The sequence below is a fragment of the Nocardia canadensis genome, from assembly GCF_032656385.1.
GTDB lineage: Bacteria > Actinomycetota > Actinomycetes > Mycobacteriales > Mycobacteriaceae > Nocardia > Nocardia canadensis.
Map to the genome: position 1 here is coordinate 1 of NZ_JAVCWB010000006.1, position 56,460 is coordinate 56,460.

Genomic DNA, 56,460 nt, shown 5'->3' on the forward strand with positions numbered 1-56,460 from the left:
ACAGTGGACGCGAGCATCTTTGTTAGTAAGTGTTTAAGAGCGTACGGTGGATGCCTTGGCACCAGGAGCCGATGAAGGACGTAGGAGGCTGCGATAAGCCTCGGGGAGCTGTCAACCGAGCTGAGATCCGAGGATTTCCGAATGGGGAAACCCAGCACGAGTGATGTCGTGTTACCCGCATCTGAATATATAGGGTGTGTGGAGGGAACGTGGGGAAGTGAAACATCTCAGTACCCACAGGAAGAGAAAACAACAGTGATTCCGTGAGTAGTGGCGAGCGAAAGCGGATGAGGCTAAACCTCAAGCGTGTGATACCCGGCAGGGGTTGCGTTTGGGGTGTTGTGGGGTCATTCTTCTTGATTCTGCCGGATCAAGCGAGAGTAAGAAACCAATGTGTTAGTCGAAGTGGTCTGGAACGGCCTGCCATAGACGGTGATAGTCCGGTAGACGAAAACATGTTGGCTCTCGTGAGTGATACCCGAGTAGCAGCGGGCCCGTGAAATCTGCTGTGAATCTGCCGGGACCACCCGGTAAGCCTGAATACTCCCTGGTGACCGATAGCGGACTAGTACCGTGAGGGAAAGGTGAAAAGTACCCCGGGAGGGGAGTGAAATAGTACCTGAAACCGTGCGCTTACAATCCGTCAGAGCCTTCGTACTTGTGCGTGGGGTGATGGCGTGCCTTTTGAAGAATGAGCCTGCGAGTCATCGGTGTGTGGCGAGGTTAACCCGTGTGGGGTAGCCGTAGCGAAAGCGAGTCCGAATAGGGCGCCCTTTAGTCGCACATTATGGACCCGAAGCGGAGTGATCTACCCATGGCCAGGGTGAAGCGACGGTAAGACGTCGTGGAGGCCCGAACCCACTTAGGTTGAAAACTGAGGGGATGAGCTGTGGGTAGGGGTGAAAGGCCAATCAAACTCCGTGATAGCTGGTTCTCCCCGAAATGCATTTAGGTGCAGCGTCACGTGTTTCACGCCGGAGGTAGAGCTACTGGATGGCCTAGGGGGCCCACAAGCTTACCGAAGTCAGCCAAACTCCGAATGCCGGTGTGTGAGAGCGTGGCAGTGAGACTGCGGGGGATAAGCTTCGTAGTCGAGAGGGAAACAGCCCAGATCGCCGGCTAAGGCCCCTAAGCGTGTACTAAGTGGAAAAGGATGTGGGGTCGCTTAGACAACCAGGAGGTTGGCTTAGAAGCAGCCACCCTTGAAAGAGTGCGTAATAGCTCACTGGTCAAGTGATCCTGCGCCGACAATGTAGCGGGGCTCAAGTACACCGCCGAAGCCGCGGCATTTCAGCATTATCCTGCTTTCGAGCCAGGAGCTGGGATGGGTAGGGGAGCGTCCTGTGGCCGTGGAAGCAGCGGAGTGATCCAGCTGTGGAGGCCACGGGAGTGAGAATGCAGGCATGAGTAGCGAAAGACGAGTGAGAAACTCGTCCGCCGAATGACCAAGGGTTCCTGGGCCAGGTTAATCCGCCCAGGGTGAGTCGGGACCTAAGGCGAGGCCGACAGGCGTAGTCGATGGACAACGGGTTGATATTCCCGTACCCGTGTATCCGCGCCAAATATCGAATCAGTTGTGCTAAGTATCCAAAAGCGGATGGACCTCCTTCGGGAGGCCGGATGTGGCTGCATACGACCCTGGCTGTAGTAGGTAAGCGATGGGGTGACGCAGGAAGGTAGCTGGGCCAGGTGATGGAATACCTGGTGTAAGCCTGTAGGGCGTTGTGTAGGCAAATCCGCACAACATATAGCCTGAGAGGTGATGCGTAGCCGTTGTGGTGAATTCAGTGATCCTATGCTGCCGAGAAAAGCCTCTAGTGAGTTGGTACACGGCCCGTACCCCAAACCGACACAGGTGGTCAGGTAGAGAATACTAAGGCGATCGAGAGAACTGTGGTTAAGGAACTCGGCAAAATGCCCCCGTAACTTCGGGAGAAGGGGGACCTGCCCTGGTGACGAGTCTTGCACTCAGAGCTGGGGAAGGTCGCAGAGACCAGAGAGAAGCGACTGTTTACTAAAAACACAGGTCCGTGCGAAGTCGTAAGACGATGTATACGGACTGACGCCTGCCCGGTGCCGGAAGGTTAAGAGGACCGGTTAGCGCTTCGGCGCGAAGCTGAGAATTTAAGCCCCGGTAAACGGCGGTGGTAACTATAACCATCCTAAGGTAGCGAAATTCCTTGTCGGGTAAGTTCCGACCTGCACGAATGGCGTAACGACTTCTCTGCTGTCTCAACCACAGACTCGGCGAAATTGCATTACGAGTAAAGATGCTCGTTACGCGCGGCAGGACGAAAAGACCCCGGGACCTTCACTATAGCTTGGTATTGGTGTTCGGTACGGTTTGTGTAGGATAGGTGGGAGACTGTGAAGCTTGGACGCCAGTTCAGGTGGAGTCGTCGTTGAAATACCACTCTGATCGTATTGGACTTCTAACCTCGGACCATGATCTGGTTCAGGGACAGTGCCTGGTGGGTAGTTTAACTGGGGCGGTTGCCTCCCAAAATGTAACGGAGGCGCCCAAAGGTTCCCTCAGCCTGGTTGGCAATCAGGTGTCGAGTGCAAGTGCACAAGGGAGCTTGACTGTGAGAGTGACAGCTCGAGCAGGGACGAAAGTCGGGACTAGTGATCCGGCACCGGCAAGTGGAAGCGGTGTCGCTCAACGGATAAAAGGTACCCCGGGGATAACAGGCTGATCTTCCCCAAGAGTCCATATCGACGGGATGGTTTGGCACCTCGATGTCGGCTCGTCGCATCCTGGGGCTGGAGTAGGTCCCAAGGGTTGGGCTGTTCGCCCATTAAAGCGGCACGCGAGCTGGGTTTAGAACGTCGTGAGACAGTTCGGTCTCTATCCGCCGCGCGCGTTAGAAACTTGAGGAAGGCTGTCCCTAGTACGAGAGGACCGGGACGGACGAACCTCTGGTGTGCCAGTTGTTCCGCCAGGAGCACTGCTGGTTGGCTACGTTCGGAAGGGATAACCGCTGAAAGCATCTAAGCGGGAAGCCTGTTCCAAGATGAGGTTTCTCTCCCACTTGATGGGTTAAGGCCCCCTACAGACCATGGGGTTGATAGGCCGGAACTGGAAGCCAGGTAACTGGTGTAGGTGACTGGTACTAATAGGCCGAGGGCTTACTATCGAAGGTGTTACGCGTCCACTGTGCGGTATCTGAAACAACAGACACTGCAGCACACCCGCCAGGGGTGGTCCTTTAGGGGATTACTTTCTGGGTGGGGAGCGCTGTCTAGTTTCATAGAGTTACGGCGGTTATAGCGGTGGGGAAACGCCCGGTCCCATTCCGAACCCGGAAGCTAAGGCCACCTGCGCCGATGGTACTGCACTCGACAGGGTGTGGGAGAGTAGGACACCGCCGGAACATCCTTCGCAATAGGGGACCCAGAATTGGGTCCCCTATCGGCGTTTGTGGGGCTGCCATGCCCCGGCACGCCAGGCGGACGATGCCCCGTCCTCCGCCCGTGGTTGAATTCTTGTAGGCGGGGCCACGACAACACTCCCCGAGGCCGGGGAATCTAGAAAGGGATCGCCGTGTCGGAACACAACGACGGACGGAAGCCTTTCCGCCGGGACGGAGACGCCCGCGGTTTCGGCCGGCGCGGCGAACCGACCGATCGCCCCCGTGGCGGACACGGTGACAACCGTGGCGAAGGCGGCGGATTCCGCCGCAACGACGACAATCGTGGTGGCCGTGGCGGTTCCGACCGTTCCGAGGGCCAGCGTGGCGGGTTCAACCGCGACGATCGCGGCGGTGACCGCGGCGGTTTCCGGCGCTCCGACAGTGGTGACCGTGGTGGTTACCAGCGTCGTGACGACGCCGGCCGCGGTGGCTCCGGCGACCGTGGCGGGTACCGCCGTAATGATGACGATCGCCCCCGTGGCGGCTCCGACCGTGGTGGCGACCGCGGCGGCTATCAGCGTCGTGACGACGCCGGCCGTGGCGGTTACCAGCGGCGTGACGACAACGACCGCGGCGGTTTCCGGCGCTCCGACAGTGGTGACCGTGGTGGTTACCAGCGTCGTGACGACGCCGGCCGCGGTGGCTCCGGCGACCGTGGCGGCTTCCGCCGTGGCGAATCCGACCGTCCCACAGGTGGTTTCGATCGCGGTGGCGACCGTGGCGGGTATCGTCGCAACGATGACGACCGTCCCCGTGGCGGCTCGGATCGGGGTGGCGCCGGCGGTGGTTTCCGTCGCAACGAGGGCGACGATCGCTCGCGCGGTGGGAGCGATCGTGGCGGGTTCCGTCGTGACAACGACGACCGTCCGCGCGGTGGCTCCGGCTTCCGCAGGAACGAAGGCGATGACCGTTCGCGTGGTGGGTCCGATCGCGGTGGCGATCGCGGCGGGTACCAGCGGCGTGACAGTGGCGACCGTGGTGGTTACCAGCGTCGTGACGACGCGGGTCGTGGTGGCTCGGGCGATCGTGGCGGGTTCCGTCGCGACGACAACGATGACCGTTCGCGCGGGTCCTCGGATCGTGGCGGCTTCCGCCGGAACGAGGGTGACGACCGTTCGCGTGGCAGTTCGGATCGCGGCGGGTTCCGGCGCAGCGAGGGCGATGACCGTTCGCGTGGTGGCTCCGACCGTGGTGGCGATCGCGGCGGGTACCAGCGGCGTGACAGTGGCGACCGTGGTGGTTACCAGCGTCGTGACGACGCGGGCCGTGGTGGCTCCGGCGACCGTGGCGGGTTCCGTCGCAACGACAACGACGACCGTTCGCGCGGGTCCTCCGATCGCGGTGGCTTCCGCCGGAGCGAGAGCTCCGATCGCGGCGGCTACCAGCGGCGTGACGACAACGATCGCGGCCCCCGTCGTGACGACGATCGCGGGCGCGGTGGCTTCAAGCGTGGTGGCGGCTCCGGCGGTGGCAACCGTTACGTCGGTGAGGACGGCGCGCCGCTGGACGGCACCTACCGCGAGAAGCGGCGCGAGCGCGAGGGCGATGTCCTCGGCGTCGTGTCCTCGGCCGCCGCGAATGCCGATGTCGCCGAGAGCGAGTCGACCGATCTCGCATCGGCCGACCTCGATTCGCCGGTGAGCGAGGAGACCGCGTCCACTGAGCAGTCCGACGACACCTCGTCGAGCACCGGGCGTGCCGAGGACGTCGACGACAACGGTCGAGCGGAGTCGGCGGACGACGCCGATCGCGCCGAGTCCGGCGACGATGCGGGCCGGACCCGGTCCGCCGATCGCGCCGAGGCCGACGACACCGAACGCGGCGACGACGGCGATCGCACCGTGTCGCCGACCGCCGAGCCCGATCCTCGCGACGAGGCGGCAGACCGCGCGGATCGTCGGGCCGACGCCGGCTACGGCACCCGTGGCGGCGACGACCGTGACGACCGCCGTCGCGGCGGCGAAGGCGCCAGGTCAGCGGGCGGGCGGTCCACCGATCGGCGCGCCGCGCGTCCGGACGAGCCGGACCTGCCCGAAGACGTGCAAGCCTCCGATCTCGATCCGGCGGTGCGCCGCGATCTGCTGAGCCTGGACAAGAACAACGCCGAAACCGTCGCCCGGCACATGGTGATGGCCGTCGAACTGCTCGAGGACGATCCCCGGCTCGCGCTGGCCCACGCACGGGCCGCACGGCAGCGGGCGGGCCGGATCGCCGTCGTGCGCGAGACCGCCGGTGTGGTGGCCTACCACGCCGAGGAATGGGCGGAGGCGCTCTCCGAGCTGCGCACCGCGCGCCGCATGTCCGGCGGCTCCGGGCTGCTGGCCGTGATGGCGGACTGCGAGCGCGGTCTGGGCAGGCCGGAACGGGCCATCGAGCTCGGCCGCAGCGAAGAGGCACAGGCGCTCAGCGGTGACGAGGCCACCGAGCTGCGGATCGTGGTCGCCGGCGCGCGGATGGATCTGGGTCAGTTCGACCAGGCCGTGGTGACGCTGCAGACTCCCGATCTGGATCCGGCGCGCACCGGTTCGGCCGCCGCGCGCCTGTTCTACGCCTACGCCGACGCGCTGGTCGCGGCCGGCCGCACCGACGACGGCCTGCAGTGGTTCCTCAATGCCGCTGCCGCCGATCTCGACGGCGAGACCGACGCCGAGGACCGCGCCGCGGAACTCACCGGCGACGCGTAGTTCAGCAAGCAACGGCCGCAGGCCGGGAACCGATAGCGGGTTCCCGGCCTGCGGCCGTTGTGCGTCGAGGGATCAGAAGGCGCCGAACAGCGGGCCGGTGAGGCCGAGCGGCACCTGCTGGGTGGTGTTGACCAGGTAGAACAGGATCAGCGCACCACCGACGATGGCGAGGTTCTTGTTGAACCCGATCATCTCGGTCTGCTTGGCCTGCGGGTCGGTTTCCTTCCAGAACGGGTGCATGAACAGGCTCACCGGAACCAGGAACGCCACGAGCAGCAGTGCGCCGAGATCGAGCCAGACACCGAGGATCAGCGACAGCGCGGCCACCAGCGCGACGACGCCACTGACGATGACGCCCGCCTTGGCCGCGGGCACCCCCTTGGCGGCCGCGTACTGGGCCATCCCGTCGGCCTGAGTGAAGTGGCCGATGGCCGAGAAGGCGAAGATCACCGCGAGCAGGATGCGGCCGACCAAGAAAACGATGTCCATTGTGTGGACCTCTCCGTGCGAAGGATGACGACTGCGCCGGTGCGGCAGTTCGATCGGTAATAACCGGACCGCAGTCCGTTTACTTCCTGGCAGGGTGGTGACCTGTGTCACCGAGCGCCGCGACGCGCGCGAAAGCGGGCTGCGAAAAGCGGGTACACCGTGCACGGACGGTTTCCGCATGCTCGATCATGAAGAGTGCGAGTGCGATTCGGTGGTTCCGTGGACGCGGAACTGTCGGTGCCCTCGCCTAGGGTCGGCGCAGGTGCTCGACCCGGCAGTGACGACGGAGTGAGGGTGTGTGAACCGGCTACGCGATCAATACGACGCTTTGCTGCTCGATCTGGACGGGACGCTGTACCGCGGTCCCGAGGTGATCGACGGCGGTCCGAAAGCGCTCGCCCCAGACGGTGATTCGGCGCAGCGGCTGGTCTATGTCACCAACAACGCGGCCCGTGGCCCCGGTCCGGTGGCCGAGCATCTGGCCGAGCTGGGTTATCCGGCCACGGCCGAGGACGTGGTGACCAGCGCGCAGGCCGCGGCGGGCATGCTGGCGCACCGGCTGGCCCCCGGTTCCCGGGTGCTCGTCGTCGGTACCGACGACCTGGCCGCCGAGATCACCGCGGTCGGCCTCGTGCCGATCCGCCGATTCGGCGACACGCCGCCCGACGCGGTCGTGCAGGGGCACTCGCCCGCCACGGCCTGGCCGGACCTCGCCGAAGCCGCCTACGCGCTGCGCGCGGGCGCGTTGTGGGTCGCCGCCAACACCGATCGCACGCTGCCCAACGAGCGCGGTCTGGCGCCGGGCAACGGATCGATGGTCGCCGCGCTGCGGACCGCCTCCGATCGCGAGCCGCTGGTCGCGGGCAAGCCGTTCGCGCCGCTGATGGAAGACGCGCTCGCGCGAGCGGGCGCCCGCGCCGCACTGGTGGTCGGCGATCGGATCGACACCGATATCGAGGGCGCCAACGGGCTCGGGCTCGACTCGCTGCTGGTGCTCACCGGCGTCAGCACCCTCGAAGATGTCCTGCTCGCGCCACCGGCCCAGGTGCCCACCTTCGTCGCCGGCTCGCTCGACGCGCTCAACGACGAGATCGTGCCGGATGCCGTCGCCCCCGCGGAGGTCGCGGAACTGTTGCGACAGCACCCCGGCCGGGCGGTACGCGTGCGCGCAGCCGATTCGGAAATCCGATAGCGTTGACGGCACGATGAGTACTCCGAGTTCACCGCCGCCCGGCGCGCCGCAGCCACCCCGCCCAGGGATTCCCCTGCCCGGCACTCACCTGCCGGGTGGTCAGGCGCGGCAGGAACCGGCCGACCCGCATCGGATCAAGGCCGAGGTCGACGCGTTGCTGGCCGAACTCGGCGCGGCGCCTGCGGTGACCGGACCGGCCGAGAACACCGAGACGGGAGCCGACATCACCCGGCGTGCGCGCATTCTCGAGCAGGCGCACGATGTGCTGGTGGACGCCCTGGCGACAGTGGACAAGATCTGAGGTGGCCAGGCGAGCGCGTGTGGACGCCGAACTGGTTCGCCGCGGATTGGCGCGATCGCGAGAACACGCGGTCGAGCTGATCAGCGCGGGCCGCGTCCTGATTGCCGGCACCGTGGCCGTGAAACCGGCGACGGCGGTGGAGACCGGCACCCCGCTGATCGTGCGGGAGGAACCCGACGAGGTGTCCTGGGCCTCGCGCGGGGCGCACAAACTGCTCGGCGCGCTCGAGGCGTTCGAACCGCAGGGTCTCAGCGTCGCGGGCAAGCGCTGCCTGGACGCGGGCGCGTCGACCGGTGGGTTCACCGATGTGCTGCTCGCGCGCGGCGCGAAGGAGGTGGCCGCGGTCGACGTCGGGTACGGCCAGCTGATCTGGCGGTTGCAGAACGACGATCGGGTCCAGGTGTACGACCGCACCAACGTGCGCAACATCACCCCCGAAACCATCGGCGGCACAGTCGAATCCGTCGTCGGTGACCTGTCGTTCATCTCACTGGGACTGGTGCTGCCCGCGCTGGCCGGGTGTGCCGCCGACGGCGCCGATCTGCTGCCGATGGTGAAGCCGCAGTTCGAGGTCGGCAAGGAGCGGGTCGGATCCGGTGGCGTCGTGCGCGACCCGGCGCTGCGCGCCGAAGTGGTGCGCGAGGTGGCCGCCGCGGCGGGCGCGCTCGGGTTGCGAACCCAGGGTGTCGTCGCCAGTCCGCTGCCCGGTCCGTCGGGCAATGTCGAGTACTTCCTGTGGCTGCGCAAGGTCGGCCCGCTCGACTACGACGCCGCGGAAGTGGAAGCGCTGGTCGCCCGCGCCGTCGAGGAGGGTCCGCAGTGAACACGCACGAGGGCGGCAGGGAGATCCTGCTCGTCGCCCACCCCGGCCGCGCGGAGATCATCGAGACCGCGCACCGGGTGGCGAAGATCTTCGCCGAGGCGGGCATCTGCCTGCGGGTGCTGGCCGACGAGGCCGACAGCACGCGGTTCGAGGACGAACCCGCCGGCTATCCGGTCCGGGTGGTGCCGCACAGCCCGTCCGCGGCGCTGGGCTGCGAGATGGTGCTCGCCCTCGGCGGCGACGGCACCTTCCTGCGCGCGGCCGAACTCGGCCGGCCGTCCGGGGTGCCGGTGCTCGGAATCAACCTGGGCCGCATCGGTTTTCTCACCGAGGCCGAGGCCGAGCATCTCGACGAGGCGCTGGCCCAGGTGGTCGACCGGGACTACCGCGTGGAAGACCGGATGACCATCGACGTCACCGTCCGGGTCGACGACACCGTCGTCGAACGTGGGTGGGCGCTCAACGAGGCCAGCCTGGAGAACGCCCAGCGCATGGGTGTGCTCGAAGTGGTGCTCGAGGTCGACGGCAGGCCCGTGTCGTCGTTCGGCTGCGACGGCATCCTCATCTCCACCCCGACCGGGTCGACCGCCTACGCCTTCTCGGCGGGCGGTCCGGTGGTGTGGCCGGAACTCGAAGCGATGCTGGTCATCCCGAGCAACGCGCACGCCCTGTTCGCGCGGCCGCTGGTGACCAGCCCGGAATCGCGGATCGCGGTCGAGACGGTGGCGACCGGGCACGACGCGATCGTGTTCCTGGATGGTCGGCGGACCCTGGCGTTGCCGCGCGGCGGCCGCGCCGAAGTGGTGCGCGGCGAACGACCGGTGCGGTGGGTGCGGCTGGATTCCGCGCCGTTCGCCGACCGGATGGTGCGGAAGTTCCAGCTGCCGGTCACCGGCTGGCGGGGTAGACAGCGAACGGAGAACAGCCGCGATGCTGACAGAGATCAGGATTGACGGACTCGGCGTCATCTCGACGGCCACCGCGCAGTTCCATGCGGGCCTGACCGTCCTCACCGGTGAGACCGGTGCGGGCAAGACGATGGTGGTCACCAGCCTGCATCTGCTCAGCGGCGCCCGCGCCGACGCCGGGCGGGTTCGGCTCGGCGCGGCGAAGGCCGTGGTCGAGGGGCGGTTCGTCATCGACGACGTCAACGACGCGGCCCGCGCGGCCGTCGGCGAAGTGCTGGAGTCGGCCGCCGCCGAGGCAGACGAGGACGGCAGCGTGATCGCGGTCCGCACCGTCAACGGCGACGGACGCTCCCGCGCGCACCTGGGCGGCCGGGGTGTGCCCGCCGCGGTGCTCGGCGAGTTCACCTCCCGGCTGCTGACCGTGCACGGCCAGAACGACCAGCTGCGGCTGCAGCGGCCCGAACAGCAGCTCGCCGCGCTCGACCAGTTCGCCGGTGACGGGGTCGCCGGGCTGCTGCGCAAATACCAGGTGCATCGCCGGACGTGGCTCGACGCGCGCTCGGAGCTGCTGGAGCGGACGGCGCGCAGCCGGGAGCTGGCGCTCGAGGCGGACCGGCTCAAGCACTCGTTGGCCGAGATCGACGGCATCGCGCCCGAACCCGGTGAGGACACCCGGCTCGTCGCCGAGATCCGCAGGCTCAGCGATCTGGATTCGCTGCGCGAGGCCGCGGTCGCCGCGCACGAGGCGCTGTCCGGTCCCACCGACTCCGCCGCCGACGGCGGCGGCGTGCTCGATCTGCTCGGCGGCGCGCGGGCCCGGCTGGACTCCGCCGACGACCCCGGGCTGACCGGGCTGGCGCCGCGGCTGGGCGAGGCGATCGCGGTGGTCGTCGACGTGACCACCGAACTCAGCGGCTACCTCTCGGAACTGCCCTCGGACCCCGGCGCCCTGGACTCGATGCTCAACCGGCAGGCCGAGCTGAAGTCGCTGACCCGCAAGTACGCGCCCGATATCGACGGCGTGATCGCCTGGGCCGACGAGTCGCGCGCGCGCCTGGATTCGCTGGACGTGTCCGAGGACGCGCTGGCCAAACTCACCGGTGAGGTGGAGACCGCGGCGGGCAAGGTCCGCGAGGCCGCCCGCAAGCTCAGTGCCGCCCGCGCGAAGGCGGCGGGCAAGCTGGCTTCGGCGGTGAGCACCGAGCTCGGTGGGCTCGCGATGGGCAAGGCCCGGCTCGAGGTGCAGGTGCGGCCGATGCAGGCCAACGCGCAGGACTCGGCGCCGATCGAGATCGACGGCGCGCAGCTGCACGCCGGGTCGCACGGTGTCGACGAGGTGGAGTTCCGGCTCTCGGCCCATTCCGGCGCGCAGTCGCTGCCGTTGAGCAAGAGCGCCTCCGGCGGTGAGCTCTCCCGGGTGATGCTGGCGCTCGAAGTGGTCCTCGCCGGATCGGATCACGGCGCGACGATGGTGTTCGACGAGGTCGACGCCGGCGTCGGCGGCCGGGCGGCGGTGGAGATCGGCAAGCGGCTGGCGCGGCTGGCCCGCACCCATCAGGTGATCGTGGTGACCCATCTGCCGCAGGTGGCGGCCTTCGCCGACACGCACCTGGTGGTGAACAAGTCCGATGATGGAAAAGGCAAGGTGGACAGCGGAGTTCGCACGCTGACCGATGAGGAGCGGGTGGTCGAACTGGCGCGCATGCTCGCGGGCCTCGACGACACCGAGACCGGCCGCGCGCACGCGGAGGAACTGCTGGAAACCGCGCGAGCCGAGCGCGCTCCGGCCTGACCACGCGGGTGACGTCGCCCGCGCGGACCGCGGGCGACGTCGACGCGCCTACTTCAGGGCTTTGCGGACGCCGCCGATGAGCTGGTTGGTCAGCTGACGAAGGCCGAATTCGAGGACCGGCGCGGGCACGGGCAGCGACGGCTCGGACTCCATCGTGTAGACCACGCGGGTGCCGCCGGAACTGGTGTCGGCGAAGGTGATGATGCCGACGTGGCGCTTGACCGGCGCGCCCTTGACGATCTTGTACTCCATCCGCTCGCCGGGAACCAGCGCGGTGATCTCCTCGATGACACCGGCTTTGCCGAAGCCGAGGATGTGCTGCGCGCCCACGCCGGTGGCCGGGTCGCCCTGCTTGATGAGCTTGACCTGGATCGGCAGGTAGGGGCTGACGGCCTCACGCTCGGTGAAAAGGCGGTAGACGATGTCGCGAGGTGCGTCGAAAACCGTCTCGACGGTGCTGCGGGGCATGGATTGTCTCCTGTCCGAGGTATCTGTGACCCGCAGCATACGGGTAGTTGTCATCCGCGTTCCGACCTGGCCGTCATCGCATCGAAGAACCAGTGGTATTTCGTGTTGTGGAAGGCGGCGAAGCGCCATTGGCCGTCGTGACGGACCGCGACGTAGATGTTGTCCTTGGTGTTGCGCCGGGTGCGCGTGCGCTTGCCCTTGACCACCGCGCCGCGGCCGTCGACGACCGCGACGTCGGGGGTGAGGAAGCGCAGCCGGGTGATCTCGCCGTCGAGGCGGGTGTTCTTCAGGTATTTCGCGAACAGCCCGGCGTGACAGGCCTCGATGGCCGCGCGGCCGGTGTAGTGGCGGCCGAACCAGGTGACGTATTCGGCGTCGTCGGTGAACGCGGCGGCGAACGCGCGCGCGTCGCCGGCCGCCCAGGCATCGCTGGTCGCCGTGAACAGGGCGCGGATCGCGTGTTCGTCGGACTGGGGATCGGTCATGGCGCCCTCCGGAAAACTAGGATCGATCGGTCAGAGGTCGATCCGGGAAGTAGTGTCTTCAGTAATAATCTGACTCAGGAAGATAATCCCGGCCGGAGCGGAAGGTGTCAAGGGATGTCCGACAGGAGGGCCGAGCTCGCGGCAGCGTTGACGGTCGCCGCACAGCGCAGCGCGACCGATGGCGTCATGTTGCATCAGGCCGTCGCCGACAAGCTCGGTCTGCACGTCACCGATCTGCGCTGCCTGAACATGCTGCGGCTGGGCGGCCCGGCGACCGCGGGGGAGCTGGCCGCGCAGACCGCGCTCACCACCGGCGCGGTGACCAAGATGGTCGACCGGCTGCTCGCCGCGGGATATGTGCGCCGCGAACACGACGTCGCGGATCGGCGGCGGGTGATCGTGACCGCGATCCCGGCCCGGATCGACGAGATCGCCCCGCACTACGAACTACTCGCGCGCAGCTTCGCCGCCGCGCTCGACGACTACTCCGACGATCAGCTCGCCCTGGTGCTAGACCTGTTCGAGCGCCTGCACGCGACCTCGCTCGAGGTCGCGGCGAAGTTGCGGCAGGACGACGAGACCTAGCGTCGGTGACCGTTCGGCACGGTCGGAGGTGATGGCCCGCGGGTTGCTGTGCGCGCGGGATCACAGTGACGAATGTGACCGGTGATTCGGCGCGCCTCCACCAAAGGTTGAGGGTTTGCCCGCATCATCGGCCACATGAAGATGCCGGCGTTGTTGTCGCGGAACACGGAAACGCTGCCCGGTGTCACCGGGATCGCCCGGGTGGATCGCAACACCCGGCGCTTGTTGCGGCGCGTCGGACCCGGGGATGTCGTGGTCCTCGACGAGACCGATCTGGACCGCCACACCGCCGATCGGCTGGTCGAGGCGGGCGTCGTCGCGGTGATCAACACCTCGCCGTCCATCTCCGGCCGCTATCCCAATCTGGGCCCGGAAGTGCTGGTGGCCAACGGGATCGTGTTGATGGACGCCGTCTCGGCCGACGCGTTCGGCAAGATCAAGGACGGCATGAAGGTCCGCATCGACGAGGGCATCGTCTACGCGGACAAGCTGACCAAGAAGGAACCCGAGGTCCTGGTCGAGGGCATCGAGTTCGACGAGTCGGCCATCGCCGACCGGATGATCGAGGCCCGCAACGGGCTGGCCGACCACCTCGACGCGTTCGCCGGCAACACCACCGAGTTCGTCCGCACCGAGAGCGCGCTGCTCATCGACGGGATCGGGGTCCCCGACATCGACCTCGAACTGCGCAACCGGCACGTGGTCGTCGTCGCCGACGGGTCGGGGCACCAGGAGGAACTGCAGCGGCTCAAGCCGTTCATCAAGGAGTACGCGCCGATCCTGATCGGCGTGGGCCGGGGCGCCGACACCTTGCGCAAGCTCAAGTACAAGCCGGACCTGATCGTCGGCGATCCCGACGAGATCAGCACCGAGACACTGCGATCCGGCGCCGAGATGATCCTGCCCGCCGACACCGACGGACACGCCAAGGGTCTCGAGCGCATCCAGGACCTCGGCATCGGCGCCACCACCTTCCCGTCGTCGGGCTCACCCACCGATCTGGCGCTGATGCTGGCCGATCACCACGGCGCGTCGCTGATCGTGCTGGCGGGCGCGCCCGCCTCGCTGGAGGACTTCTTCGACCGCGGCCGTCGCGACAGCAATCCGGCGACCTTCCTGACCCGGCTCAAGGTCGGCGCGAAACTCGTCGACGCCAAGGCGGTCTCGACGCTGTACCGGCAGCGCTCCTCCGGCGCCGCGCTGGCGCTGGTGGTGCTGGCGGCGCTGGTCGCGATCGTGGTGGTGATCCTGGCCTCGCACAACGGATCCGAGGTGCTGGACTGGGCGATCGAGTACTGGAACCGCTTCGTCCTGTGGGTGCGTGGTCTGCTGTGATCTCGGTGCGTCACCATGCCATCTCGATCGCCGCGATCTTCCTCGCGCTGGCCGTCGGGGTGGTGCTCGGCTCACAGACCCTGGCCTCGGACATGCTGTCCGGGCTGCGTTCGGACAAGAACGACCTGCGCGGCCAGGTCGACGCGCTGAGCGCGCAGACCGAACAGCTCACCGCTCGCCTCGACGCCGCCGACCGCTTCATCGCCGACTCGTCGGGCAAGCTGCTCGGCGGCACCCTGACCGACCGCAGCGTCGTCGTCTTCACCACCCCCGACGCCGATCCCGGCGACATCGACGGGGTGAGCAAGGCGCTCGAGACCGCCGGTGCGCAGGTGACCGGCCGGATCGCGCTCACCGACTCCTTCGTCGACGCGGGGGAGGGCGACCGGATGCGCTCGGCGCTGACCAATATCGTCCCCGCGGGCGCGCAGTTGCGGACCGGCGCCGTGGACCAGGGCAGCATGGCGGGCGACCTGCTCGGCCTGACCCTGCTGCTCGACCCGGCGACCAATCAGCCGCGCAGCACCGCCCCCGAGCTCGCGCTGGTCCTCGAGACGTTGCGCGGCGGCGGATTCCTCGCCTACGGCGATACGCCGGTGCGACCCGCGCAACTGGCCGTCGTGGTCACCGGCAACGGTGTCGCATCCGACAGTGGACAGGGCGCGACTATCGCCCGCTTCACCGGAGCGGTCCGGGCGCGGGCGGCGGGCACGGTGCTCGCGGGGCGTGCCGGGGCCGCCGAGGGCAACGGCGCCATCGCCCATGTCCGGGCCCAGGCACCGCTGGCGACGACGGTCACCACGGTCGACAATGCCGACCGCGAAATCGGCAGGGTGACAACGGCTCTCGCCTTCACCGAACAGCTTTCCGGCGGCGCGGGCCGCTATGGAACCGGGCCAACCGCGACCTCGCTGACCATGGTCGCCATGCCTCGCTGAGGTTTCCCTCCGCGGTCGTGCCGGACGACCGGTCGCCCGAGTACCCGGGTGACCCGCCGGGCCCGTCCCGCGCCCGCCGAGCACCCGGCCGCCGGTCCGGCGCGCAACACGCTCCGCCGCAAACGACCCGCAAAATACGCGGAGAGGCGGGTGCCTGTTACTCTGGAGTTCCGTGGGTCAAACACGGAATCAGGCTCGAAATGCCACCAAGCACATCTTCGTGAGCGGTGGCGTCGCCTCCTCTTTGGGTAAGGGTCTCACCGCTTCCAGCCTCGGTCAGTTGCTGACCGCGCGCGGCATGCGGGTGACGATGCAGAAGCTCGACCCGTATCTGAACGTCGATCCGGGCACCATGAACCCGTTCCAGCACGGCGAGGTGTTCGTCACCGAAGACGGCGCCGAGACCGACCTGGATGTCGGCCACTACGAGCGGTTCCTCGATCGCGATCTGTCCAAGGACGCGAACGTGACCACCGGGCAGATCTATTCGACGGTCATCGCCAAGGAGCGCCGCGGCGAGTACCTGGGCGACACGGTGCAGGTCATCCCGCACATCACCGACGAGATCAAGAACCGCATCCTGGCGATGCAGGGTCCCGATCTCGAGGGGCATGTGCCGGACGTGGTGATCACCGAGATCGGTGGCACCGTCGGCGACATCGAGTCGCAGCCGTTCCTCGAGGCGGCGCGCCAGATCCGCCACGACGTGGGCCGCGACAACGTGTTCTTCCTGCACGTGTCGCTGGTGCCGTACCTGGCGCCCTCGGGTGAGCTCAAGACCAAGCCGACGCAGCACTCGGTGGCCGCGCTGCGCAACATCGGTATCCAGCCCGACGCGCTGATCCTGCGCTGCGACCGTGAGGTGCCGCAGGGGCTCAAGAACAAGATCGCGCTGATGTGCGACGTCGACGTGGAGGCGTGCATCTCCACCCCGGACGCGCCGTCGATCTACGACATCCCGAAGGTGCTGCACAGCGAGGGCCTCGACGCCTACGTGGTGCGCAAGCTCGGCCTGCCGTTCCGCGACGTGGACTGGGCCGTGTGGGGCGACCTGCTCGATCGCGTGCACTCCCCGCGCGAGACCGTCGAGGTGGCGCTGGTCGGCAAGTACGTCGACCTCCCCGACGCCTACCTGTCGGTGACCGAGGCGCTGCGCGCCGGTGGCTTCGCGCACCGCGCGAAGGTGAACATCCGCTGGGTGCCCTCCGACGAGTGCGAGACCGAGGCGGGCGCCCAGGCGGCGCTGCGTGACGTCGACGCCGTGTTGATCCCCGGTGGGTTCGGCATCCGCGGCATCGAGGGCAAACTCGGCGCCATCCGCTACGCCCGCCACCGCGGCATCCCGCTGCTGGGCCTGTGCCTCGGTCTGCAGTGCGTGGTCATCGAGGCCGCGCGCTCGGTCGGTATCGACGACGCCAACTCGGCCGAGTTCGAGCCCGACACGAAGAACCCGGTCATCTCCACCATGGCCGACCAGGAAGACGTCGTCGCCGGCGAGGCCGATCTGGGCGGCACCATGCGCCTCGGCGCCTACCCGGCCACCCTGCAGAAGGGCTCGGTCGTCGCGCAGGCGTACGGCTCCGAGCACGTCTCCGAGCGGCATCGGCACCGGTTCGAGGTGAACAACGCCTACCGCGACGCCATCGCCAAGAGCGGTCTGGTGTTCTCGGGCACCTCGCCCGACGGGCACCTGGTGGAGTTCGTCGAGTACCCGGCCTCGGTGCATCCGTTCTTCGTCGCCACGCAGGCGCACCCGGAGCTCAAGAGCCGTCCGACCAGGCCGCATCCGCTCTTCGCCGCGCTGATCAACGCGGCGTTGAAATACAAACTGGCCGAACGCCTTCCCGTAGACTTCCCGGAGGAAGAGCTCGCGGAGCAGGCCGCGGATCTCTGAGCGGGAGAGCAGCGACGTGAGCCAGCCCGGTAGTCATGACTTCGAGACGGTCTCCAGCCGGGTGCTCTACAGCGGCGCGATCCTGGCCCTGCGCCAGGATCAGGTCGCGATGCCGGACGGGCGGGTCGCCGAGCGCGAGGTCATCGAGCACCACGGCGCGGTCGCGGTGCTCGCCCTCGACGACGACGGCAACATCGTCCTGATCCGCCAGTACCGGCATCCGATCCGGACCCGGCTGCTGGAACTGCCCGCCGGGCTGCTCGACATCGACGGCGAGGACCCGCTCACCGCGGCCAAGCGTGAGCTGGCCGAGGAGACGGGCCTGGCCGCCGCCGAGTGGTCGGTGCTGGTGGACGTCGCGTTGTCGCCGGGGTTCACCGACGAGGCGCTGCGGGTGTTCTGCGCGACCGGGCTCACCGCGACCGATCGGCCGGAGCCCGAGCACGAGGAAGCCGATCTCGAACTGGTCAGGATGCCGGTCGCCGAGGCGGTCCGGGCGGCGCTGGCCGGGGAGATCGTGAACGCGACCGCGGTCGCCGGGGTGCTCGCCTACGCGGCGGCCACGGCGAGCGCGGTGCCGTTGCGTCCCGCCGACGCGCCGTGGCCGGGTCAGCCGACCGCGTTCCTGCGGCGCAAGGCCGCCGAGGCGCGGTCCGGGAGCGGCGCGTGAGGACCACGACGTTGCCCGCCCCGGTGGTCGGCGGGGACTAGGCGGCATCGGGCGTGCTCGCGCGGGAGATCGACGCCTACCTCGACCACTTGGCGGTCGAGCGCGGAGCCGCGCGCAACACCCTCGGCGCCTACCGGCGCGACCTGGCTCGCTACCGCACCTTCCTGTCCGGTCGCGGCATCGCCGATCTCGGTGCGGTCGCGCAGGGCGACGTCGCGGAGTTCACCATGGCGTTGCGGTCGGGTGGGCCGGATCATCCGCCGCTGGCCGCCGGGTCCGTGGCCAGGGCCTTGATCGCGGTGCGTGGCCTGCACCGGTTCGCCGCCGCCGAGGGCATCACCGAGACCGACGTGGCGCACGCGGTGAAACCGCCCGCGCCGGGTCGGCGGCTGCCGAAGGCGCTGCCCTACGACCAGGTGCTGCGCGTTCTCGAAGCCGCGGGCGGCGACGGTGATTCGGGCGGTGCCGACGGTGGTCCGCGTGGTCTGCGCGACCGCGCGCTGCTGGAACTGCTGTACTCCACCGGGGCGCGGATCTCGGAGATGGTCGGTCTCGACGTCGACGACCTCGACGCCGAGCAGCGGTGCGTGGTGCTGCACGGCAAGGGCGGCAAGCAGCGGCTCGTGCCGATCGGCAGGCCGGCGCTCGCCGCGGTCGACGCCTACCTGGTGCGCGGTCGTCCGTCCCTGGCCGCCGCCGGAAAGGGTTCCGGCGGCGCCCTTTTCCTCAACGCGCGCGGGGGCAGGCTGTCCCGGCAGAGCGCCTGGCAGGTGTTGCAGACCGCCGCCGAACGCGCCGGGATCGGGGCGACGGTGTCGCCGCACACCCTGCGGCACTCCTTCGCCACCCACCTGCTCGACGGCGGCGCCGATGTGCGCGTCGTGCAGGAACTGCTCGGGCACGCCTCGGTCACGACGACGCAGATCTACACCCTCGTGACGGTGAGCGCGCTGCGCGAGGTCTGGGCCACCGCCCATCCGCGGGCCAGGTGAACCGGCACCGCGCGGTCGTGCCGGGCGGGTATCGTGCGAACACGCCCGGCGTTGCCATGCTGTACCTCACCGGTCCGAGCGGTAGCGTCTACCACCAGAGCTGGACCGTACGAAAGCGAGCCGGTCCCGAATCGGCCTCGCTACCCTCGACAGGGGTTACCGGTAGGAAACGTATAAGGAGCAGCGGATCGTGACGACAGCGGAAACACCGTGGGACGGTGGACCGGATCAGGTCGCCGAGGCCGTCGAGATGGGCCCGACCGGGCGCCCGCTGCGACTGGTACCCGAACCGCCGCAGGTGCAGCGTCACGGTGACGCGCTGGTGGTGGCCATGTGCAATCAGAAGGGCGGGGTCGGCAAGACCACCTCGACCATCAATCTCGGTGCGGCCCTGGCCGAATACGGCCGCCGCGTGCTCCTCGTCGACCTCGACCCGCAGGGCGCGCTCTCGGCGGGCCTCGGGGTGGCCCACCACGATCTCGACCTCACCGTGCACAACCTGCTGATCGGCGGGAAGGCAGGCGTCGACGACGTCCTGCAGACCACCAAGGTCGACGGGATGGACCTGTTACCCAGCAACATCGACCTGTCCGCGGCCGAGATCCAGCTGGTCAACGAGGTGGGCCGCGAGCAGTCGCTGGGCCGGGCCCTCGCGGGTGTGCGCGACCGCTACGACTACATCCTCATCGACTGCCAGCCCTCGCTCGGCCTGCTCACCGTCAACGCGCTGGCCTGCTCCGACGGGGTGATCATCCCGATGGAATGCGAGTACTTCTCGCTGCGTGGGCTCGCGCTGCTCAACGACACCGTCGAGAAGGTGCGCGACCGGCTCAACCCGCGCCTGAGCCTGTACGGCATCGTGGTCACCATGTTCGACGCCCGGTTGCTGCACTCCCGTCAGGTGATGTCGCGCGTGGTGGAGGTCTTCGGTGACCTGGTCTACGACACCGCGATCTCGCGCACCGTGCGGTTCCCCGACGCCAGCGTCGCCGGCGAGCCGATCACCACCTGGGCCCCGAAATCGGCGGGCGCGGAGTCGTATCGGGCGATGGCACGCGAAGTCATCCACCGGTCGGGCCGGTGATCGACGCAATACCCGAGGTGCACGAGGCTCAGCAAGAAGCGGCGCCCGCCGCCGAGAACACCGGGTTCCACCTGCGGCTGAAGAACTTCGAAGGCCCATTCGACCTGCTGCTGACGTTGATCAGCTCGCGCAAGCTCGATGTCACCGAGGTCGCGCTGCATCAGGTCACCGACGAGTTCATCGCCTACACGAAAGCGTTGACCGCCGAGCTCGCCGAGAACACCAAGCTGCGCGCGGACAAGATCCTCGACCAGACCACCGAGTTCCTCGTCGTCGCGGCCACGCTGCTCGACCTGAAGGCGGCCCGGCTGCTGCCCTCGGGCGAGATGACCGACGCCGACGATCTGGAACTGCTCGACGCCCGCGACCTGCTGTTCGCCCGCCTGCTGCAGTACCGGGCGTTCAAGCAGGTGGCCGAACTGCTCGCCGAGCTGGAAGCCGCCGCGCTGCGCCGGTATCCGCGCTCGGTGGCGCTCGAGGAACAGTTCGAGGGGCTGTTGCCCGAGGTGACCCTCGGCGTCGACATCGGCGCGTTCGCCGAGATCGCGGCGGCGGCGTTCCGGCCGCGCCCGATTCCGCAGGTCGGTCTGGGGCATCTGCACATGCACACCATCTCGGTCGCCGAGCAGGCCGAGCTGGTGCTGGCCCGGCTCAAGGAACGCGGGCCCGGCGGCTGGACGACCTTCGCCGAACTGGTGGCCGATTGCACCGTCCCGGTGGAAATCGTCGCCCGGTTCCTGGCGTTGCTGGAGCTGTATCGCGGCAAGACCATCGCGTTCGACCAGCCCGATCCGCTCGGGCCGCTGGCCGTGAGCTGGCTCGGGGAGCTGGATCCGGACGCCGAAGCGGCGGCGTTGACGTTCGAGGAGGACTACGGATGATCGGGTCAGGCCCGCAGGCGGCCGCAGGGCACAGCATGACCGAGGCAGTGGCGGAGTTCACTTCCGAGCCGCTCGAGGACGCGGAACTGCGCTCGGCGCTCGAGGCGATGTTGCTCGTCGTCGATGCTCCCGCGCCGGTAGAACAGCTGGCCGCGGCCCTGGACGACACCTCCGAGCGGGTCGAGGCCACCCTGCGCGCGATGGCCGCGGAGCTGACGGCCCGGGGCAGTGGCATCGACCTGCGTTTCGTCGGTGACGGCTGGCGCTTCTATACTCGACAGGAGTACGCGCCCTATGTCGAGCGGGTACTGCTCGACGGGGCCCGGACGAAGCTCACCCGGGCCGCCTTGGAGACCTTGGCGGTGATCGCCTACCGCCAGCCGGTGACCCGGACGAGGGTCAGCGCGGTTCGCGGGGTGAACGTCGACGGAGTGATGCGCACACTGCTGGCCAGGGGCTTGATCGCGGAAGCGGGTCAGGATCCCGACACCAACGGCACGTTGTACCGCACCACCGAGTTGTTCCTCGAACGGATCGGGCTCGCCTCACTGGGCGACCTGCCACCGCTGGCGCCGCTGCTTCCCGGCGTCGACCTGATCGACGAGATCAGCGAGAGCCTGGAGACCGATCCACGGTTCACCAGGCTGCAGAAACCGGCCGAGTCCGACATGGACCTCGGCACCGACGATTGACAGGACAGATGAATAATTCCGCTCGCCGAGATGGCACACCGGACCGAAGAAAACGCAACGACCAGCCCCGTAGCGGCGCGAACCGAACCGCGGGAACCCGCGGCGGCACCGCGCGCACCGGGCAGTCGGGCAGCCGCGGGGAGGCCGGCGGCCGCCGCGGCACCGGCGGGTACGAGCGCGGTGAGTCGACCGGCCGCCGCCCCTCCTCGGGTGGGTTCACCCGGGGCACCGACGATCGGCGCGGCGCGGCGGGACGCGGCTACCAGCGTGGCGCCACCGACGATCGGCGCGGCGGTTCCGCGGGCGGCTACGAGCGCGGCGGCGACGACCGTCGCGGCGGTTACCAGCGCGGCGGCGACGACCGCCGGGAGGGTGGCTACCAGCGCGGCTCGGCGGGCAGCCCGGCACGGGGGACCCAGCGCGCGGGCGGCACCGCCCGTCCCGCGACGTCGCAGGCGCCCGTGCGCAAGACCAAGAACGCCAAGCCGCAGCGCAAGGTCGTCGCCCCGACGATCCTGAACAACGCCAAGCCGGCCCGGCACCAGCACGCCGAGAACACCGAGGGCCCGAAGAAGCTGCCCTGGGGCGAAGGCGAACGGTTGCAGAAGGTGCTCGCCAAGGCCGGTGTGGCCTCGCGCCGCGCGGCCGAGGACATGATCGCCGCCGGTCGCGTCGAGGTCGACGGCCGGATCGTGCGCGAGCAGGGTCTGCGCGTCGATCCGGAGAACGCGGTCGTGCGCGTCGACGGCACCCGTGTCGTCGTCCGCGACGAGCTGGTGCACCTGGTGCTGAACAAGCCCAAGGGCTGGCAGTCCACCATGTCCGACGATCTGGGCCGTCCCTGCGTCGGTGACATCGTCGCCGAGCGGATCGCCGCCGGGCAGCGCCTGTTCCATGTCGGCCGTCTCGACGCCGACACCGAGGGCCTGCTGCTGCTCACCAACGACGGCGAGATGGCGCATCGCCTGATGCATCCGTCGTTCGAGGTGCCCAAGACCTACCTGGCCACCGTCAACGGCGAGGTCAACTACCGCCTGGTCGGCAAGCGGCTGCGCGAGGGCGTCGAGCTCGAGGACGGTCCGGCCAAGGTCGACAAGTTCATGCTGCTCGAGGCCTACGAGGGTCGCTCGCTGGTCAAGCTCGTGTTGCACGAGGGCCGCAAGCACATCGTGCGTAGGCTGCTCGACGAGGTCGGCCACCCGGTGATCCGGCTGGTGCGCACCCACATCGGCCCGGTGGCGCTGGGCGACCAGCGTCCCGGCACGCTGCGCGTGCTCGGCCGCGACGAGATCGGCAAACTCTACGAGGCGGTGCAGCTGTGAACGGAGTGGATTTCTCGGTGGAGATCTCGGGCGACCGGATGACCGGTGACGGCACGCTCGTCGTCGCGATGGACGGCCCGTCCGGCACCGGCAAGTCCAGTGTGTCGCGTCGGCTGGCGACCCGCCTGGGCGCCCGCTACCTCGACACCGGCGCCATGTACCGGGTCGCGACGCTGCGCGTGCTGCGTGCCGGGGTCGACCTGACCGACGTCGCCGCCATCGCGGACACTGTCGCGGCGCTGCCGTTGTCGATCGGCACCGATCCCAGCCACGAGGTGATCGAGCTCGACGGCGAGGACGTCTCCGCCGAGATCCGCGGCGATGCCGTCACCAAGGCCGTGTCCGCGGTGTCCGCGGTCGCCGAGGTGCGCGAGCAGCTCGTCGCGCTGCAGCGTGAGATCGCGGCCGTGTCCGGACGCATCGTGGTCGAGGGCCGCGATATCGGCACCGTTGTGCTCACCGGCGCCGACGCCAAGATCTACCTCACCGCCTCCGCGGAGGCGCGCGCCCAGCGGCGCAATGCCCAGAACATCCGCGAGGGCCGCGGCGACGACTACGCGGCCGTGCTGGCCGACGTGCAGCGCCGCGACACCCTCGACTCCACCCGCACGGTGTCGCCGCTGCGCCCCGCAGCCGACGCGGTGCTCGTCGACACCAGCGACCTGACGATGGACGAGACCATCGACGAGCTCTACCGCGTGGTGGCCCAGCAGCTTTCGGCCACGACAGGAGGGTCGCGATGATCGACGAAGAGGTACTGGTCGGAGACGGCACGTGGTCGGACGAATCCGACTGGGAGATCGCCGATCTCGAAGGTGAGCACGAGGGTGACGAACACCTCGCGATGCCCACCGTCGCGGTCGTCGGCCGTCCGAACGTGGGCAAGTCGACCCTGGTGAACCGCATCCTCGGCCGCCGCGAGGCCGTCGTCGAGGACATCCCCGGCGTCACCCGCGACCGCATCTCCTACGAGGCCAGCTGGGCCGGACGCCGATTCCTGGTGCAGGACACCGGCGGCTGGGAGCCCGACGCCAAGGGCCTGCAGCAGCACGTGGCCCGGCAGGCCGAGGTGGCGATGGAGACCGCCGACGCGATCCTGCTCGTCGTCGACGCGACTGTCGGCGCCACCGCCACCGACGAGGCCGCGGTGCGCAAGCTGCGCCGTTCCAAGATCCCGGTGATCCTGGTGGCCAACAAGGTCGACGACCAGAAGGTCGAGATCGAGGCGGCGAGCCTGTGGTCGCTGGGTCTGGGTGAGCCGCGCATGGTCTCGGCCGCGCACGGCCGTGGCACCGGCGATCTGCTCGACGACGTGCTCGGCGCGCTGCCCGAGACCCCGCGCGAGGGCACCGGCGCCGCCGGACCGCGTCGGGTGGCGCTGGTCGGCAAGCCGAACGTCGGCAAGTCCAGTCTGCTCAACAAGCTCTCCGGCGACGAGCGCTCGGTCGTCCACGATGTCGCGGGCACCACGGTCGACCCGGTCGACTCGCTGGTCGAATTGGGCGGCAAGACCTGGAAGTTCGTCGATACCGCCGGTCTGCGCCGCAAGGTGTCCAATGCCACCGGTACCGAGTTCTACGCCTCGCTGCGGACCAAGTCGGCGCTGGAGGCCTCCGAGGTCGCGATCATGCTGATCGATGCCTCGGTGCCGATCACCGAGCAGGACCTGCGCGTGATCAGCCTGGTCGCCGACTCCGGTCGCGCGCTGGTGCTGGCGTTCAACAAGTGGGACCTGGTCGACGAGGACCGCCGTTACATGCTCGAGCGCGAGATCGACCGCGATCTGGTGCGGGTGCCGTGGGCCCAGCGGGTCAACATCTCCGCCCACACCGGCCGCGCCGTGCAGAAGCTGGTGCCGCAGATGGAGACCGCGCTCGAATCCTGGGACAAACGCATCTCCACCGGCCGCCTGAACACCTGGCTCAAGGAAGTCATCGCGGCCACCCCGCCGCCGATGCGCGGCGGCCGCCAGCCCCGCGTCCTGTTCGCCACCCAGGCGGGCACCCGCCCGCCGACGTTCGTGCTGTTCACCACCGGCTTCCTCGAGGCGGGCTACCGCCGCTTCCTGGAGCGCCGTCTGCGCGAGGAGTTCGGCTTCGACGGCTCGCCGGTACGCATCTCGGTGCGCGTGCGCGAGAAGAAGGAACGCAAGAAGTAGATCGTCACCACGCGAGCCCCGGGTCGACCGCCCGGGGCTCGCGCTGTCTCCGGACTGCTCCCGGCGGCGGTGCGCGGCGGAGCCTCGGCCACGACGAGCCAGGGCTGATAATCGGCTGAGAACCATCCGGGAAGGACACTTCGGCGCGGTGGTCGGCGTTGATCGGGTACGAGGTCCAGTGCGGCTTCCTAAGGAGTGGCGTTATGAGTCTCATCGGAACCGTGGTCGGCTACGCGCTGACGGTGTTCATGTTCGTGCTGCTCGCGCGGATGGTGCTCGATTGGCTGGCCTTGGCAGGAAAGGGTCCGGACTGGGTCGGCAAGGCGCGGTCGTTCACCCATGCCGCGACCGAACCGGTGATCGCACCCGTGCGACGAATCCTGCCGCCGCTGCGGATGGGCGGCCTGGGCATCGATCTGGCCTTCACCCTGGTATTCATCGCCGTGCTGATCCTGCGCGCGATCGCCTTCAGCCTGTAGCGGCGGTCAGCGACACGACGCGCCTAGTCGTCGGTGCCTTCGATTCGCCAGCGGGTCCGCACCTCGCGGACGCAGGGGGCGTCGGTGAGGGCGTCGATCGTGTCGGTGAGTGCGGACTCGCGGGCTCGGTGGGTGAGGACGATCAGGTGGGCGTCGGTGCCCTGGTGCTCCTGGCGTACGCGCGCGATGCTCACGCCGTTGTCGGCGAACACCGCGGCGACCTGGGCGAGGGCGCCGGCGTGGTCGGTGACGCGCAGGTTGAGGTAGGAGCGGGTGGGGGTGTCGCCGAGCGGGGCGATGGGGAGCTGGGCGTAGTAGGAGGCGCGCGGGGCGCGGCCGCCGTGGACGCGGTTGCGGGCGGCGGTGATGAGGTCGCCGAGCAGGGCCGACGCGGTCGCCGTGGTGGCGCCGTCACCGTAGAACATCAGCCTGCCCGCACCCGCGGCGTCGACGGCGACCGCGCTGGACGGCGCGTCGACGCGGGCGAGCGGGTCGGTCGCCGGGAGCAGCGCGGGGTGGACGCGGACCGAGACCTGTTCCTTGCCACCGTCTTCGGCGATCCTGGTGCAGACGGTGAGGGTGCGCAGACGCAGACCCAACGCCTCCGCGGCGGCGAGGTCGGGCGCCGCCGCGGGCCCGGACTCCTCGAACTGCACGTCGCCGACCTCCACCCGAGTGTGGAAGGCGAGCGTCGCCAGGATCGCCGCCTGCGCGGCCGCGTGCCTGCTGTGCTCGGGGGGAAAGACGCCGAGCACCTGGTTCACCCGGTCGCCCGAGAGTGATTGGGTCAGTGGCCGCACCACCGGAACACCGCCCGCCACCGCCGCTTCGAAGAACAGGTCGGCACCGTGCTGCTCGGCGGTCGCGGCCAGCCGGTGCCCGTACTCGGCGACCAGCGCGGTGTTCGCGGTGATCACCGAGCGTCCCGCGCGCAGCGCGTCGAGCACCGCGTGCGCCGCGCCGAGGTGCTCGGTCGCGTCCACCACCAGCTCCGCGGGCTCGGCGAGGACCAGGTCCGCACCGGCGCGTTCCCGCAAATCGCCGCCCGTGTCGCGCAGGATCCGCACGACCTCGGCGGCGAGTGCTCCGGTGCCGAGAACGGCGACCCCGAACGAGGCACGTGGGGAACGAAAGAGCTGATCGGTCATGGGAATTCGCCTTACCGCCGAGAGATGTCGAGCCGGGAACGAACGCCGCGGACGTCACCCCCGTCCAGCCAGTATCGCGGCCGAATCACCTCGGCGGCAGTCGTTTTCACCACGAATCAGGACAGCCGTGCCAGAAATGCCGGGATACTCGGAGGGGTTACCCGCGGGTCACGCGTGGGCGAGCAGGGGAGAGGACGAGGGATGGCCCTGGTTGTGCAGAAATTCGGCGGATCGTCGGTGGCGGACGCCGAACGGATCCGGCGGGTCGCCGAGCGGATCGTGGAGACGAAGAAACAGGGTCACGATGTGGTGGTGGTGTGCTCGGCCATGGGCGACACCACCGACGAGCTGCTGGACCTGGCGGGCCAGGTGGCGCCCGCGCCGCCGCCGCGCGAGATGGACATGCTGCTCACCTCCGGCGAGCGGATCTCGAACGCGCTGGTGGCCATGGCGATCCACGCGCTCGGCGCGGAGGCCCGGTCGCTGACCGGTTCGCAGGCGGGGGTGATCACCACCGGCGCGCACGGCAACGCCAAGATCATCGAGGTGGACCCGGACCGGGTCCGGCGCGCGCTCGACGACGGCGAGGTGGTGCTCGTCGCCGGGTTCCAGGGTGTCAGCCAGGACAGCCGCGACGTCACCACGCTGGGCCGCGGCGGGTCCGACACCACCGCCGTGGCGCTGGCCGCGGCACTGGGCGCCGATGTGTGCGAGATCTACACCGACGTCGACGGCGTGTTCACCGCCGACCCGCGTATCGTGCCGGACGCGCAGAAACTCGACCAGATCTCCTACGAGGAGATGCTGGAGATGGCCGCCTGCGGCTCGAAGGTGCTGATGCTGCGCTGTGTGGAATACGCGCGCCGCTATCACGTTCCGGTGCATGTGCGGTCGTCCTACACCGATGCGATCGGCACCACCGTGTTCGGCTCGATGGCCGACATTCCCGCCGATCAGGCGGTGCTCACCGGCGTCGCCCACGACCGCACCGAGGCGAAGGTGACCGTCGTCGGCCTGCCCGACGAACCCGGTTACGCCGCCCAGGTGTTCCGCGCGGTCGCCGACGCCGAGATCCCCATCGACATGGTCGTGCAGAACACCGGCACCGGCCGTACCGACATCACTTTCACCTTGCCCGCGGCCGACGGCGCCCGTGCGGTGGCGCTGCTACGGAAGCGGCGCGCCGAGATCGGGTTCACCGATGTGCGCTACGACGATCGTGTCGGCAAGGTCTCGCTGATCGGCGCCGGTATGAAGAACCATCCCGGCGTCACCGCGACGTTCTGCGAGGCACTGGCCGAGGCGGGCATCAATCTCGATCTGATCGCCACCTCGCAGATCCGGATCTCGGTCCTGGTCCGCGACACCGACCTGGACGAGGCGGTGCGGGTGCTGCACCGGGCCTTCGACCTCGGCGGCACCGAGGTCGCCGTCGTGCACGGTGGAACGGGCCGGTGACGGGATGGTTGACGGCCAACTGAACGCCAGGTAATTTACCCATCAGTCAATTAGGCCGTCGATCGACCGGAGAGTCCCTTGAGCAACCGACTGACCTCCTACACCCGCGCCGGACTCCGCTTCGATGTGGTGGACTCCGGTCCGATCGACGGCCCGGTCATCCTCGCGCTGCACGGTTTTCCGCAGACCGCCAGCTCGCTGACCGAACTCTGCGCGCTGCTCAACGCGCGCGGCTACCGCACCATCGCCCCGAATCAGCGCGGCTACTCGCCGGGTGCGCGGCCACGCGGCCGCTTCGCCTACCGGATCACCGAACTCATCGACGACATCCTCGCGCTGATCCGCGAGATCGACCGTGGGCCGGTACATCTGGTCGGCCACGACTGGGGCGCCATGGTCGCCTGGTCGGTCGCCGCGGCCCGGCCCGACCTGGTGCGCACCCTGGTGACCGTATCGGTACCGCACCCCGGCGCCTTCCGCCGTTCGCTGATCAGCAGCGATCAGCTCGCCCGCTCGTATTACATGGGTCTGTTCCAGCTGCCGGTGCTGCCCGAGCGGGTGCTGACCGCCCGTCCCGAGCTGCTCGACCGGGTGCTGGCAGGCACCGGGATGACGCCGGAGATGATCGCCCGGGTGCACACCGAGATCGTCGATTCCGGCGCCCTCACCGGGGCACTGAACTGGTACCGGGCGATCCTGCTGCTGGGCCAGCGCGCGATCTCGGCGCCGGTGCGGGTGCCGGTGACCCATGTCTGGAGCTCCGGTGACTCGGCGCTGTCACGCCGCGGCGCCGAGCTGACCGAGAACTATGTCACCGGCGACTACCGCCTGGCCGTCTTGGACGGCGCCTCGCACTGGCTGCCCGAGGAGCGTCCGCGGGAGCTGGCCGAGCTGATCGTGGAGCGGATCGCTACCGTCCGGAGCTGAGCCTCAGCCGATCGGAGAAGCCAAGGGCCGCAACGACTCGGCGGTGGCGGGGATCAGCGGCGCGCGCGGCAGCATGGTGCGGGCGGCGAGCTGCTCGGTGATCCGCAGCCGCACACCCGCCCATTCGTCGTGCAGGATCGAGTAGAACGCGGTGTCGCGCACCGCGCCGTCGAGTCCCCGCGAATGGGCCCGGCGCACACCGTCGCTCACCGCGCCGAGCCGTTCGATCGCGGCGCGCGATCGCAGATTGCGGGCGTCGGCGCGCAGGGTCACCCGGCGCACGCCCCAGGCGTCGAAGGCGTGGGTCAACATCAGCAGTTTGCACTCGAGGTTCACCACGCCGCCGCGCGCCGCGGGCGTCAGCCAGGTGTTGCCGATCTCGACGGCGTCGGGGATCGAGCCGCCGGGCAGCGCGGTGACGGGCTCGGCGGCCAGCGGCCAGCTCAGCGGGCCCTGCCAGTAGTCGAGCCGGGTGAACCTGGTCGCCCCGACCACGCAGTCGTCGTCCACGGTGACGATCGCGAAGGCCAGGGCGGTGCCGGCCAGCTGGGCGGACTCGGCCTGGAAGACGTAGGTGCGTGCCTCCTGCTCACCGTGCGGGACGACGGTGAACCCGGCCGGACCGAGTGCGACCGAGGCTGCGGTCAATCCGGGAACATGGTGGGGTGCAAGGGGTTCCAGCCGTGCGATGCGGCCGTGGAGGATAACGGGTGCGGGCATGGTGACCGGCGTCCTTCGTCTGATGAGGGTCGCCGAAAACACGAGGCGTGGATCTCACGCGACACGTGCTTGCGGCGAAGCGACACGAACGATCCAGCAGCATCGAGAAAAACTAGATGCACAAGATAGCCGAACGTGACGCGTTCACCCGCGCGAACGGACGAGATGTCGTGGCCCGAATTTCGCCGGTGTCACCGACCCGGACGAACCGCCCTAGACCTTGTCGGCGATGGCCGCCACGATGAGTTCCTCCCAGACCGAGAGCTCCCGGTCGGGCGAGCCGATGCGGGCCGAATCGTTGTCGTCGGTGGGCACGTCCTGGTGCCAGCGGGCGGCCGCGGCCACGCCGGGCTCCCGCAGTCGCAGGTCGCCGAACAGCGCGACGATCTCGGCATCGGTGCGCCAGCGGCCGCGGCCGAAGGTGGACTGCAGCTTGGCCTCGGCCTCGATGGTCTCGGCGTTGTCGCCGGAGCGGAAGTGGGAGATGAACACGCTGCTGCCGACGGGAATCTGCCCGGTCCAGTATTCGACGACGGCGCGCGGGTCCTCGTCGTCGTTGAGATGGTGCAGGATCGCGCTGAAGATCAGGCCGACCGGCTTGTCGAAATCGATGAGCCGGTTCACCTCCTCGTTGGCGCGGATGCCGACGGAGTCACGGACATCGGCGTGCACGACGGTGGTGTTGTCGTTGGTCGCCAGCAGCGCGCGCCCGTGGGCCAGCACGATCGGGTCGTTGTCGACATAGACGACCCGCGTGTCGGGGTTCACCCGCTGCGCGACCTGGTGCACGTTGTCGGCGGTGGGCAGGCCGCTGCCGAAGTCGAGGAACTGGGTCAGGCCCGCCTCGGCCATCTCACGCACCGCGCGGGTGAGGGCCTGCCGATTGGTGAACGCGATCGCCACCGAACCGGGCAGGTTCAGCTTGAAATGATCGCCGATCGCGCGGTCGACCTCGTAGTTGTCCTTGCCGCCGAGTAGATAGTCGTAGACCCGGGCGATGCTCGGACTCGACTGGTCGATCACATTCGCGTTGTCGCTCATCGTCGACGACCTTCCACGCTGTTATCGGTGTGTGCCGCCGCCCATCGTAGGAGAACGACGGCGTGTCGGCATGCTGTCCCTGTCGGTGATACCCGAAAACCGTTCCGGGCGTGTCGGTTCCGGTGCGTCGCGTACCGCCGTCGGTGTCCGGTCCGTCCGGTACGGGGCCGAGGTCTCGGCACGGGTAGCAGCCGTGTCGCAGTTTGCTCACGGCCTGTTTTCGCACGTCAGGGCCGTAACGGTTCGATAAATCACAGCAGTGTCGGCCTATTGAGCAAATGTCCAGTTGTGGACGGGTTTCGCCAGTTCCGAGGGGTGTTTGCCGGATATGTAACGCGCGTTATCGCATCGTGTCGCACGTCTGTTCGATGTGATGCAGATCACATCAACTGCCATTCGGCTACCGATGGTGGCACGCTCGTAATTGCTGAACGTTAACCGTTTGTGATCAACGACAGGGTCGACGCGGACCTTTCGTCACAAACGCCCTGCCTGCCCGCTTCGGTGTCGCGGGCCTCGAAAGATCCAGGATGGATCAGCAACCGGCCGTGTCGGGACGGCCACCCGGAAGGGGGCTCAGTGTGATGAGCAGCATCTACTTCGAATCGAATAGCAATCTGTCAGTTACCGGCCGCGATGGTCGGGTCACCGCGCCCACCGAAGCGTCGGTCGGCCCGCTGGGGATGCCCGGATTGATCCTGGGTCTCGCCCTGCTCGGCCTCGGCATCGTCGCGCTGCTGCGTCTGGGGGACTGGGCGGGAAGCTACGGCCCCGAGCTCGTCGTGCTGGCCTACGTCCTGTACATGGGGGCCGCGGCGTGGCTGGCGCTGTGGGGCGCGGGCGTCGTGCGATCTCTGCACCGCCACTAGTCCCTTTCGGGGAACCCGGCTCGACGCGGGCCCGTCCGCATCACCGCCACGCGCCGGTGCGCTGGCCACAATTCCACGTCACGGCGTCAGGCAGTTGTCCGGGGTAATTCGGCCGACCGAAACGGAACTCCGCCGAGGGCTGCCGATACTTCCGGAATCATTTCGAGCTTCCGGAAATGTTCGACGCTCCATTAGGGTGCAGGAATCGACCGACCCTTTCGGCGGAGGTGTGGACATGACCGATTCTCAGCGTGGATCCACCGAGCGGGAACCCGAGGGGCCGGGAGGTGTGCTCACCCCGCCGGTGGTCGGCGGGCGTGGGCCCGCCGACCACCTCATCGAACCGAACTCCGACACCCCCGTCCGGATGTCGCGCACGGTCCAGGACGACACCGGGCGGGTGCTGGTGTCACCGGTGACCGAACCGCCTGTCGGCGCCGAGACGCCCGAACGGGCGGCCATGCGGGCCAGGATCAAGAAGTTCGTGCTCACCGTCGTCATCATCGCGGCGCTCGGTGGCGCGCTGTTCGGCTACGACACCGGCGTCATCTCGGGTGTGCTGGTCTACCTGACTCCGGACTTCGGCCTCACGCAGGCCCAGGTCGGCATCGTCACCAGCTCGCTGCTGGTCGGCGCCGCGATCGGCTCGATCGCCGGCGGCTGGCTGGCCGATCGGTGGGGTCGCAGGCTGACCCTGCTGCTGGCCGGGGGGCTGTTCTTCGTCGGCGCGCTGGCGCAGGCGCTGGCGCCGGACGCGAACGTCATGATCGTCACCCGCCTGATCCTCGGTGTCGCGGTCGGCACCGCGTCGCTGGTGGTGCCGATGTATGTCTCCGAGATCGCGCCGCCGACCTATCGCGGCAGGCTCGTCTCGATGAACAGCCTGATGATCGCCAGCGGTCAGCTGCTGGCCTATATCGTCAATGCGCTGCTGGCTCCCACCGGGAACTGGCGGCTGATGCTGGCGATGGCGGCGATTCCCGCGGCCGCCTTGGTGATCGGTATGTATTTCATGCCGGATTCACCGCGCTGGTATCTGAAACAGGGCCGCGAGGACGACGCCAGGAAAGTCCTGCGGCAGTCCTACTATCCGGAAAATGTCGAGCCGACAATTCAGGACATCGAGAAAACCGAAGCCGCCGATGCCGCCGTCAAAGACAGTTTGCGGGATCAATTGCGGAAGCCGAAGGTGCGCGCGTTGTTCGTCACCGGCGTCGGGCTGGCCTTGATCCAGCAATTCGTCGGGGTGAACACCGTCATCTACTACGCGCCGTCCACGCTGGCCCAGGCGGGCATGGGCGACAACGCGGCCATCACCTCGTCGATCGGGATCGGGGTCGGCGCGGTGATCGGCGTGATCATCGGGATGAGTCTGATCGACCGGATCGGCAGGCGGCCGCTGATGTTCATCGGCCTGTCGGTGATGGTGGTCGCGCTGGTCGGCATGGCGCTGGTCGAGCGGATGACCCAGGACACCGCGACCGGCTATCTGCTGCTGGCGCTGATGATCGTCTACATCTCCTCGTTCCAGGTCGGCGTCGGCGTGCCCACCTGGTTGCTGCTGTCGGAGATCTTCCCCGCCCCGATCCGGGCCACCGCGATGAGTATCACCACGTTCCTCATCTGGGCGGGCAATTTCCTGGTCTCCCTGGTGTTCCCGCCGCTGGGCGAGCTGTGGGGCGCCTCGACGATGTTCTTCCTCTTCGCGGCGATCTCGGCGGTGTCGCTGGTGTTCTGCTACCGCCGGGTGCCCGAGACCAAGGGCGTGTCGCTGGATCAGATCACCGCGGTGGCGGAGAGCTGATCCAGCGCACCGGGTCAGGCCTGCGGCGGGTCGACGAAGATGTCGTACTCGAGGGTGCCCGAGCCGCCGTAGCCGGACAGATCGGTGATGCCCTCGGCCGCCAGGACATCGACGTCGAGGTAGGTGTTGCCGGTGGTGGTGCGGGCGTCGCGGCCCAGGATGGCGACGGCGGCGTCGGCCACGATCTCCGGGGTGCGGGCCTTGGCGATGGCCTCGTCGCCGCCGAGCAGGTTCTGCACCGCGGCGGTCGCGATCAGCGTCTGCGGCCACAGGCAGTTCGCCGCGACGCCGTGTTCGGCGTACTCGGCCGCCCAGCCGAGCGTGAGCAGCGACATGCCGTACTTGGCGACCATGTAGGCCGGATGTCCGCCGAGCCAGTGCGGGGCCATGTTCAGCGGCGGCGACAGGCTCAGGATGTGCGCGTTCTCGCTGTTGCGCAGGTGTGGCAGGCAGGCGCGGGAGAGCAGGTAGGTGCCGCGCAGCTGGATCTGCTGCATGAGATCGAAGCGCTTGATGGGCAGTTCCTCGGTGGAGGCCAGCGCGATCGCCGAGGCGTTGTTGACGCAGTAGTCGATGCCGCCGAAACGCTCCACCGCCTGGTCGACCGCGTTCGCCACCGAGGCCTCGTCCCGGACGTCGCCCACCACGGCCAGCGCCTGACCGCCCGCTTCCTCGATCTCGGCGGCCGCGGTGTGGATGGTGCCGGGCAGGCGCGGATCCGGCACGTCGGTCTTGGCCAGCAGCACGATATTGGCGCCCTGGCGAGCGGCGGCGACGGCGATCGCCAGCCCGATGCCACGGCTGCCACCGGACATGATCATCGTGCGCCCGGCGAGCGGGTGGGTAGCGGTCATGGGCGAGGCTCCTTGTCGTCGGCGACGCCGGAGAGGCGGCTGATGGTCGGCAACGTTACATATTTCTGATGGCCGTGGCAATAGTGAAATATGTAGACTCGATCCGTGCAACCCCCTGTGACCGGCCCCGATACCGAGGTCCGCCCGGTATCGGCCCGCTCGGCGCTGGTCCGGATTCTCATCGCTGCCGATTCGCCGACGATGACCTCACGCGAGATCTGCGCCGCCACCACCACCCTCGGCTACCCGGAGGCGACCGTCCGCGTCGCCGTGTCCCGCATGGTCGCCGCGGGCGAGCTGATGCGGGAGAACCGCGCCTACACCCTCGCTCCCGCGTTGCGCGCCCGCCGCACCGAACTCGCCGAACCGGCGACGCTCCCGTGGACCGGCGACTGGGAACAGGTCGTCGTCACCGCCACCGGCCGCCCCGCCACCGACCGTGCCGCCCTGCGCGCGCGCCTGCTCTCGCTGCGGCTGGCCGAACTGCGCGAGGGTGTCTGGATGCGTCCGGCCAACCTCGACCGCGCCTGGCCGACCGACCTCGACGACACCATTTTCCGCCTGCGCACCCGCCCGGTCGCCGACCCCGCCGACCTCGCCGCCCGGCTCTGGCCGCTGGCCGACTGGTCCGCCCGCGGTCACGCGCTGCTGGCAGCCATCGAAACCCCCGACCCCACAGCCAGATTCGCCGCTGTTTGCGCCGGGCTGGACCACCTCACCACCGACCCCGTCCTGCCCGCCGAACTCCATCCCGACGACTGGCCCGTCGCCCGCCTGCGCGCCGTCACCGCCGACTACCTCGCCTGGTTCGCCGCGCTGGGCGCGGAAGCGGTCACGCCCTGAGGCCGACTCGCCCGGCCCGATCCCCGTTTCGACATCGTGCGGGGCGAAATCGATAGTGAGATCTGCGGACAACCCGGGGTCCGGCATGTTGTCCTCGGCAGTCCGGGTGTGGTTGCGGGAGAGATGAGGTCGGTCCGTCTACGATGGACCCTGCCGTGCGACGTGGCGGCGCCGCATGGTGCATGGGGAAGGGCCCGCCCCGAGAGTTTCGGGGCGGGCCGCACCGTCAGCGGGGGATGCCCAGGACGCCGAGGGCGAAGTCGGCGTAGTCGGTGGCGATCTGTTCGGGCGTGGCCGGGCCGTCGAGGCGGAACCACTGCGGCAGGGCCGTGCACATGGTGGCGATCGCGCGGCCCGCGGCGCGCGCGTGTTCGGTGCTGCGCTGGTTCTCGGTGAGCGCGGCGTCGATATCCGCGTCGAGCAGATACTGGATCTCGTTGCGGGAGTCGGTGATCCGGCGCCGGTTGGCGGGTTCGAGGCTGCGCATCTCACTGGCGCCGATGAAGGCGAGCTCGCGCCGGTGGGTATGGAACAGTGCCAGCGCCTCGACGACCCGCGTCACCCGGTCGCGACCAGTGCTCGCCTCGTGACGCGCCGCGTCGACCCGCCAGTGCAGCTCGTCCATCGTGAGGTCGAGCGCGCGCACCAGCAGGTCCTGCTTGTCGCGGTAGTGGTGGTAGACGCCGGGCACGCTCATCCCCGCGCGCTGGGCGATCGAGCGCATGGTGGCGCCGTGGTAGCCGGTCTCGACGAAGGAGTCGATCGCGGCGGCGAGGACGGGATCGATGTCCAGCGGCGGGAATCGGCGCCAGGCGCGGGCGGTGTCGGCCGCGGGGGCGGCGCCGCGCGGCCGCGGTTGCGGTGCCCGCGCGGACTCCTCGCCGATCAGCCACTGGGTCGTCGTGTCGAGTTCGGTGGCCAGCGACCGCAGGCGCGGGACCGAGATGCCGGTCTTGCCGGTCTCGATGGCGCTCAGCGTGGCGGCGCTGACCTCGATGCGGCGCGCGGTCTCCCGCAGCGACAGGCCGGCCGCGGTCCTCGCCTGTCGCAGGCGGGCGCCGAGCCCGCCGTCGGAGGTGTTCATGATGTTCAGAATAGCTGAACATTGCCCCCTCGGGAATCCGTCGATTGACAGCAGTTATCGGGTCATGTCACTGTCGTAGGTGTCCGGTGCCGAGCGAACGTTCGGCAAGTGTGTGGAGGAGTGAAGCCCGTGGCGATCGACCTGTCCCATCCGCCCGAGGTACAGCGGCTGGCCGAGCGCACCCGCGCCTTCATTCGTGACCGGGTGCTTCCGCTCGACGACACCCATGACGGCGACATCACCGCCGCGGGCGGCGATGCCCTGCGCGTGGAGTTGCAGCGCGAGGCGCGCGAGGCCGGCGTGTTCGCCCCGCACGCGCCGATCGAATTCGGCGGGCACGGCCTGGGGATGTCGGATCGCGCCCCCATCTTCGAGGAAGCCGGGTACTCCCTGTTCGGGCCGACGGCGCTGAACATCGCCGCCCCGGACGAGGGCAATGTGCACATGCTCGCCCACATCGCCGATCCGGAACAGAAGCAGCGGTTCCTGGCGCCGCTCGCGCGCGGCGACATCCGTTCGGCCTTCGCGATGACCGAGCCGGCGCCCGGCGCCGGCTCGGACCCCGCCGCCCTGGCCACCCGGGCGGTGCGTGCCGAGGGCGGCTGGCGCATCAACGGCCACAAGTGGTTCATCACCGGTGCCGACGGCGCGGGCTTGTTCATCATCATGGCCCGCACCTCGGGCGAACCCGGCGATCGCGGCGGCGCGACGATGTTCCTCGCCCCCGCCGACACCCCCGGCATCCGGGTCGGCAGGCATATCGACACCCTGGACCGGTCGATGCTCGGCGGCCACTGCGAGGTGTTCTTCGAGGATCTGCTCGTCCCCGATGCGGCGGTGCTCGGTGCGGTCGACCGCGGCTTCGAGTACGCCCAGGTGCGGCTCGGCCCCGCCCGGATGACCCATGTGATGCGCTGGCTCGGCGCCGCGCGCCGCGGCCACGACGTGGCGGTGGACCGGGTGGCGCAGCGGCGCGGATTCGGTTCGCGCCTGGGCGATCTCGGCATGATCCAGCAGATGATCGCCGACAACGAGATCGACATCGCGGCCACCCGCGCGCTGCTGACCCGTGCCTGCTGGGAACTCGATCGCGGCGAGTCCGCGGCCGACGCGACCTCCATCGCGAAGACCTACGCCGCCGAGGCGATCTTCCGGATCATCGACCGCAGCATGCAGATGTGCGGCGGCCTCGGCGTCGCGGCGGACCTGCCGCTGGCGCGCCTGTCGCGCGAGGTCCGGCCGTTCCGGATCTACGACGGTCCCTCCGAGGTCCACCGGTGGGCCATCGCCAAGCGCGCGGTGCGCGCGGCCGAACGAGCGCATCGGGCCGCCGAATGAGCCTTCCCGGAATGGACGTCGCCGCGCTGGAGCGGTTCTTGCGGGCCGGCGGCGTCGAGGTGCGCGGCGAACTGCGCGTGGAACTGATCAGCGGCGGTCGCTCCAATCTGACGTTCAAGGCCGCCGACGACGCGTCCACCTGGGTGGTGCGGCGCCCACCCGTCGCCGGGCTCACCCCGTCCGCGCACGACATGGCGCGTGAGTTCACCGTCACCGCCGCGTTGCAGGGCTCGGCGGTGCCGGTCGCGCGCACGGTCGCCTTCGACGAGCGGGGATCCGCCCTCGGCGCGCCGATGACCGTGGTCGAGTACGTCGACGGGCGGGTGATCCGCGACCAGGACGACCTCGCCGCACTCACCGACGACCAGGTCGCCGCGAGCGCGACCGAGCTGGTCGACGTGCTGGCCCGGCTGCACGCCGTCGACCCGGAGGCGGTGGGGCTCGGCACATTCGGCCGCCCGGCCGGTTTCGTCGAACGGCAGGTGAATCTGTGGGCGTCGCAATGGGATCGGGTGAAGACCCGGGAGCTCGCCGATGTCGCGGTGCTGCACGCGGCCCTGTCCGAGGCGGTGCCGAGCACGTCGGCGTCCTCGATCGTGCACGGCGACTTCCGCATCGACAACACCATCCTCGACGCCGCCGATCCGAGCCGGGTGCGTGCCGTGGTCGACTGGGAGATGTCGACCCTCGGTGATCCGCTCACCGATGTCGCGCTGATGTGCGTGTACCGGTCGCCGATCTTCGACCTGGTGCTCGGCTCGTCGGCCGCATGGACCAGCGACCGCATGCCCAGCGCCGACGCCCTCGCTCAGTCCTACGCCGACGCCTCCGGCCGTGACCTCGGCGACTGGGGCTTCTACCTCGCGCTGGCCAACTTCAAACTCGGCGTGATCGGGGAGGGCATCACCCACCGGGCGCTGCGTGGCTCCGGCGCGGGAGCCGCCGCGGAGCGTGCCGCGGAGGCCACCCCGGAGTTCATGGCCGCCGGCCTGTGCGCATTGAAAGGACACCGGAAATGACCGCGACCAAGTCCGCACTGATCAGCGGAGCCTCCCGTGGCATCGGCCTGGGCATCGCGAATCGGCTTGCTCGGCAGGGCTATTCGCTGACGATCACCGCCCGCGACGCCGACCGGCTCGCCGCTGTCGCCACCGAGCTGCGCGCTCTCGGCGCCCCCGACGTGGTCGCCGTCGCCGCCGACATGGCCGACGAGGACGGGATCGCCCGCCTGCTCGCCGAGCACGCCGACCGGTACGCGACCCTGTCCGCGCTGATCCTCAACGCCGGTGTCGGTACCGCGGGCACGCTCGCCGAGTCCTCGATGAAGCGGTTCGACAAGACCATCGCGGTGAATCTGCGCGCCCCGCTGCAACTGATCCAGGGCGCGCTGCCGATGCTGCGGGCGGGGGCCGCCGCCGATCCGGACCACGGCGCCAAGGTCATCGCGCTGTCCTCGATCACCGGCGTGTACGCCGAGGCGGGCCTGGCGGTCTACGGCGCGGCCAAGGCGGCGATGATCTCGCTGCTGGCCACGCTCAACGCCGAGGAGTCCGGCAACGGTGTCACCGCCACCGCCATCGCGCCCGCCTATGTCGACACCGACATGAGCGCCTGGATCCACGACCGGATCCCGCCCGAGCGGATGCTGGCGGTGAACGACATCGTCGAGATGGTCGACTCGCTGCTGCGGTTGTCGGCCCGCGCGGTGGTGCCGACGATCGTCATGTCCCGCGCGGGCGCCGACGGCTACCGCGCCTGAGCGGTGCGGCGGTCGGGCTCGCTGCGGTAGCGGGCCTGACCACCGTCGATCTTGAGCAGCTTCCACAGCGGCCTGGTCGCCGGGTTCAGCAGACCGAGTTCGCCGGCCAGAGCGCGCATGTCGCCGAAGAACCCGCTGAGGATCTTGCGGGAGGTCGGGCTGCGCCAGAAGGCGTCCTCGAATACCTCGTCGGGAATGTCGAACTTGGTGGCGAACGACTTCGACGGCTTGACCAGTTCGTCGGCGAGCCAGCGCATGGCGATCGGGAACGCCACGGCGCAGACCGCGGTGCTCACCGGGTTCATCCGCGCGAGGTGGTTGCGCAGGAACTCGTTGGCGAAGGAGATGTGGCGCGCTTCCTCGGCGATGTGGATCTCCATGATCCGCAGCAGCGTCGGCTGGGTCGCGGTGCCGGACCGGATCAGGGCCTTCTGATAGTGGTCGATCGGCTCCTCGCCACCGAGGATGCCGATGAACAGGATGGCCCAGAAGTAGCCGCCCGCGACGCCGATGAACGGCGAGGCGACCCGGAACAGCGGCCGCATGCCCGGCACGTCGTCACCGATGCGGTTCACCAGCTCCTGGAACATCTGGATGTGGTTGCACTCCTCGGTCATCTCGTGGAGGCAGTACCGGAACTCGGGCGACCCGTTGGGCAGGGCCATCGCGTACTGCATCATCCCGCGGATGAGGATGGACTCGAAGGCCAGCCCGACCTTGGCGGCATTGGCCTGCCGCCAGCGGCCGATCTCGATGCGGCGCTCGAGCGGCAGCGATTGATACCACGCGGTGGCGCCCAGCGGATCGAGTTCGGCCGAGAGAACCCAGCGCGGGTCGTCCCGATCGATGGCGAATTCCGGTGCGTCCCAGTCGATATCGAGGAAGGGATCGAACCTGCGGTGTACCGAGCCCTCCGACAGGGTGAGCAGGGCGTCGGTGTAGTCCGGATCGGCGGCAGCGGTCTTCGAGAACGTCATTGTTTCTCTCCATCGTCACAGGGATCGTCGTCGAGCCGACTCTCCCTGATTTGAATGTAACGCACTGTCTCACCTAAATCCAGGGGTGAACTCCGCGATCAATCGGCGCGTGGAATTCGGCCGTCGACGTCGGTGAATCCGTAGTCGACGGCGAGGTCGGCGACCTTCCAGGCCCCGCCGCCGCGGGTCGATCGATCGGGGTCGGCGGCCAGTGCCACGACCGCGCGGCCGGGGAACCGCGGCGTTTCGGCGGCATTGAGATCGAAGGTGCCCTCGCCGGGCAGGGTCACCTCGCGGCGCCCGTTCTCGTCGGCCGGAACCATCTGTAGCAGTTCGGTATCCACGATGCCGGGCCAGATCGAGACCGCGGTCGCGCCGGTGCCGAGCAGGTCGTGGGCCAGGTCGGCGGTGAGCCGGTCCAGTGCGGTCTTGGCGACGCCGTAGACGGCATTGTGCATGTAGCGCTGGGAGCCGGGGGAGGAGACGTTGACGATCAGCCCGGCCGACTCGATCAGCAGCGGCGCGGCGAACACGCTGGCCACGTAGTGCGAGCGGACGCCGATGTCGAAGGTCTCGTCCCAGGCCTTCGGTGGGACGTCCCAGAACTTGCGCCCGAGCCAGCGCGCCGCCGCGGGGGAGTTGTAGACGTTGTTCACCAGCACATCGAGGCGGCCCTGCTCGTCGCGGACCTGCGCGAACAGCTTCTCGACGGCGGTGTCGTCGGCGTGGTCACACACGACCGCCACGCCGTGACCGCCCAGCGCGGTGACCTCCTCGGCGGTCGCGTGCACGGTCCCCGGCAGTCGGCCCGCTGTGGTGGTGCGGCCGGTGACGTACACGGTGGCCCCGGCCGCGCCGAGTTCCTGGGCGATGCCCTTGCCGATGCCACGGCTGGCGCCGGTCACCACCGCGACCCGGCCGGCGAGAATCTTGGGTGTTCCGCTCATGGCCTCCAGACACTACCGTCAAAATAGGAACACGTTCTAGAAACGGAGACGGTAGTGGAGCTGACCCATCGATTCCTGGACACCGGCGGCATCCGGATGCACGTCACCGAGCAGGGGCAGGGGTATCCGGTCGTCTTCTGCCACGGCTTCCCGCACACCGGTTTCGTGTGGCACCGCCAGCTCGCGGCCGTGGCCGGCGCGGGTTTCCGGGCCATCGCCCCGGACCTGCGCGGCTACGGCCGCACCGACGTCCCCGCCGACGTCGCGGCATACACCAACGAGGCGGTGATCGGTGATCTGCTGGCGCTGCTCGACGACATCGGCGCGGCGAAGGCGGTGTTCGTCGGCCTCGACTTCGGTGCCCAGCTCGTGTGGGAACTGGCGTTGCGCGCCCCCGAACGCGTGGATGCCGTTGTCGTGCTGAACAATCCGTTCTCCCCGCGCCCGCCGCGCGCCCCTTCGGAGTACTGGACCAAGGCTGCCCAGCGGCACTTCCTGCACCTGGCCTACTTCCAGGAGCCGGGCGTGGCCGACGCCGAACTGGCCGCGCGACCCCGTGAATTCCTGGCCAGGGTCTACTACTCTCTCTCCGGCGACTACCACTACCTCGACACCTGGAAGAACCCGCCGGGCCTGGGCTACCTCGATGTCCTGCCGCAAGCCCCCGACCTGCCCTGGCCGTGGCTGAGCGAGAACGAATTCGACACCCTGGCAACGGAGTTCGAACGTACCGGCTTCACCGGTGGCCTGAACTGGTATCGCAATCTCGACCGCAACTGGGCGCTCACCGAAGCCCTCGCGGACGCGCGGGTGTCGGTACCCACCTACTTCCTCTACGGCGAGAACGACCCCGACATGGAGGGCTTCAGCGGCCGCGACCCGCTGGCCGTGCTGCGCGCGAACGTCCCGGATCTGCGCGCGGTGGTGAAGGTCCCGGGCGCGGGCCACCTGGTGCAGCTCGAACGCACCGACGCCGTCGACGAGTTCCTGGCCGACGCCCTGCGCGACCTCGGTGTCGCCGCCTTGCCGAGCGGTCAGCACACCCGGTCGTAGTCGAGCGCGAGCCCACCGAGTTCGCCCACCCCACCGATCCCGCTCGGCGAAGCCCTTCCGCGACGGGCTATCGGTCGCCGATGATCTCCGGGGGTAGGAACATCGTCGCGAGCTGGGCGGCGATGGCACTGGTGTGGTCGATGATGCGGTCGGCGTCGACGTCGAGGACGCCGGTGCGCCAAGCCGACAGCAGTTCGATGAAGCCGCCGATGCCGGTCAGGGTGCTCATCCGGATGTCGGTCTCGTCGACGCCGGCGCGCAGGTAGGGCCAGGCGGCGGCGATGAGCAGGTCGGTGGCGTCGGTGAGCATGGTCTTGCGGCGCTGCTCGAGCACGGCGCTGCCCGCGTGATCGGCGAGCAGGATGCGGGCGCGCCCGCGCGGGTCGGCCTGGAGCTCGACCGCGCGGGTGATCGCCGCGCGCATGACCTCGAGTGGCGTGCGATCCGCGCTCTCGGCGAGCACGCAGGCCAGATCGGCGAAGACCTCGGCACACACCTCGTCCCACACCGCCGCCAGCAGCTCGTCGCGGTCGGCGAAGTGTTCGTAGAAGTAGCGGTCGTTGAGCGAGGTCCGCTGGCAGACGCCCCGCATGGTCACCGCGGCCCAGCCGTGCTCCAGCCAGATGGTCAGGGCGGCGTCGACCAGGCCGGCGCGTCGTTGCGCCCTGCGCTGGTCGGCGGTCAGTCCGCCCCAGGTTCGTGCCGGTGCGCGCACATCCATGGTTGACAAACTACCCCGCCGCGAGCCTAATTGGTGTCAGGTGCGGCCAATGGTGGCAGATGCCACCAATTCGAGTCGTACCGGGTCGACCCGGGAGTTGCCATGCGACTGTTTCCCTTCGGCGGACGCCGCCGGACCACGAGCGCCGATGCCGTGGTGACCGGCGCGGGCAGCGGCATCGGGCGGGCCTTCGCGGTGGAGCTGGGCAGGCGCGGTGGCCGCGTCGTGTGCTCCGACCTCGATCCCGACCGCGCGGCCGAGACCGCGGGACTCGTCGAGGCCGCGGGCGGGAAGGCGATCGGCACCGCCTGCGACGTCACCGCGATCGCCGAGGTCACCCGGCTCGCCGCCACCGCCCAGGACTGGTTCGGCGACGCGCCGACGGTCGTGATCAACAACGCGGGTATCGGCGCGGGCGGACCGGTGATCGGGGAATTCGCCCTCGACGATTGGCAGCGCACCCTCGGCGTCAACCTGTGGGGTGTGATTCACGGCTGTCATGTCTTCGCGCCGATCCTGCGGGCGGCGGGGCGCGGGGCGATCGTCAATGTCGCCTCGGCGGCCGCGTTCGGCGCGGCGCCCCGGATGGCCGCCTACAACGTCAGCAAGGCGGGCGTGCTCGCGCTGTCGGAGACCCTGTCGGCGGAGCTGGCAGGCACCGGCGTTGGCGTGACGGTGTTGTGCCCGACCGGCGTGAAAACCAACATCATGCAGGCCGATTCGCCGATGGACGAGACCGCCGAGCGCCTGGGCGGTCTGCTGCTGCGGTGGACCGGTCGCGCACCGGCGACCATCGCGCGCGCCACCCTCGATGCCGTCGACCACGGCGAGCTCTACGTGGTGCCGCAGCTCGAGGCCAAGGTGCTCTGGCAGGCCAAACGCTGGATGCCGGCGACCTACACCCGTTCGGCCGGCCTGCTGGAGCGGGTCGTGCGCTGATCCATCACCGAAGGAGATCGAACAATGACGTTCGCCTATCCCGATATGCTCGCCACCGTGCGCGCCAAGCAGTGGGCGCTGGCCGACATCGACTGGGACGCACCGGGTGCCGACACAATCACCGACGAGCAACGCCCCCGGCTGGCCACCTTCATGGCCGATCTGGTGTGGATCGAACACGTCGGCGCGCGCGGTTTCGCCGCCCTCGTGCACCAGGCGCCGCCGGGCCCGCTGCGCGAGATCTACCGCTACTTCCACGCCGAGGAACAGAAGCACGCCAACGCCGAACTCGCGCTGATGCGCCGGTGGGGAATGCTCGACGGCGACGAGATGCCGGTGCCCAACAAGAACATCCGCCTCGTGATCAGCTGGCTCGACCGCTACGCCGATCAGCTGAGCCTGCCGGTGCTCGGCACCGTCATCCCCTCGCTGGAGACGGCGCTGGACGGCGCGCTGGTGAAATTCCTGCTGGACGAGGTCGACGACCCGGTGTGCCACGAGGTCTTCCGCCACATCAACAACGACGAGTCCCGGCACCTGGCCGTCGGTTTCCAGGTGCTCGAACAGCTCGGCGCCGGGCCCATCCGCCGGATCGCCATCGAGACGGCCGGTTTCGCGGTGCGTCCGTCGTTCGTGCTCGGCGCGCTGCTGTACGCGCCGCTGCTGTCGCGGATGTCGACCAACATCATCGCCCTGGGCCTCGACGAGGAGAAGCTGTGGCAGGCGGTGCGCCGCTACGAGAACGTCGGCGAACGCAGCCCCGCCATCCGCCGGGTGCCGCTCTATCACGTGGTGAAGACCCACGGGAAGGCCACGATTCACCGGCGACAGCCGTTCCAGCTGCTGGCGGATGTGTCCAACGCCTGTATCGACCGGTTCCCGATCCGGGTGCTGGGCCGCAGGCCGTCCTGGTCCGACGAGCTCACCTACGAACCGGTGGCGAAATGACCGCGCTTCGTTTCGCCGAGACCTTCACCGGCCGCCAGCTCCATCACACGAGCTTCGTCCCGCGCCACGAGTTCAGCGGCAGGCGGGTGGCGATCGTCGGCAGCGGGGCCGCGGCCGCGCGCCTGCTGCCCGGCATCGCCGCCGAGGCCGTGCGGGTGACGGTGTTCCAGACCGACGCGGTGTGGATCGTGCCGCGCGCACCGCTGCCCGGCGCGATCCTGCGCCGGCTGCCCGAGCCGGTGGTCCGCCTGGGTGCGCGGATCAATCTGCGTGTCCAGGTGCGGGATTCGTGGCTGCGGCACCGGCTCACCCCGGACGAGGACGCCGGGGTCGCCGTGCACAACGGCTACTACCGCACACTGCGGCAACCACACTGCTCCCTGGTGACCTGGCCGATCGCGCGCCTGGTCCCGCTGGGCCTGCGCACGGTCGACGGGATCGAGCACCGGGTCGACACCATCGTCTACGCCGAGGACGCCGGACACGTGGTCCGCACGCTCGCCCGTCGCGGCCGCACCCACTACTCGCCCGAATTCGCCGGCGAGACGAAGGAGATCGCATGAGCACCACCGGGATCGACCACGAGATCGTCATCGTCGGCGCCGGATTCTCCGGGATCGGCGCCGCGATCGCACTGCGCAACGCCGGATTCGAGGACTTCCTCATCGTCGACGAAGCCGACGGCGTCGGGGGAACCTGGCATTGGAATACCTATCCCGGTGTCGCCGTGGATATCCCGTCGTTCAGCTACCAGTTCTCGTTCGAGCAGCGCACCGACTGGTCGCGGGTCTACGCGCCGGGCCGCGAACTCAAGGCCTACGCCGAGTCGTGCGTGGACAAATACGACCTGCGGCCCCGAATCCGCTTCGGCACCACCGTCACCGGGGCCGACTTCGACGAGAAGGGTCGGCGCTGGGTGCTGCACACCGCCGACGGCGCCGATCTGACGGCGCGGTTCGTGATCAGCGCGACCGGCGTGCTCACCCGGCCCAAACTGCCCGACATCCCCGGCATCGAGGACTTCGCCGGTATCACCATGCACACCTCGCGCTGGGATCACCGCCAGGATCTGCGTGGCAAGCGGGTCGCGATCATCGGCACCGGCGCCTCGGCCGTACAGGTGATTCCCGAGATCGCGCCGGAGGTCGCGCAGCTGACGGTGTTCCAGCGCACGCCGATCTGGTGCCTGCCCCGACCCGACATGCCGCTGCCGCTGCCCGCGCGCTTGGCGCTGAAAGTGCCGGGCGGACGCACCCTGACGCGGTTGGTGAGTCAGACCTATGTCGAATTCACCTTTCCCCTCGCCGCCCACTACCACCGGTCCCTGCCGACCGCCGCGATCGGGGAACGCGCGGGGCTTGCCCATCTGCGCCGCCAGGTGAAGGACCCGGCGGTCCGCGAGGCACTGACCCCGAAGTACGCGCTCGGCTGCAAGCGGCCCAGCTTCTCCAACGACTATCTGTCGACCTTCAACCGGTCGAACGTGACCCTGGAGACCACGGCGATCAGCGCGATCACGCCCACCGGTGTGCGCACCGAGGCGGGCGCCGAACACCGCGCCGACGTGCTGATCCTGGCCACCGGGTTCAAGGTGATGGAGTCGGGCAACATGCCGACCTATGACCTGCACGGCGTCGGTGGCCGCGATCTGGAGACCTGGTGGGACGAGAACCGCTTGCAGGCCTACGAGGGCGTCAGCGTCCCCGGCTTCCCGAACTTCTTCTCCATCATCGGTCCCTACGGCTACAACGGCGCGTCCTACTTCACCCTGATCGAGAACCAGACTCGTCACATCCTGCGCTGTCTGCATCACGCCCGCAGCACCGATGCCGAGCGCATCGAGGTCACCGAGGAGGCCAACGACCGCTACTTCCGGGAGATGCTCGCCCGCCGCGGCGGGCAGGTGTTCTGGCAGGACAGCTGCGCCACCGCCAACAGCTATTACTTCGACAAACACGGCGACGTGCCCCTGCGTCCCGCCTCCACCCTCGAAGCCGCTTGGCGCAGCGGTCATTTCGCTCTCACCGACTACGCCTTCACCTAGCGGACGGCGGTGCGGCGGCGGCCGGGCTCGCGGGCGCGGCGACGGCACTGTCGTCGCGATCGGCGTGTGCGATGCTCGGGGCAGGCGACGCCGGCAGCGTCGGAACCGAGAAAGGGATGTCCGTGCCGATCCGAGGTGTGCTCTTCGACGTCGACGACACCCTGTTCGACTACTCGTCCTCGGAAGCGGCCGGTCTCCTCGCGCAGCTGCGGGCGGACGGACTGCTCGACCGTTTCGCCGATCCCGCGGCGGCGGTGACGCTGTGGCGGGAGATCACCGAGGTCGAATACCACCGCTTCGTCGTCGGTGAGCTCACGTTTGCCCAGCAGCAGCTCTCCCGCGCTCGCACGTTCGTCTCCCGTCTGCGCGGCGTCGCGCCGTCGGCGGTGCCCGACCCGGAGGCGGCCGCCTGGTTCACCGGATACGCCCCGCGTCGCCGGGCCGCCTGGTCGGCGTTCCCGGACGCGGAGCCGGTCTTGCGGCACCTCGCGCCCAGGTACCGCCTCGGCATCGTCTCGAACGCCGCGGTGCCCCAGCAGCGGCGCAAGCTCGCGGCCGTCGGGCTGCTGGACTTCTTCGGTGACCGGGTGGTGTGCAGCGAGGAACACGGTGCGGCGAAGCCGGAACCCAGCATCTTCCTCGCCGGCTGCGCGCTGCTCGGGCTCGCACCGCGCGAGGTCGCGTTCGTCGGCGACAAGTACCTCGTCGATGCCGTCGGCGCCCACGAGGCGGGCCTGCGCTCCTGCTGGCTCGATCGCGCGAACATTCGCTCCGGCACCGTGATCCGCGACGGCATCCACGTCATCGACACCCTCGACCACCTCCCGCAACTACTGACGGAGTAGATCCTCAGCTGCGGAAGTCCGCGAAGTCGAAGCCCGGCGCGACCAGACAGCTCACCAGGACCTCCTCACCGCCGGCGGGCCGCGCGGCCTGCCAGTGGCCCGCCGGAACCACGTACTGCACGTGCTGACCGGCTTCGATCAACGGCCCCAGCGTCACCGTCGTCGCGGTGCCCGGCCGATCGCCGTCACCACCCAGATCGAGCTCGAGCGGCCCGCCCCGATGCCACAGCCACACCTCGGCGGAACGCACCGCGTGCCAGATCGACTGTTCGCCGGGCGGCAGCAGGAACAGGATCCCGGTCGCCGCGGCCCGCGTGCCCGGGTAACCGTCGGGCGTGAAAGTGTGCTCGCTGCGCCAGGTCTCGCGATACCAGCCGCCTTCGGGATGCGGTCGCAGGTCCAGCGTCGCCGCCGTCGACGGCTGCCGCAGCACCTGGGTGTGGCGTCCGTCCGGTCCGCGTCGCATCCACCGGACCTCCTCGACGGCGTCGACCGGCACACTCTCGACGGTCGTGCCGAGCTCGGGCGTGGTCAACGCCAGCACCTGGGCCGTCGCGGGCAGGTCGTCGGCAACGCGCAGTGCGGCCTCGTCGTCCTCGGCGTGGACTACCTCCGCGCCGATCCGCAGCCGGTCACCGGCCGACTGCCACCTCTCGCGGGTTGTCACGATCATCGGCGTCGTCCTTCGTTCGGGAGTCGGGCTGCCGGGTCCATGGTGCTCTCCGAGACCTGCCGGTGCGCATCCGGACCAGCCGCGGCCGCCAGGGCAGCCACCAGTTGGCTTCTCCCATCAACCGTACGAGGGCGGGGACGAGCAGCATGCGGACCAGCGTGGCGTCCAGGACCAGGGCGATGATCATGCCGAGGCCGAGGAAGCGCATGGGAGTCAACGGGGAGAGGGCGAACGCACCGGTGACGAGGACGAGCAGGACGGCGGCGGCGGTGATGACGCGCGCGGTCTTGACCGTGCCGACCCGCACGGCGGTGGTGGTGTCGGCGCCCGCGCGGTGCGCCTCGGCCATGCGGGAGAGCAGGAACACCTCGTAGTCGGTCGACAACCCGAACACGACCGCGATGATCAGCACCAGCATGCCCGCCGGGATCGGCCCGGCGGTGATGCCGAGCGGACCCGCGAGATACCCGTGGTAGAAGATCATCGTCAGCACGCCGAAGGCGGCGGCCAGGCTGAGGAACGCCATCGCGACAGCCTTGAGCGGCAACATGATCGAGCGGAACGCGACGGTGAGCAGCACCATGGTGGCCAGCACCATCACCGCGATCATGAGCGGCATGCGCCGCACCGTCGAGTCGACCGTGTCCACGGTCGCGGCGGTGTCGCCGCCCACGGCCAGCGTCGTTTCCGGCGGTGGGGCCAGTGCCCGGATGGCCTGGACGGCGGCGGTGGCGTCCTCGCTGCGGTCGGCGGCGGTGAGGAAGGCGTGCAGGACGACGACATCGTCGGCGCGCCCCACCTGCACCACATCGCGCACGCCCGCGATCGCGTCGACGTCGGCGAGCACCGCGGTGATCGCGGCCGTCTGCGGTGGACCGTCGAGCCCGTGGATCAGCACGGTCGCGCCACTCGCGGCGGCCGGGAAGGTCGTGGTGAGTTCTTCGACCGTGCGGCGCATCTCGCTGTCGGGTGGCAGGGCGCGATGGTCGATGTCGCCGAGCCGGATGCCGGTCAGCGGTGCGGCCAGGGCGAGCAGGATCGCGCCGACGACGACCGTGACGACCCCGGGCCTGCGCAGCACGGCGTCGACCACCCTGGTCCAGAAGTGCTCGGTGCGGGTGGTCGACCTCGCTCGTCCGATGCGGGTGCCGAACAGCGCCAGCAGGGCGGGCAGGACGGTCGACGAGAGTCCGGCGGCCAGGGCCACCGCCGCGATGGAGCCGATGCCCAGCGATCGCAGCACCGGCTGCGGGAACACGAAAGTGCCCGCGAACGCACACATCAGCAGCAGCGCCGACAGGGCGACGGTGCGCCCGGCGGTCGCGTAGGTGCGGGCGATGGCCGCTGGCACGTCCCGGCTCTCGGCGTATTCCTCGCGAAACCGGTTGACCAGGAACAGGCCGTAGTCGATGGCCATACCGAGGCCGAGCAGCGAGGCGATGTTCACCGCGAAGGTGGTGACCTCCGTGGTCTCGGTGAGCAGCCGGATCACCCCCAGGGACCCGGCTACCGCGAGCGCCCCCACCAGCACGGGCAGCGCGCCGGCGAGCAGTCCACCGAAGACCAGCACCAGGATCAGCAGTGTCAGCGGCAGCGAAATCGACTCCGCCACCACGAGATCGCGCTGCGAGCGCGCGACGATCTCGGAATTGAGCGCGCTGTAGCCGGAGAGCCGGGTGTCGACGCCGGGCACGCGCAGCGCGTCGGCGATCGCGGGATAGGCGGCGATGCGCGCGGTGTCGTCACCGGCGGTGAACACCGCCGCCACGGCCTGCCGGCGATCCGGCGAGATCAGGAAGTTCCGCAGCGGCGCGGCGGCGTTCCAGTAGCTCTGCGCCGGTCGCGCGAGCAGGGCCGGATCGATCCGGTCCAGCGCCGCGGTGATCTGCGGGCCGATCTCGTCGACGGTGCGGCCCGCGGGCACGGTGTAGAGCGCGATCACGTCGGGACTCTGCGGTCCGAAATGCTCGGTGACCGCCCGATCGACCAGCGCCGACTCACTGCCCTGATCGGCGAACCCACCCGCGCTGAGCCGCTGGGTGACATCGGCGCCGAAGGCCGCGCACAACCCGACGACCGCCACGATCACCGCCAGCACCGCGCGCGGCCGGGCGATGACCAGGCGAACCAGCGCCGTCACAGCGGCCGGTCCACCGAGGGACGCGCGGCCAGTTCGGTCTCGAGCATCGCCACGATCCCGTCGAGCAGCGCCTCGAGCCGGGCCTCGACGCCGTCGCCGTTGCGCGCCGACACCGTCAGATCGGTGTGGCCGTCGAATTCGGTGAGCCCGAACAGCAGCGGCATCGCGACGCTGTGCTGGGGCAGCACGTACAGCCCCGTCGGCCGGAAACCGGGCACGGCCAGCTCGTCGGCGGTGAAGCGGCCCATGTGGGACACGGTGGCCGAGGCCAGATTCCGGCCCCAGCGGGCGCCGAGCCAGTTCGTCGTGTGCAGGACACCGCGATTGACCGGGTCGGGCACCAGGGTGATGCGGGTGTTCGCCAGCTGGTTCAGTTCGCGCCGTTCGCGCAGACCGGTCTTGATCTGCTCCTTGACCCACGTCCAGTCGCGTCCGGACTCGATGTCGAGGAACAGCGGCAGGGCGAGATTGGCGGTCGAGCGCAGCGCCGGGTCGTGCCTGCGCAGGTCCACCGGCATCATGATGCGCGAGGTCCCCGGTGTCTCGGCGGCCAGCAGCGCGCAGACCCGGGCCAGCGCACCGGGGCCCGCCGCGTCGATGCGCCGGTGCCGCAACAGATGCCGGGCGACGCCACGGCGCTGCCTGCCCCGGCCCGTCGCGCTGCGATAGCGCGGCACCATCGTGGCGGGCTTGCCGGGCGCCCCGACCCGGTCCACGAGCTCCTGATCGGCCACCGGGTCGAGCTGGGGGATCGGGTCCTGCCCGCGCAGCGCGCGCAGGACATTGGTCACCCACAGCACCATGCCCATGCCGTCCATCACGCCGTGGAAGACCCGGAAGACCAGCGTCACCGGCGCGCCCGTCAGCAGCAGCACCTCGACGGTGGTTTCCGGCGTCGGTCCGATCGGGCTGGTGAGCACCGGATCGGCCTCGAGCGTGGTCTCGTGCAGCACGTGACCCGGCACCACCCGGACGGCGGGCGCGATGCCCGCGTCGACCCACTCGGCGCCGCGACGCACCAATCGTGCGCCGGGGGTCACCGTGGCGGCCACGGCGACCGCGCGGCGCAGCCGGTCAGGGTCGAGATCGCCGTCGCCGGGGACGACCAGCTGCATGAGAAACGGCGGCGCGAGGTCGCGCATGGGGAAGTACATGCGCTCGGTCGTCGAAATCGGGCGGCGGAAGGTGCTGCTGCCGTTCATGATTGCCTCCGGTGCGTCGGTCGTGCGGTGACTACCGCAGGTCCCTGGTGAGGGTCTCGATGCCGCCCGCGGCGTCGAGCCAGGTGAGGAATTCGGTCAGTCCGGTATCGCGATCGGTGACCGGCGCGTAGCCGAGATCGCGGCGGGCGGCGCCGGTGTCGTAGGTGGCGCTGCGCGTCATCAGCGCGACGGCGTAGCGCGACAGCGGCGGCGACCAGCGCTGCGCCACGGCGGGAATCCGCCACACGGTCTCGACGGCGGCCACGACGGCGGTGAGAACACGGCGATTCGGTCTGCGGGACGGCGGTGCGTAGCCCAGCCGGGAGGCGACCGCGCCGAGAAACCCCCACACGTCGGTCTTCTCGGCGTCGGCGACGAAATACGCCCTGCCGCCGACGGATTGCGCCGTGAGCGCGAGCCGGCACGCGTGCACGATGTTGTCCACGTGACACAGCGAGGCTTCGACCGTGCGGCCGTAGGACAGATCGGGCAGCGACCCGGTCGCGGTCCGGCCGAGCAGCCGCACGATCGGCCCCGAACGATCGCCCGCGCCCCAGATCGCCCGTGGACGCAGGGCGACGGTGGTGAAGGTGTCGGTGTTCGCGGCGAGCACGGTCCGCTCGGCGGCGGCCTTGGTCTCGGAGTAGAAGTTCAGGTAGCGGTGTGGATAGGGCAGTGATTCGTCGACGTCGACCTGATCGCCGCCGTCCCGGTCCATGAGCGCGCTCGGACTCGACACGAAGACGAATCGGGACGCGCCGCTGTCGCGGGCCGCGTCGAGCAGTGTCTCGGTGGCGGCCACGTTCTCCGCCCAGAAGCGGGCCCTGGTGCCGCGTTCGTCGACTCTGGCCGCGCTGTGCACCACGACGTCCATGCCTGAGGTGGCGGCCGCCAGCGACGCCGGATCGGCGAGGTCGCCGTAGACGACGGCGACCCGGTCCCGCGCGGACCCGAGGTCGTCGAGCACGCTGGTGGGCCGCACCAGGATCGACACGTCGTGGACGCCGTCGGCGACCAGCGCGCGCACGAGCGCGCCGCCGAGGAAGCCGGACGCGCCGGTGACCAGAACCTTCATCGTCGTGCCTCCAGTTTCTTCGCCGCCCACCGCGCGAGCTCCTCGCGGCCGATCTTCGCGTTGTGCCGGATGTCGACCGGGAAGCGGGGATGGACGAGGAATTCGGTGACCGGCGCGGTGACCTCGAATTCGACGGCGCGGGTGCGCAATCGGGTCAGCGTCGCCGCCGGATCGGCGCCCGGTTCGAGCTCCACGCACAGCACCGGCCGCTGAACCCCCCGCGTGCCGAGGCCGACGAGCGCGGTCCGCGCGACGCCGGGCACCACGTTGAAGACCTGCTCGACCTGCACGGTGAACATCGGTCCCCGCGCGGTCTCGACGCGCTGACTCTTGCGTCCGCAGAACCAGATCCGGCCCTGCTCGTCGATCCAGCCCAGGTCGCCGGTGCGATGCCAGGTGCGATCACCGTCGGCGATCTTGCCCGCCGCGTTGGCCGCCGCGGGCCAGTAGTAGCGGGTGCTGACATTCGGGCCGGTCACGACGATCTCGCCCACCGCGCGCGCCCCCGCGGGCGACGCCGCCGCGTCCCAGTTCGGCACCGGGTCGTCGGTGATCGCGAGCAGCCGCACCTCGACCCGATCGGCCGCGCGGCCGATACAGGTGCCGTCGCCCTGGTGGGCGCGCTCGACCAGACCATCGAGCAGTTCCCTGGATTCGATGGTCGACATCGGCAGTGCCTCGGTCGAGCCGTAGCCCGCGTAGATCTCGGCGTCGGGGCTCAGCACCTCACGCAGCCCCGCGACGCACCAGTCCGGGACCGGCGCACCGCCGGAGAACACGCTCGACAGGGTGCTCAGTTCGGCCGGATGCGCGCGCAGATGTTCGAGCAGCGGAATGAGCAGGGCGGGGGAGGCGAACATGGTTCGGACGTCGAAACGTTCGATCGCGTCCACCACGTGCGCCGGATCGGTCGACCCGACCTTGCTCGGGATCAGCGGCGGCAGCACGCAGCGCGCGCCGAGCAGCAGATCGAGCACACCGACCAGCGGCAGGGTGATCAGCGAGGTCTCCGGCGGGGTGTGCCCGCGGGCGGCGTGCACCTGCTCGACCATCGCGGCCAGATTGCCGTGCGTCAGCTCCACCGCCTTGGCCGGACCCGTACTGCCGGTGGTGAATCCGATGATCAGCACGTCCTCGGGTGCGGCGGGCACCCGCTCGGGCAAGGCGCCCGAGGGTCTGCGGCCCCAGGCCCGCAGCGTCGGGCCGCCCCAGAACCAGCGGCGTCCCACCGTCAGCGTGGTGCGCACGCGACGGAAGCTGCGTGGGAACAGCACCCGCAGGGCGTGCGCGGGCGGAATGCCGATGAACGCCTCGGCCTCGACCGCGCGCAGGCAGTGCACCATCCGGCGCACGCCCATGCCTGGATCGATCACCACCGGCACCGCGCCGATCTTCAACAGCGCGAACAGGATCGCGTACAGCTCCGCGCTGGGCAGCACCAGCACGATGGTCCTGGTCCCACTGCCGACGCCGGACCGCAGGAGCTGCTCGGCGATCGCGTCCGACCACTGGTCCAGCTCCTGGTAGGTGATCCGCCGGTAGTCGGGCAGACCCGCGGCGGTCTGCCCGTCGGGGTAGATCACCGCGGCCCGGTCCGGTTCCGCCTGCGCGAAGCGCCGGAAGTCGTCGATGGTCCGCCAGTAGGTCGCCGTCCTCACGCGGTGGTCTCCGCGGGTAGTCGGTACACGGTGGCGGCCGCGGCCGGACCGGCGCCCGCCGCGACGAACAGCACGTGGGTGCGGCCGGTCAGCGAGCGCTCGGCGACCGCGCGGTCGTAGGCCAGCGGCAGCGCGGCGGTGTGCGGGTCGCCGTCGGTCAGGTCGGGGGTGCGCACCGCGTCCTGGTCGATGCCGAGCGCGTCGGCGAGCCGCTTCGGGAAGTGCGGAGTCGGCGTCGAGGCGATCAAGACCAGCCCGGCCGGGTCGATCTCGGCCGTGGCGAGGGCGGCGCGGGCCGCTTGGTCCGCGACGGCCAGGATCCGGTCCTCGAAATCGGGGTCGCGTTCCACGGTCATCAGGCTGCGGCCGGTCGTGCCCATGGTCGCGGTGTCGACGTAGGCGACCTCGGCGGGACTGCCTGTCGAGCGCGCGGAGTGCACGGGCCCGAACCCCTCCGGCCCCTCGACCTGTTCGAGCAGCAGCGCGGCGCCGGCGGTCGCGTAGGGGAACGCGGCGTCGGCGGTGCCGCGGGTGAGCGACGGATGGGTGTCGCCCGCGACGATCAGCACATGCTCGGTGCTGCCGGTCGCCAGCACCGACCCGGCGACGCGGACGGCGTCGAGCACGCCGACGGCGCCGTTCATCAGGTCGAAGGAGAAGGTCCGCGGATCGTCTCTGGTGTAGTCGAGGCCGATGCCCGCCGCCTTCTGGATCAGCGCGGAGACCGCGGGTTCCACCGTGTTGGAGTCACGGAAGATGCCGGTGTTGATCAGCACGCCCACCTGGTCGGGCCGGATCTCGGCGCGCTGCAGGCATTGCCGCGCGGCGCGCCCGCTGTGCTCGACGATGCTGTGAGTGTCGGCGGCCTTGCTGGCGCCGGTGGCTCGGATACGCACGCCCATGACGAACCTCAGACCTTCAGCGAAGAGATGGTGGTGGACAGGAAGCCGGCGACGACGCCGGAGGCGGCCGGAACCATGAGGAGTTTCGACCCGGCCTCGATGCTCTGCTCGGACAGCTGGTCGTGCAGCACGATGAAATGCGAGGTGGTCGAGGTGTTTCCGTACTTCTCGATCACGTTCAGATCCGGCGGCATCGGGGTGCCGAACTCGCGGGCGGCGACACCGTTGATGTACGGCACGGCGGCCGCGCCGAACTGGTGATGGATGATGTAGTCGAACTTCTCGTCGGCGAAGGTGCGTCCGCGCTGCTCGAGGTAGGTGCCCTGCGCGTCCGGCCACAGCATGAACCGGGCCTCGTTGTGCATCTTGCGGTTGTCGGTGTAGAGCGCGACGCCGGCCGACTTGTCGCTGGGCATGCCCAGGCACAGGTGGGAATGCTCGGACGCGGTGAACAATTCGACGTAGTGGATCATGTCGGCCTCGTCGACGGCCTGGTCGAGCACGACCGCGCACCCCGAGTCGCCCACCGACAGCGACGCGAACTGCAGGTCGTACTTCTCGGAGATCTCGTTCACGGCGGTGTCGGCGATCGGGGTGATCGACTCACCGCTGACGACCATGCCGTTGCGCACCACGCCGGCCCGGATCATCCGGTCGAGAATGTAGGTGCCGGTGAGCATTCCGGCGCAGGCGTTGGACACGTCGAAGGTGATCGCGGAGTCGGCGCCCAGCGCTTGCGCGATCGTCGAGGCGAACGAGGGCTCCATGTACATCCGGGTGCCCTGGTTGCTGCGGGTGATCGAACAGGAGATGATCACGTCCAATTCGCCCGGGGCGTAGCGGGACCTGGTCAGACAGTCCTGCGCGGCGTTCATCGCCAGTGCGAACGAGTCCTGCATGCGGTCG

52 protein-coding genes and 2 rRNA genes (1 of these 54 only partly in view) are annotated in these 56,460 nt (G+C 69.4%); 36 read left to right on the forward strand and 18 right to left on the reverse strand.

Going from position 1 to position 56,460, the window contains the following annotated elements; all coding sequences use genetic code 11:
* Window positions 1–23: 23 nt before the first annotated feature.
* The 4 genes from Q7X29_RS12560 (at window position 24) to Q7X29_RS12575 (ending at window position 6,097) form a co-directional block, all read left to right on the forward strand.
* Window positions 24–3,137, forward strand: a 23S ribosomal RNA gene (locus tag Q7X29_RS12560).
* A gap of 120 nt (window positions 3,138–3,257) precedes the next feature.
* Window positions 3,258–3,374 (forward strand): 5S ribosomal RNA (gene rrf, locus Q7X29_RS12565).
* A gap of 261 nt (window positions 3,375–3,635) precedes the next feature.
* A complete protein-coding gene (locus tag Q7X29_RS12570) occupies window positions 3,636–5,054 on the forward strand; it encodes a hypothetical protein (protein WP_316574132.1) in 1,419 nt (472 codons plus the stop codon).
* The gene (locus tag Q7X29_RS12575; RefSeq protein WP_316574133.1) at window positions 5,051–6,097 is read left to right on the forward strand and encodes a hypothetical protein; all 1,047 of its coding nucleotides are present in this window, start codon (window positions 5,051–5,053) and stop codon (window positions 6,095–6,097) included. Before Q7X29_RS12570 ends, Q7X29_RS12575 begins: the two co-directional genes overlap by 4 nt.
* 72 nt (window positions 6,098–6,169) lie before the next feature.
* On the opposite strand, the gene Q7X29_RS12580 is transcribed toward Q7X29_RS12575, so the two are convergent.
* Window positions 6,170–6,586 (reverse strand): DoxX family protein, encoded by a 417-nt coding sequence (locus Q7X29_RS12580; protein WP_218716063.1) that lies wholly within the window; start codon window positions 6,584–6,586, stop codon window positions 6,170–6,172.
* A gap of 298 nt (window positions 6,587–6,884) precedes the next feature.
* On the opposite strand from Q7X29_RS12580, the gene Q7X29_RS12585 reads away from it, so the two are divergent.
* From Q7X29_RS12585 to recN, 5 genes are read left to right on the forward strand one after another with little or no spacing between them, the layout of a single operon-like run.
* Window positions 6,885–7,778, forward strand: a complete 894-nt coding sequence (locus tag Q7X29_RS12585) for an HAD-IIA family hydrolase (RefSeq protein WP_316574134.1) — start codon at window positions 6,885–6,887, stop codon at window positions 7,776–7,778.
* A 13-nt stretch (window positions 7,779–7,791) separates the two neighbouring features.
* Window positions 7,792–8,079, forward strand: a complete 288-nt coding sequence (locus tag Q7X29_RS12590; protein WP_218716061.1) for a hypothetical protein — start codon at window positions 7,792–7,794, stop codon at window positions 8,077–8,079.
* A 1-nt stretch (window position 8,080) separates the two neighbouring features.
* Window positions 8,081–8,902, forward strand: a complete 822-nt coding sequence (locus Q7X29_RS12595) for a TlyA family RNA methyltransferase (RefSeq protein ID WP_316574135.1) — start codon at window positions 8,081–8,083, stop codon at window positions 8,900–8,902.
* Complete coding sequence (locus Q7X29_RS12600) at window positions 8,899–9,855, forward strand: NAD kinase (protein ID WP_218716059.1); 957 nt, start codon at window positions 8,899–8,901, stop codon at window positions 9,853–9,855. The genes Q7X29_RS12595 and Q7X29_RS12600 overlap by 4 nt, the downstream gene beginning before the upstream one ends.
* Window positions 9,833–11,602, forward strand: a complete 1,770-nt coding sequence (gene recN / locus Q7X29_RS12605) for a DNA repair protein RecN (protein WP_316574136.1) — start codon at window positions 9,833–9,835, stop codon at window positions 11,600–11,602. The genes Q7X29_RS12600 and recN overlap by 23 nt, the downstream gene beginning before the upstream one ends.
* A gap of 48 nt (window positions 11,603–11,650) precedes the next feature.
* Here the strand turns inward: recN and Q7X29_RS12610 are convergent, their stop codons facing one another.
* Window positions 11,651–12,070 (reverse strand): SRPBCC family protein, encoded by a 420-nt coding sequence (locus Q7X29_RS12610; protein ID WP_218716057.1) that lies wholly within the window; start codon window positions 12,068–12,070, stop codon window positions 11,651–11,653.
* Between the two features lie 50 nt (window positions 12,071–12,120).
* Window positions 12,121–12,555 carry an SgcJ/EcaC family oxidoreductase gene (locus Q7X29_RS12615; protein ID WP_316574137.1) on the reverse strand — a complete coding sequence of 145 codons (435 nt, stop codon included), beginning with the start codon at window positions 12,553–12,555 and terminating at the stop codon, window positions 12,121–12,123.
* Window positions 12,556–12,669: 114 nt separating this feature from the next.
* On the opposite strand from Q7X29_RS12615, the gene Q7X29_RS12620 reads away from it, so the two are divergent.
* The 13 genes from Q7X29_RS12620 (at window position 12,670) to Q7X29_RS12680 (ending at window position 25,585) form a co-directional block, all read left to right on the forward strand.
* A complete protein-coding gene (locus tag Q7X29_RS12620; RefSeq protein ID WP_316574138.1) occupies window positions 12,670–13,140 on the forward strand; it encodes a MarR family winged helix-turn-helix transcriptional regulator in 471 nt (156 codons plus the stop codon).
* A gap of 135 nt (window positions 13,141–13,275) precedes the next feature.
* Window positions 13,276–14,475, forward strand: coding sequence for a putative cytokinetic ring protein SteA (gene steA, locus Q7X29_RS12625; RefSeq protein ID WP_316574139.1), 1,200 nt, complete (start codon window positions 13,276–13,278; stop codon window positions 14,473–14,475).
* Complete coding sequence (locus Q7X29_RS12630) at window positions 14,472–15,413, forward strand: copper transporter (RefSeq protein ID WP_316574140.1); 942 nt, start codon at window positions 14,472–14,474, stop codon at window positions 15,411–15,413. Before steA ends, Q7X29_RS12630 begins: the two co-directional genes overlap by 4 nt.
* 172 nt (window positions 15,414–15,585) lie before the next feature.
* Window positions 15,586–17,307 (forward strand): CTP synthase, encoded by a 1,722-nt coding sequence (locus Q7X29_RS12635; RefSeq protein ID WP_218716052.1) that lies wholly within the window; start codon window positions 15,586–15,588, stop codon window positions 17,305–17,307.
* Between the two features lie 16 nt (window positions 17,308–17,323).
* Window positions 17,324–17,977, forward strand: coding sequence for an NUDIX hydrolase (locus Q7X29_RS12640; RefSeq protein WP_316574141.1), 654 nt, complete (start codon window positions 17,324–17,326; stop codon window positions 17,975–17,977).
* Between the two features lie 53 nt (window positions 17,978–18,030).
* Window positions 18,031–18,969, forward strand: a complete 939-nt coding sequence (gene xerD / locus Q7X29_RS12645; protein ID WP_316574142.1) for a site-specific tyrosine recombinase XerD — start codon at window positions 18,031–18,033, stop codon at window positions 18,967–18,969.
* A gap of 250 nt (window positions 18,970–19,219) precedes the next feature.
* The gene (locus Q7X29_RS12650; RefSeq protein ID WP_255586654.1) at window positions 19,220–20,053 is read left to right on the forward strand and encodes a ParA family protein; all 834 of its coding nucleotides are present in this window, start codon (window positions 19,220–19,222) and stop codon (window positions 20,051–20,053) included.
* Window positions 20,050–20,934 (forward strand): segregation and condensation protein A, encoded by an 885-nt coding sequence (locus Q7X29_RS12655; protein ID WP_374104815.1) that lies wholly within the window; start codon window positions 20,050–20,052, stop codon window positions 20,932–20,934. Before Q7X29_RS12650 ends, Q7X29_RS12655 begins: the two co-directional genes overlap by 4 nt.
* A 35-nt stretch (window positions 20,935–20,969) precedes the next feature.
* Window positions 20,970–21,626 (forward strand): SMC-Scp complex subunit ScpB, encoded by a 657-nt coding sequence (scpB, locus tag Q7X29_RS12660; protein ID WP_218716048.1) that lies wholly within the window; start codon window positions 20,970–20,972, stop codon window positions 21,624–21,626.
* A gap of 8 nt (window positions 21,627–21,634) precedes the next feature.
* A complete protein-coding gene (locus tag Q7X29_RS12665; RefSeq protein WP_316574143.1) occupies window positions 21,635–22,948 on the forward strand; it encodes a pseudouridine synthase in 1,314 nt (437 codons plus the stop codon).
* A 38-nt stretch (window positions 22,949–22,986) separates the two neighbouring features.
* Window positions 22,987–23,691, forward strand: a complete 705-nt coding sequence (cmk, locus tag Q7X29_RS12670) for a (d)CMP kinase (protein WP_218717916.1) — start codon at window positions 22,987–22,989, stop codon at window positions 23,689–23,691.
* Window positions 23,688–25,106, forward strand: a complete 1,419-nt coding sequence (gene der / locus Q7X29_RS12675) for a ribosome biogenesis GTPase Der (protein WP_218717907.1) — start codon at window positions 23,688–23,690, stop codon at window positions 25,104–25,106. Before cmk ends, der begins: the two co-directional genes overlap by 4 nt.
* A gap of 203 nt (window positions 25,107–25,309) precedes the next feature.
* On the forward strand, window positions 25,310–25,585 hold the full coding sequence (locus Q7X29_RS12680; RefSeq protein WP_316574144.1) for a YggT family protein: 276 nt from the start codon (window positions 25,310–25,312) through the stop codon (window positions 25,583–25,585).
* 23 nt (window positions 25,586–25,608) lie between these two features.
* On the opposite strand, the gene Q7X29_RS12685 is transcribed toward Q7X29_RS12680, so the two are convergent.
* Entirely contained in the window at window positions 25,609–26,733 is a 1,125-nt protein-coding gene (locus Q7X29_RS12685; protein ID WP_316574145.1) for an ACT domain-containing protein, read from the reverse strand.
* A gap of 201 nt (window positions 26,734–26,934) precedes the next feature.
* On the opposite strand from Q7X29_RS12685, the gene Q7X29_RS12690 reads away from it, so the two are divergent.
* Together Q7X29_RS12690 and Q7X29_RS12695 are read left to right on the forward strand one after the other, a co-directional pair.
* Entirely contained in the window at window positions 26,935–28,191 is a 1,257-nt protein-coding gene (locus tag Q7X29_RS12690; RefSeq protein WP_316574146.1) for an aspartate kinase, read from the forward strand.
* A gap of 78 nt (window positions 28,192–28,269) precedes the next feature.
* Window positions 28,270–29,118 (forward strand): alpha/beta fold hydrolase, encoded by an 849-nt coding sequence (locus tag Q7X29_RS12695; protein ID WP_218717903.1) that lies wholly within the window; start codon window positions 28,270–28,272, stop codon window positions 29,116–29,118.
* A 3-nt stretch (window positions 29,119–29,121) separates the two neighbouring features.
* Here the strand turns inward: Q7X29_RS12695 and Q7X29_RS12700 are convergent, their stop codons facing one another.
* Window positions 29,122–29,838, reverse strand: a complete 717-nt coding sequence (locus tag Q7X29_RS12700) for a GNAT family N-acetyltransferase (RefSeq protein ID WP_218717902.1) — start codon at window positions 29,836–29,838, stop codon at window positions 29,122–29,124.
* Between the two features lie 213 nt (window positions 29,839–30,051).
* Window positions 30,052–30,879, reverse strand: coding sequence for an SAM-dependent methyltransferase (locus Q7X29_RS12705; protein WP_218717901.1), 828 nt, complete (start codon window positions 30,877–30,879; stop codon window positions 30,052–30,054).
* 584 nt (window positions 30,880–31,463) lie between these two features.
* Here Q7X29_RS12705 and Q7X29_RS12710 point away from each other — a divergent pair.
* Both Q7X29_RS12710 and Q7X29_RS12715 read left to right on the forward strand, forming a co-directional pair.
* Window positions 31,464–31,748, forward strand: a complete 285-nt coding sequence (locus Q7X29_RS12710; RefSeq protein ID WP_218717900.1) for a hypothetical protein — start codon at window positions 31,464–31,466, stop codon at window positions 31,746–31,748.
* A gap of 235 nt (window positions 31,749–31,983) precedes the next feature.
* A complete protein-coding gene (locus tag Q7X29_RS12715) occupies window positions 31,984–33,552 on the forward strand; it encodes a sugar porter family MFS transporter (protein WP_255587555.1) in 1,569 nt (522 codons plus the stop codon).
* Window positions 33,553–33,566: 14 nt separating this feature from the next.
* Here the strand turns inward: Q7X29_RS12715 and Q7X29_RS12720 are convergent, their stop codons facing one another.
* Window positions 33,567–34,406 carry an SDR family oxidoreductase gene (locus Q7X29_RS12720; RefSeq protein WP_218717899.1) on the reverse strand — a complete coding sequence of 280 codons (840 nt, stop codon included), beginning with the start codon at window positions 34,404–34,406 and terminating at the stop codon, window positions 33,567–33,569.
* A 105-nt stretch (window positions 34,407–34,511) separates the two neighbouring features.
* On the opposite strand from Q7X29_RS12720, the gene Q7X29_RS12725 reads away from it, so the two are divergent.
* Window positions 34,512–35,249 (forward strand): PaaX domain-containing protein, C- domain protein, encoded by a 738-nt coding sequence (locus Q7X29_RS12725; protein WP_316574147.1) that lies wholly within the window; start codon window positions 34,512–34,514, stop codon window positions 35,247–35,249.
* 226 nt (window positions 35,250–35,475) lie between these two features.
* Here Q7X29_RS12725 and Q7X29_RS12730 read toward each other — a convergent pair whose 3' ends face one another.
* Window positions 35,476–36,333, reverse strand: a complete 858-nt coding sequence (locus tag Q7X29_RS12730) for a TetR family transcriptional regulator (protein ID WP_218717898.1) — start codon at window positions 36,331–36,333, stop codon at window positions 35,476–35,478.
* A 129-nt stretch (window positions 36,334–36,462) separates the two neighbouring features.
* Here Q7X29_RS12730 and Q7X29_RS12735 point away from each other — a divergent pair, with 129 nt between their 5' ends.
* Genes Q7X29_RS12735 through Q7X29_RS12745 form a run of 3 tightly spaced genes read left to right on the forward strand, consistent with a single transcriptional unit; the run spans window position 36,463 to window position 39,430 of the window.
* On the forward strand, window positions 36,463–37,671 hold the full coding sequence (locus tag Q7X29_RS12735; RefSeq protein WP_218717897.1) for an acyl-CoA dehydrogenase family protein: 1,209 nt from the start codon (window positions 36,463–36,465) through the stop codon (window positions 37,669–37,671).
* A complete protein-coding gene (locus Q7X29_RS12740; RefSeq protein ID WP_316574148.1) occupies window positions 37,668–38,690 on the forward strand; it encodes a phosphotransferase family protein in 1,023 nt (340 codons plus the stop codon). Before Q7X29_RS12735 ends, Q7X29_RS12740 begins: the two co-directional genes overlap by 4 nt.
* Window positions 38,687–39,430, forward strand: a complete 744-nt coding sequence (locus tag Q7X29_RS12745) for an SDR family NAD(P)-dependent oxidoreductase (protein WP_218717895.1) — start codon at window positions 38,687–38,689, stop codon at window positions 39,428–39,430. The genes Q7X29_RS12740 and Q7X29_RS12745 overlap by 4 nt, the downstream gene beginning before the upstream one ends.
* On the opposite strand, the gene Q7X29_RS12750 is transcribed toward Q7X29_RS12745, so the two are convergent.
* Together Q7X29_RS12750 and Q7X29_RS12755 are read right to left on the reverse strand one after the other, a co-directional pair.
* Window positions 39,418–40,407, reverse strand: a complete 990-nt coding sequence (locus Q7X29_RS12750; RefSeq protein WP_316574149.1) for an AurF N-oxygenase family protein — start codon at window positions 40,405–40,407, stop codon at window positions 39,418–39,420. The genes Q7X29_RS12745 and Q7X29_RS12750 overlap by 13 nt on opposite strands.
* A 98-nt stretch (window positions 40,408–40,505) precedes the next feature.
* Window positions 40,506–41,354 (reverse strand): SDR family NAD(P)-dependent oxidoreductase, encoded by an 849-nt coding sequence (locus Q7X29_RS12755; protein WP_316574150.1) that lies wholly within the window; start codon window positions 41,352–41,354, stop codon window positions 40,506–40,508.
* Window positions 41,355–41,408: 54 nt separating this feature from the next.
* On the opposite strand from Q7X29_RS12755, the gene Q7X29_RS12760 reads away from it, so the two are divergent.
* Complete coding sequence (locus Q7X29_RS12760; RefSeq protein ID WP_308248446.1) at window positions 41,409–42,407, forward strand: alpha/beta fold hydrolase; 999 nt, start codon at window positions 41,409–41,411, stop codon at window positions 42,405–42,407.
* A 67-nt stretch (window positions 42,408–42,474) separates the two neighbouring features.
* Here Q7X29_RS12760 and Q7X29_RS12765 read toward each other — a convergent pair whose 3' ends face one another.
* Complete coding sequence (locus Q7X29_RS12765; protein ID WP_316574151.1) at window positions 42,475–43,128, reverse strand: TetR/AcrR family transcriptional regulator; 654 nt, start codon at window positions 43,126–43,128, stop codon at window positions 42,475–42,477.
* Window positions 43,129–43,230: 102 nt separating this feature from the next.
* Here Q7X29_RS12765 and Q7X29_RS12770 point away from each other — a divergent pair, with 102 nt between their 5' ends.
* The 5 genes from Q7X29_RS12770 to Q7X29_RS12790 all read left to right on the forward strand — a co-directional run bounded on the left by Q7X29_RS12770 (window position 43,231) and on the right by Q7X29_RS12790 (window position 47,904).
* Window positions 43,231–44,067 (forward strand): SDR family NAD(P)-dependent oxidoreductase, encoded by an 837-nt coding sequence (locus Q7X29_RS12770; RefSeq protein ID WP_218717891.1) that lies wholly within the window; start codon window positions 43,231–43,233, stop codon window positions 44,065–44,067.
* A 24-nt stretch (window positions 44,068–44,091) separates the two neighbouring features.
* Window positions 44,092–45,015, forward strand: a complete 924-nt coding sequence (locus tag Q7X29_RS12775) for a ferritin-like domain-containing protein (protein WP_316574152.1) — start codon at window positions 44,092–44,094, stop codon at window positions 45,013–45,015.
* On the forward strand, window positions 45,012–45,578 hold the full coding sequence (locus Q7X29_RS12780) for an NAD(P)/FAD-dependent oxidoreductase (RefSeq protein WP_316574153.1): 567 nt from the start codon (window positions 45,012–45,014) through the stop codon (window positions 45,576–45,578). The genes Q7X29_RS12775 and Q7X29_RS12780 overlap by 4 nt, the downstream gene beginning before the upstream one ends.
* The gene (locus tag Q7X29_RS12785; protein WP_218717888.1) at window positions 45,575–47,059 is read left to right on the forward strand and encodes a flavin-containing monooxygenase; all 1,485 of its coding nucleotides are present in this window, start codon (window positions 45,575–45,577) and stop codon (window positions 47,057–47,059) included. Before Q7X29_RS12780 ends, Q7X29_RS12785 begins: the two co-directional genes overlap by 4 nt.
* Before the next feature lie 116 nt (window positions 47,060–47,175).
* Window positions 47,176–47,904, forward strand: a complete 729-nt coding sequence (locus tag Q7X29_RS12790) for an HAD family hydrolase (protein ID WP_316574154.1) — start codon at window positions 47,176–47,178, stop codon at window positions 47,902–47,904.
* Window positions 47,905–47,908: 4 nt separating this feature from the next.
* On the opposite strand, the gene Q7X29_RS12795 is transcribed toward Q7X29_RS12790, so the two are convergent.
* The 7 genes from Q7X29_RS12795 to Q7X29_RS12825 form a co-directional block, all read right to left on the reverse strand.
* Window positions 47,909–48,370: a cupin domain-containing protein gene (locus tag Q7X29_RS12795; protein ID WP_316574184.1), complete on the reverse strand. Its 462-nt coding sequence runs from the start codon at window positions 48,368–48,370 to the stop codon at window positions 47,909–47,911.
* Between the two features lie 166 nt (window positions 48,371–48,536).
* Window positions 48,537–50,717: an MMPL family transporter gene (locus Q7X29_RS12800; protein ID WP_316574155.1), complete on the reverse strand. Its 2,181-nt coding sequence runs from the start codon at window positions 50,715–50,717 to the stop codon at window positions 48,537–48,539.
* The gene (locus Q7X29_RS12805; RefSeq protein WP_316574156.1) at window positions 50,714–51,919 is read right to left on the reverse strand and encodes a peptide synthetase; all 1,206 of its coding nucleotides are present in this window, start codon (window positions 51,917–51,919) and stop codon (window positions 50,714–50,716) included. The genes Q7X29_RS12800 and Q7X29_RS12805 overlap by 4 nt, the downstream gene beginning before the upstream one ends.
* A 31-nt stretch (window positions 51,920–51,950) precedes the next feature.
* Window positions 51,951–52,994, reverse strand: coding sequence for an NAD-dependent epimerase/dehydratase family protein (locus Q7X29_RS12810; RefSeq protein WP_316574157.1), 1,044 nt, complete (start codon window positions 52,992–52,994; stop codon window positions 51,951–51,953).
* On the reverse strand, window positions 52,991–54,652 hold the full coding sequence (locus Q7X29_RS12815; RefSeq protein ID WP_316574158.1) for a fatty acid CoA ligase family protein: 1,662 nt from the start codon (window positions 54,650–54,652) through the stop codon (window positions 52,991–52,993). Before Q7X29_RS12815 ends, Q7X29_RS12810 begins: the two co-directional genes overlap by 4 nt.
* Window positions 54,649–55,554: a beta-ketoacyl-[acyl-carrier-protein] synthase family protein gene (locus Q7X29_RS12820; protein WP_218717882.1), complete on the reverse strand. Its 906-nt coding sequence runs from the start codon at window positions 55,552–55,554 to the stop codon at window positions 54,649–54,651. The genes Q7X29_RS12815 and Q7X29_RS12820 overlap by 4 nt, the downstream gene beginning before the upstream one ends.
* 8 nt (window positions 55,555–55,562) lie before the next feature.
* On the reverse strand, window positions 55,563–56,460 hold the 3' portion of the coding sequence (locus Q7X29_RS12825) for a 3-oxoacyl-ACP synthase III family protein (RefSeq protein WP_316574159.1). 152 nt of this gene lie beyond the right edge of the window; 898 of the gene's 1,050 nt are visible here — the last part of the coding sequence; the start codon falls outside the window, past its right edge; it ends in the stop codon at window positions 55,563–55,565.

What these genes read in the sequence shown, in the direction of transcription:
- Q7X29_RS12615 (WP_316574137.1), bottom strand. Translation starts at nt 12,555, where the DNA reads ATGACCGATCCCCAGTCCGACGAACACGCGATCCGCGCCCTGTTCACG.
- Q7X29_RS12820 (WP_218717882.1), bottom strand. Translation starts at nt 55,554, where the DNA reads ATGGGCGTGCGTATCCGAGCCACCGGCGCCAGCAAGGCCGCCGACACT.
- Q7X29_RS12810 (WP_316574157.1), bottom strand. Translation starts at nt 52,994, where the DNA reads ATGAAGGTTCTGGTCACCGGCGCGTCCGGCTTCCTCGGCGGCGCGCTC.
- Q7X29_RS12700 (WP_218717902.1), bottom strand. Translation starts at nt 29,838, where the DNA reads ATGCCCGCACCCGTTATCCTCCACGGCCGCATCGCACGGCTGGAACCC.
- Q7X29_RS12620 (WP_316574138.1), top strand. Translation starts at nt 12,670, where the DNA reads ATGTCCGACAGGAGGGCCGAGCTCGCGGCAGCGTTGACGGTCGCCGCA.
- Q7X29_RS12650 (WP_255586654.1), top strand. Translation starts at nt 19,220, where the DNA reads ATGGGCCCGACCGGGCGCCCGCTGCGACTGGTACCCGAACCGCCGCAG.
- Q7X29_RS12795 (WP_316574184.1), bottom strand. Translation starts at nt 48,370, where the DNA reads ATGCGACGCGGACCGGACGGACGCCACACCCAGGTGCTGCGGCAGCCG.
- Q7X29_RS12790 (WP_316574154.1), top strand. Translation starts at nt 47,176, where the DNA reads ATGTCCGTGCCGATCCGAGGTGTGCTCTTCGACGTCGACGACACCCTG.
- steA (WP_316574139.1), top strand. Translation starts at nt 13,276, where the DNA reads ATGAAGATGCCGGCGTTGTTGTCGCGGAACACGGAAACGCTGCCCGGT.
- scpB (WP_218716048.1), top strand. Translation starts at nt 20,970, where the DNA reads ATGACCGAGGCAGTGGCGGAGTTCACTTCCGAGCCGCTCGAGGACGCG.
- Q7X29_RS12710 (WP_218717900.1), top strand. Translation starts at nt 31,464, where the DNA reads ATGAGCAGCATCTACTTCGAATCGAATAGCAATCTGTCAGTTACCGGC.
- Q7X29_RS12705 (WP_218717901.1), bottom strand. Translation starts at nt 30,879, where the DNA reads ATGAGCGACAACGCGAATGTGATCGACCAGTCGAGTCCGAGCATCGCC.
- Q7X29_RS12755 (WP_316574150.1), bottom strand. Translation starts at nt 41,354, where the DNA reads ATGAGCGGAACACCCAAGATTCTCGCCGGCCGGGTCGCGGTGGTGACC.
- Q7X29_RS12785 (WP_218717888.1), top strand. Translation starts at nt 45,575, where the DNA reads ATGAGCACCACCGGGATCGACCACGAGATCGTCATCGTCGGCGCCGGA.
- Q7X29_RS12680 (WP_316574144.1), top strand. Translation starts at nt 25,310, where the DNA reads ATGAGTCTCATCGGAACCGTGGTCGGCTACGCGCTGACGGTGTTCATG.
- Q7X29_RS12580 (WP_218716063.1), bottom strand. Translation starts at nt 6,586, where the DNA reads ATGGACATCGTTTTCTTGGTCGGCCGCATCCTGCTCGCGGTGATCTTC.
- Q7X29_RS12685 (WP_316574145.1), bottom strand. Translation starts at nt 26,733, where the DNA reads ATGACCGATCAGCTCTTTCGTTCCCCACGTGCCTCGTTCGGGGTCGCC.
- Q7X29_RS12610 (WP_218716057.1), bottom strand. Translation starts at nt 12,070, where the DNA reads ATGCCCCGCAGCACCGTCGAGACGGTTTTCGACGCACCTCGCGACATC.
- Q7X29_RS12805 (WP_316574156.1), bottom strand. Translation starts at nt 51,919, where the DNA reads ATGAACGGCAGCAGCACCTTCCGCCGCCCGATTTCGACGACCGAGCGC.
- Q7X29_RS12715 (WP_255587555.1), top strand. Translation starts at nt 31,984, where the DNA reads ATGACCGATTCTCAGCGTGGATCCACCGAGCGGGAACCCGAGGGGCCG.
- Q7X29_RS12745 (WP_218717895.1), top strand. Translation starts at nt 38,687, where the DNA reads ATGACCGCGACCAAGTCCGCACTGATCAGCGGAGCCTCCCGTGGCATC.
- Q7X29_RS12690 (WP_316574146.1), top strand. Translation starts at nt 26,935, where the DNA reads ATGGCCCTGGTTGTGCAGAAATTCGGCGGATCGTCGGTGGCGGACGCC.
- Q7X29_RS12730 (WP_218717898.1), bottom strand. Translation starts at nt 36,333, where the DNA reads ATGAACACCTCCGACGGCGGGCTCGGCGCCCGCCTGCGACAGGCGAGG.
- Q7X29_RS12665 (WP_316574143.1), top strand. Translation starts at nt 21,635, where the DNA reads ATGAATAATTCCGCTCGCCGAGATGGCACACCGGACCGAAGAAAACGC.
- Q7X29_RS12590 (WP_218716061.1), top strand. Translation starts at nt 7,792, where the DNA reads ATGAGTACTCCGAGTTCACCGCCGCCCGGCGCGCCGCAGCCACCCCGC.
- Q7X29_RS12780 (WP_316574153.1), top strand. Translation starts at nt 45,012, where the DNA reads ATGACCGCGCTTCGTTTCGCCGAGACCTTCACCGGCCGCCAGCTCCAT.
- Q7X29_RS12770 (WP_218717891.1), top strand. Translation starts at nt 43,231, where the DNA reads ATGCGACTGTTTCCCTTCGGCGGACGCCGCCGGACCACGAGCGCCGAT.
- Q7X29_RS12740 (WP_316574148.1), top strand. Translation starts at nt 37,668, where the DNA reads ATGAGCCTTCCCGGAATGGACGTCGCCGCGCTGGAGCGGTTCTTGCGG.
- der (WP_218717907.1), top strand. Translation starts at nt 23,688, where the DNA reads ATGATCGACGAAGAGGTACTGGTCGGAGACGGCACGTGGTCGGACGAA.
- Q7X29_RS12720 (WP_218717899.1), bottom strand. Translation starts at nt 34,406, where the DNA reads ATGACCGCTACCCACCCGCTCGCCGGGCGCACGATGATCATGTCCGGT.
- cmk (WP_218717916.1), top strand. Translation starts at nt 22,987, where the DNA reads ATGACCGGTGACGGCACGCTCGTCGTCGCGATGGACGGCCCGTCCGGC.
- Q7X29_RS12765 (WP_316574151.1), bottom strand. Translation starts at nt 43,128, where the DNA reads ATGGATGTGCGCGCACCGGCACGAACCTGGGGCGGACTGACCGCCGAC.
- recN (WP_316574136.1), top strand. Translation starts at nt 9,833, where the DNA reads ATGCTGACAGAGATCAGGATTGACGGACTCGGCGTCATCTCGACGGCC.
- Q7X29_RS12775 (WP_316574152.1), top strand. Translation starts at nt 44,092, where the DNA reads ATGACGTTCGCCTATCCCGATATGCTCGCCACCGTGCGCGCCAAGCAG.
- Q7X29_RS12750 (WP_316574149.1), bottom strand. Translation starts at nt 40,407, where the DNA reads ATGACGTTCTCGAAGACCGCTGCCGCCGATCCGGACTACACCGACGCC.